The following is a 56037-nucleotide window of genomic DNA, read 5'->3' as shown; positions in this document are numbered from 1 at the left end:
CGGCGTGCCCCAGTTCACTGGCCAGCACCGGGCGGTCGCCATCGGCAAAGCGCAGCGCCGCGCCCAGGCCCGTGCCTGCGCCCAGCACCAGCGCCGGGAATGCCTGCGCCGGGTCGCCCGGGCCGTTCAGCGGCACCAGCGTTTCCGGCTGCAGGTAGGGCACGGCCAGGGCCACGGCCTCGAAATCGTTGATCAGCTGCAGTTCGCCCAGCCCGGACTGCGCGCGCGTGGCCGACAGTGAAACGGTCCACGGCAGGTTGGCGTTGATCAGCACATCGCCATCGAGCACGCCGGCAATGGCGACCACCGCGCTGTGCACTGGCTGGTCCAGGCTGGCACTGAAGTCGGCCAGGATCGCTGCCAAGCTGGCGTGGTCCGCGCAGGCATAGGTGCGATAGCCGCCCAGGCGCGGGGTCTGGCCAAGCACCAGATGGGCCAAAGCGACGCGGGCGAAGGTGCCGCCCACATCGGCCACTACCACGCTGTGCGAAACGCCGGCGCCGCTGGCGTCGGAGGAAGACGGGTCTACTGCTGCGACGTTCACACGGGCCTGCTTGAATCGACGGATCGGCGTCGATTCTCGGGCATCCCAGCGGCTTTGCCAACGCTGCGGCAATGCCCCGCCCGGCAGCGTCTTACATGCCTTCCTGCTCGGCCACCTGCACCCCGTCCACCAGCACGCGCAGGCGCTGCGGGCGGAAGCCGGCAAACAGCAGCGGCCGGGTGCGTTCCACCAGCACCTGGTGGCCGGCGATATGGCGCAGCCAGGACTGCACCAGCGAGAACGAAAAATGCGTGCCCGGGTGCAACGGGTGCTGCACCCACACTGTTTCGCTGGCACTGCGCAGCTGCATGGCACCACTGAACCAGTGGCGGCTGAGGGTGACCGGCGTGGTGCCGGCCATGAAGCGGATTTCCATGGCGCGTCCTTTCGTCGTGGCAACCGCCCGCCCGGTCAGGGCTGGGCGGTCTGCAGGCTGTAACTGGTGGTGGCGGTGAACACCGCACCGTCCGGCTGGGTCGAGCGTACTTCCACCTTGTGGCTGCCGACCGCCAGTCCGGTGGGCAGCGCGCCACGCCACAGGTGCGGCGAGGCGGTGGCTTCCGGCGAACGGTCGTAGCCGCGCAGGGTGGTGGCCAGATCGTCGGCCACGTTTTCCACCAGCAGGCGCGGGTCGGGCTGGCTGACCTGCTTCATCGGCTGCCACGGGCCGCCATCCACGCGGTACTCGACCACGCTGGCGTCCTCGCCCATGTACACGTTCGCGTAGACGCCCCACGCCGGGTAGGCGCCCTGGCGCAGCACCTTCGGCGCGTGCAGGCCGATCTGCTCGCTGGCCGGGGCGCCGGCCACGCGGTACTGCAGGCGGTAGCTGCCGTTGCCGGCCACATCCAGCAGCGCATAGCCCTTGGGCGTGCCATCGCTCATGGTGCTGTCCGGCACGCCGGCGGCATTCTTCACCCCCGACCAGAACGCGCCGCAGTTGGCGCCCACGTTGTATTCGTGCAGCGGCTTGTCGCCCTGCCAGCCTTCGGCCTTGCCGTGGTAGACGTGCTGCTGGGTGTGGCTGTGCCCGCTCAGCACCAGCACGTTGCGGAACGGCTTGAGCAGATCGAACAGGCGCTGGCGATCGGCGTGGCGGAAGGTCTCGCGCCCCGGTGCGGCATCGAACAGCGGAATGTGCATGCCCAGCACCAGCAGGCGGTCCTTGTGCAGGCCCTTCAGGTACGCAGCCAGGAAGGCGAACTGGTCCTCGCGCAGGCCGCCCACGTACTTGGGCTTGGCGTTGGGGTCGTACACCACATCGTCCAGGAACACGAAGCTGGCACCGCCCTCTTCCACCGCGTAGGTGTCCGGGCCGTAGATGTTGCGCCAGCTGTCCAGCGAGTGGTCATCGTTGGCGGCGTCGAAATCCAGGTCGTGGTTGCCGGGCACATGGAACCACGGCACGCCCAGTTCGGTGGTCACCTTGTTGATGGCCGGGTACAGGGTCAGGTCGTCATTGACGATGTCGCCCAGGGTGGTGCCCAGACGCGCCTTGGTCTGCCCCACCAGCGGTTGGACGATCGACTGCTGGTAGTAGCCGATGTCCTGCGTGGTGGCAGTCTGCGAATCGGTGAACACCAGCATCTGGAAGCCGCGCCGGCTGTCGTGGCGATCGGCCTGCAGGGCGAAATCCCAACTGCGGGCGGCATCACCGGTGGCGGCGATGCCACCGTACTTCAGCGCCGGCGAGCCGTTGGGACGATAGTGGCGCCAGAACGATGGCAGGCCATCGGCCGCCTTCGGGAAGGAATAGGCATCGGGCTTGATCACGAACACCGTCTGGCCGTCGCGCACCGGCAGGCTGTAGCTGCCATCGGCGGCGGTCTTGACGATGGTTTCGCCGTTGGACACCTGCACGCCGGCCAGGCCGGGATCGGTGGCACCGCGCCCGGGCTTGCCGTCGCGCTCCAGGTAGACCTTGCCGCTCACCACGGTGTCGGCGGCCCATGCCGGCGAAGTAAGCAACAGGCAGCACAGCCAGGCGGCAGGCAGTTTCATGGGGGCAGTCCGGGGGCAGAGAGACCCCCTATTGTAGGTGCGGACCGTGGGTCCGCACACCTCCATCAACGGTGGGTGCGGATCACCGGTGCCGCTGTTCCAGCACCGCCCGTGCATCATCCAGCGACAAGCCGCGCGCGCGCAGCAGCACCAGCAGGTGGTACAGCAGGTCGGCCGATTCCCCCAGCAATGCCTCATCGTCCTGCGCCACGGCGGCCAGCGCGGTCTCCACGCCCTCCTCGCCCACCTTCTGCGCGATGCGGCGGATGCCGCCCTCGAACAGCGAGGTGGTGTAGCTGCCCGGCGGTCGCTGCGCCTCGCGCACGGCCACCAACTGGCCCAGGCCGCCCAGGAAATCCTTCGGCGCGCCGTCGAAACAGCTCTCCGCGCCGGTGTGGCAGGTCGGGCCTGCCGGCCGCGCCAGCACCAGCACGGTGTCGGCATCGCAATCGACGCTGATCGACTGCACCGCCAGCACGTGGCCGGACTGCTCGCCCTTGGTCCACAGGCGCTGCTTGCTGCGGCTGTAGAAGGTCATGTGGCCGGTCACCTGGGTGATATGCAGCGATTCGGCGTTCACATAGCCCAGCATCAGCACCTGCAGCGTATCGGCGTCCTGCACCACGGCCGGCAGCAGGCCATCGCCCTTGGCCCAGTCCAGGGTTTCCAGAGCCTGCGGCGACGGGCGTACTTCAATAGACATCTCGAACCTCGATCTGTTGCTCGCGCAGGTAGCGCTTCAAATCCGCAATGGCAATGGCGCCGCTGTGGAACACGCTGGCGGCCAGTGCACCGTCCACGTCGGCCTGGTCGAAGGCCTGGGCGAAGTGCTCCATCGCACCGGCACCGCCGGAGGCAATCAGCGGCACGTTGCAGACTGCACGTGCCTGGCGCAACTGCGCCACGTCGTAGCCACGGCGCACGCCGTCGCTGTCCATGCAGTTCAGCACGATTTCGCCGGCACCGCGGCGCTGCGCGTCCACGATCCAGTCCAGGGTGCGCAACGGCACCGCCTGGGTCTTGCTGGGATCACCGGTGAAGCGGCGCACGCGCCATTCGCCATCGGCCTCGCGCACCGAATCCACGCCGACCACCACGCACTGCACGCCGAACTCGTCGGCCAGTTCGGTGATCAGCTCGGGACGGCCCAGCGCCGGCGAGTTGATCGAGATCTTGTCGGCACCGGCAAACAGCACACGGCGCGCGGTTTCCACGCTGTCGATGCCACCGGCCACGCAGAACGGAATGTCGATCAGGCGGGCGATGCGCTCGATCCAGCCCACGTCCACCGAACGTGCTTCCGGGCTGGCGCCGATGTCATAGAACACCAGTTCATCGGCGCCCTGGTCGCGGTAGCGCTGGGCCAGCTCGGCGATATCGCCCATGTCCACGTGGTCGCGGAAGCGCACGCCCTTGACCACGCGGCCATCGCGCACGTCCAGGCAGGGAATGATGCGGCGGCTCAACATGCCAGTGCCTCGCCCAGATCCATACGCAGTTCCAGCAGCGCCTTGCCCAGGATCGCGCCACCACAGCCGGCCGCGCGCGCCTCGGCCACGTCGGCCACGCTGCGGATGCCACCGGACGCCTGCACGGCCACGCCCGGCAACAGCGCGGCAAGGTGGGCGTACAGGCTGATGTTCGGGCCGGCCAGCATGCCATCGCGGGCAATGTCGGTGCACAGCAGGTGGGCCATGCCCGCCTGCGCGTAGCGCTGCGCCAACGCATCCAGGGTGACCCCGGCGTTTTCGGTCCAGCCATGCACCGGCAGCTGCCACTGGCCCTGCGCGTCCTGGCGCGCGTCCAGGGCGATGGTCAGGCGCTGCGGACCGAACTCGGCCAGCCAGCCGATCACCGTCTCCGGCTCGCGCACGGCCAGCGAACCGACCACCACGCGGCCGGCACCGGCATCGAGGATGCGCGCCACGTCGTCGCGGCCGCGCACGCCGCCACCGGTCTGCACCTGCAGTGACGTCTGCGCGCGGATCGCCGCCAGCAGGGGTGCCAGGGTGTAACCGCCCGCTCGCGCGGCATCCAGATCGACCAGGTGCATCCACTGCGCACCCTGCGCGGCAAAGGCCTGCGCGCGCGGCAGCGGATCGTCGCCGTAATGGGTTTCCTGCGCATAGTCGCCCTGGCGCAGCCGCACCACGCGGCCATCACGGATATCCAGCGCGGGGTAGACGGTGAAGCTCATGCAGCGGTGCCCTCAAGGAAATTGCGCAACATCTGCGATCCGGTCTCGCCGGAACGCTCGGGGTGGAACTGGGCGCCGAAGTAGCGGCCCTGCTCCACCACGGCGGTGAACAGGCCGCCGTGATCGCAGGCGGCCACGGTGTGGGTGTTCAGCGGTGCCGCATAGCTGTGCACGAAGTACGCGCTGGCACGCTCGGGCACGCCCTGCAGCAGGGTCGATTCGCGCAGCGGCAGCAGCCGGTTCCAGCCCATGTGCGGCACGCGGATGCCGCACGCCGGCACCAGCTTGCGCACCACGCCGGGAATCAGGCCCAGGGTGTCCACGCCCGCTTCTTCGGAACGATCAAACAGCAGCTGCATCCCCAGGCAGATGCCCATCAACGGCACCTCCAGGCGTCGCAGCGGTTCCACCAGCCCCTGCGCGTGCAGGCGCTGCATGCCCGGTGCGGCCGCGCCCACGCCGGGCAGGATCACCCGCTGCGCACCGGCCAGGCCTTCGGCATCCCGCACCAGCCGCACCCGCGCGCCCAGGCGTTCCAGTGCGTAGCGCACCGAGCCCAGGTTGGCACCGCCGGCATCGATCAGCGCGACCTCGCTCACAGCGCCCCCTTGGTGCTGGGCAACGCCGTGCCCTGGCGAGCCAGCGCGGGGCGCAGCGCGCGGGCCAGCGCCTTGAAGCACGCCTCGACCTTGTGGTGGTCGTTGTCACCGCGCACCTGCAGGTTCAGGTTCAAACCGCTGGCATCGCACAGCGAACGGAAGAAGTGCGGCACCAGTTCGGTGGGCATGTCACCCACGCGCTCGCGCTTGAACTCGCCTTCGAACACGAAGTACGGCCGGCCGCTGAAATCCAGCGCGGCGCTGGCCAGCGTCTCGTCCATCGGCAGGGTGAAGCCATAGCGGCCGATGCCGCGCTTGTCGCCCAGCGCTTCGCGCAGCGCCTGGCCCAGCGCCAGGCCGGTGTCCTCGATGGTGTGGTGCTCGTCGATGTGCAGGTCACCCTCGGCCCGGATGTCCAAAGCGAAGCCGCCGTGCTTGCCGATCTGTTCCAGCATGTGGTCGAAGAACGGCAGGCCGGTGGCGATGTGCGCATCTCCAGCCCGGTCCAAGTCCAGTTCAACGCGGATCTTCGTTTCCTTGGTGTTGCGCTGGACCACGGCGGTACGCGGCGCATCGGCCAGCGCGTGGGCGATGCCGGGCCAGTCCCACTCGCCGCCGAACTGCTCGGTGCGCAGCTGGAACGCACGGATGTTGAGGTTCCCGGCGAACTGCACGTCGGTGATGCGATCACCCACCATGGCCGAACGCGCCCAGTCGATGCTGCGGTCCTGCAGGTAGGCGGTCATCAGGCCGATGGCCGGCTTGCGCGTGGGTGCATTGTCCTGCGGCCAGCTGCAGTCGATCAGCACGTCGCGGAACACGATGCCCTGGCTTGCGAAGATCTGCAGCATCAGGTCGTTGGGGCCATCGAAGCTGGCGCGCGGGTACGCCTCGCTGCCCAGGCCATCCTGGTTGGTGACGATGACGAACTGGTAGCCGGCATCGCGCAGCTTCAGCAGCGCCGGGATGACCTGCGGCACGAAGCGCAGCTTCTCGTACGCGTCGATCTGGAAGTCGGCCGGCTCCTCGATGAGGGTGCCGTCGCGGTCGATGAACAGAATGGGGGTCATGCAGCGGCCCTCCGAGCCGACAGGGCCGCGAGCACGCGGTCGTTCTCTTCGCGCGTGCCGATGCTGATGCGCAGTGCATCGCCCAGCTGCGGCGCGGCGCGCTGGTCACGCACCACCACGCCGGCCGCCAGCAGGGCGTCGAATGCGGCCTGCGCATCGCCAAAGCGCACCAGCAGATAGTTGCCCGACGAGGGGTACACGCGGCGCACGCCGGGCAGGCCCGGCAATGCCGCGAACAAACGCTCGCGTTCGGCAATGACGGCGGCCACGCGCTCGGCGGTGCGGGCCAGTGCGGTCGGCTGCAGCGCCTGCACGGCCAGTTCCGCGCACGGCGTCGGCACCGGGTACGGGGCCTGGCAACGGCGCAGCACGGCAATCAATTCCGGCGCGGCAATCAAAGTGCCGATGCGGGCCGCGGCCAGTGCATGCGCCTTGGACAGCGTGCGCAGCACCGCCACGTTGGCGTGCGCGGCCAGCAGCGTGGTGGCTGACGGGCGCTGTGCGAATTCCACGTAGGCCTCGTCCACCACCACCAGGGCCTGCCCACGCAACGCCGTGGCCACACGTTCGATCCCGGCCAGGCTGATATCGCTGCCGGCCGGGTTGGACGGTGCGCACAGGAACACCAGCTTGGCGCCCTGCTGCTGCGCGGCGCTGATGACAGCATCCAGATCGGCGTGCAGACCCTCGGCCGAATCCACCAGCGGTACATCGATCAGCGCGGCGCCCTGCAGGCGCGCGCACACCGCGTACATGCCAAATACCGGCGAGGTAACCAGTACGCCGTCGCGGCCGGGCACGCACAGCGCACGCACCAGCAGATCGATGGCCTCGTCGCTGCCACGGCCGATCAGCAGCTGCTGCGGCTGCACGCCGTACAGCGCGGCCAGACCCTCGCGCAATGCCAGCGGTTGCGGTTCGGGATAGCGGCGGCTGCTGCCGGCGGTATCAGCAGGATTGGTCCAGGCCGACTCGTTGGCGTTCAGCCAGACATCGCCCTGCACGGCCGCGCTGCGCGCCGAACTGTAGCCCGCGAACGCCTGCAGGTCCGGGCGCACCAGCGCCAGTACGTCGTTCACCGTGCTCATGCAGCGGCCTCCATGCGCACGGCCACGGCGCGTTCGTGCGCGTCCAGGCCTTCGGCACTGGCGATGATGCGCGCGCAACCACCAATCGCCGCCAGCCCTGCCGCGCTGGCACTCTGCACGCTGATCAGGTTCTGGAAGCTGGCCACGCTCACGCCGCTGTAGGCACGCGCTGCGCCGGCGGTGGGCAGCACGTGGTTGGTGCCACTGCAGTAATCGCCCAGCGCTTCCGGCGTGTAGTCGCCCAGGAACACCGAACCGGCGGCCTGCACCTGATCCAGCCAGTCGCGCGGTTCACGCAGCGCCAGGATCAGGTGCTCGGGTGCATAACGGTTGCTGATGGCGAAGGCCTGGGCCAGCGCCTCGACCTGGATCAGGCGCGACGCCGACAGCGCCTGCCGCGCGATCTGCTGCCGCGGCAGCAATGCGACCTGGCGTTCCACTTCGGCTTCAACGGCGGCCAGCATCGCTGCGTCGTCGGTCAGCAGCAGCACCTGCGAATCGGGGCCGTGCTCGGCCTGCGACAGCAGGTCGGCGGCGACAAAGGCCGGGTTCGCGCCCGCATCGGCGATCACCAGCACTTCCGACGGGCCGGCCGGCATGTCGATGGCAGCCGCGCCGTCCTGCGCCACCTGCTGCTTGGCCTCGGTCACGAAACTGTTGCCCGGCCCGAACAGCTTGTCGCAGGCCGGAATGCTGGCCGTGCCATAGGCCATCGCGGCGATGGCCTGGGCCCCGCCCAGCTTGAACACGCGCTGCACGCCGGTCAGCCGCGCGGCCACCAGCACGGCCGGATCGGCACTGCCGTCGGCGCGCGGCGGCGTGCACAGCACCACCTGCGGGCAGCCGGCCAATTGCGCCGGCACGCCCAGCATCAGCGCGGTGGACGGCAGCGGCGCACTGCCGGCCGGCACGTACAGCCCTACCCGGCCGATCGGCCGCAGCATGCGTTCGCAGACCACGCCCGGCGCGGTTTCCACCGCATAGCCCTGGCCCATACCGGCCTGGTGGAAGCGGCCGATGCGCTCGGCGGCCTCGACCATGGCCTGGCGCAGCGCCGCCGGCACGGCCGCTTCGGCGGCGGCGAATTCGTCCTCGGATACTTCAAATGACGGCAGTTCCACGCCGTCGAAACGGGCGGTGATGGCGCGCAGGCCGGCATCGCCGTCGGTGCGCACCTGCGCGATCAACGCAGCCACCGCATCGCGGGTCTGCTGGGCCACGGTCTGCACCGGGCGGGTCAGCGCCTCGCTGCGTGCGGCTTCATCAAGTTGCGACCAGATCAAACGATTCATGCCAGCGACCGCTCCACGCTCAACACCATCAGGCCCTGGGCGCCAGCGCGCTCCAGTTCTTCCATGCGCTGCCAGGTCAGCGGACCCGGGCACATGGTCTGCAGGCGCAACGCGCCCCCATCGGCAGGCAAACGCACCAGCGGCTCGGCATCGGCCAGCAGCTGGGCCAGCGCGTCCACCCGGTCTTCGCTGGCGCGGAACATCAGCAGCTTGCGGTCCTGCTTCTGCACCACGCCATCCAGGCGGCGCAGCAGCATGCTGCGCAGGCCGGCGCGGGCATCGTCGGGAACGCGCACGGCACCGGCCAGCACGGCCTCGCTGTCCAGCAGGTTATGCACGGGCGTTAGCTGGTTGGCGCGCAGGGTGGCGCCGCTGGAGACCAGGTCGCAGATCAGGTCGGCGGTGCCCAGGCGCGGGGCGATTTCCACCGACCCGGACAGTTCCACCACCTGCGCATCCACGCCCTGCTCGCCCAGCCACTGCTTGAGGATGGCCGGGTAGCTGGTGGCGATGCGGGTGCCGGCCAGCTGCGCCGGCCCGCTCCACTGCCACTCTTCGGGCACGGCCAGCATCAGCCGGCACTGGCCGAAGCCGAGCCCGCGCAGGGCCTGGTAGGCATCGGGCAGGCCGATCTGGCGGCGCGCGGCGGCCTGTTCTTCCAGTTCGTTGCGGCCGACGATGCCCAGGTCGCACACGCCGTCGGCGATCAGGCCGGGAATGTCGTCGTCGCGCACCAGCAGCAGGTCCACCGGCAGCGATTCGCCGTAGCAGAACAGCTTGTCGCGGCTCTCGCGCCAGCTCAGGCCGCAGGCGCTTAGCAGGTTGCGGGCGGGTTCGGCCAGACGGCCGCTTTTCTGGATGGCGATGCGCAGCCGGTCACGTGCCGGCGCTGCCTGGGTTGCACTCATGGGGGAGGTCTCGAAGTTCGGAACGGGGCGCGGATCAGCGCGAAGCAAGGCGGTCGATGGCGGCGGCATAGCCTCGATGGCCATGCTCGAGCGTGCGCGCGACGCGTCCGGTGGTGGTCACGCTGACCCCGGTGCGTTCGTGGATCTCGCGGTAGGGCACGCCCTGCTGCAGCAGCGGCACCACCTTCCAGCGGTCGGCCATGGCTTCCAGTTCGGCGGGGGTGCACAGGTCACGCAGGAAGGCTGCCACCTCTTCGGGGGCGCGCAGGGCGGCAAAGGCCTGGGCCAGGGCGTCCAGGTCGGCCTGCGGGTCTTTGGCGGCAATGTCGGGGCGGGCTTTCACGGGGTAGATTTCGTGCATCAATGTAATAGCGCGTTAGTACATTAACGCATTCTTGCGCAGTGCGTCAATTCTGGGGGGGGGTTGTGGGCAGGGCTGCGCCCTGCACCCGCAGAGGCTGGAGCAACGGCAGAAGCTGGGGTACTGGGGGGTGGCGGGGTGGGTCCGGTGGCAGGGGACGCCGTAAACCCCCAGTCCGGCCCAGCCGCTGGCGGCTGTGCGTTCGGGCGCTTGCGAAGCAGTGCTTCGCAAGCAAAGCGCCCTCACCCATGGGGGCTTGGCCGCGGCATCCATGCCGCGGACACCCCTGCCACCGGACCCACCCCGCCTTCGACAGTTTCCTGCGAGCTGTTGGAACGGCGAGGGGTCGGATCCGTTCTCTGAAGGAAAACGGCTCTGACCCCGGAACGCGGCCCGGAAACAAAAACGCCCACCGGGTGGTGGGCGTTTGCTGGCGTGTCGGCGTGCGGCCAACCGGCCGTTACATCACCTTCGACTGCTCCAGCTCAACCTGCAGGGTGCTGGCCAGTTCGTCGCGGGAGACTTCGAACTGCTGCTCGCGCACCAGGTCCTTCACCGCCACCACGCCGCGCGCCAGTTCGTCCTCGCCCGCCAGCACCACGAAGCGGATGCCGGCCTTGGCCGCGTACTGGAACTGCTTGCCGATCTTCTTCGGCTCCATCTGCACTTCGGTGTTGATGCCACCGCTGCGCAGGCGGCGGGCGATGTCCAGCGACTGCGCCATGCCCTGCTCGTCCATCAGCGCCACCAGCGCCTGCACGCTGCTGGCTTCGATGCCGTCGATCAGGCCGGCTTCGCGCAGCTGCCAGAACAGGCGCGACAGGCCGATGGAAATGCCCACGCCCGGCAGCTTGGACTTGCTGTAGTGGCTGGCCAGGTCTTCGTAGCGGCCGCCCGAGCAGATCGAGCCGATCTGCGGGTGGTCGGTCAGCGTGGTTTCGTACACGGTGCCGGTGTAGTAATCCAGGCCGCGGGCGATGGAGAAGTTCAGGCAGTACGCGCTTTCCGGCACGCCCAGCGCCTGCACCAGCTGCAGCACTTCGCGCAGCTCGGCCACGCCGGCGCGCAGGGTGTCCGACGATGCGGCATTGGCTTCCAGCACCGCCAGCTGGGCCAGCGCATCGGCATGGCCCTGCGAACGCACGGCCACGAACGCCAGGATCTTCTCGACCTGTTCGGCCGGAATCCCGAAGCCCTCGCCCACCAGCGTCTCGCGCACGTAGTCGGGGCCACGTTTGTCCAGCTTGTCCACTTCGCGCAGCACCGCCAGCTGGCGCTCGCCCTCGGCCACGCCCAGGCTTTCGAAGAAGCCGCGCATCAGCTTGCGGTTGTTCAACTGGATGCTGAAATCGCCGATGCGCAGTTCCGAGAACACCGCATGGATGACCGCCAGCACTTCGGCGTCGTAGCGCACGCTCAGGCTGTCCTTGCCGATCACATCGATGTCGCACTGGTAGAACTCGCGGAAACGGCCACGCTGGGCACGTTCACCGCGGTACACGCGCTGCATCTGGTAGCGGCGGAACGGGAAGGTCAGTTCGTGTTCGTGCTCGGCCACGTAGCGGGCCAGCGGCACGGTCAGGTCGAAGCGCAGCGCCATTTCCGGCAGCGAACGGTCGCCCGATTCGGCCGCATTGGCCAGCGCACCGGTGGACTGCACGAAGTACACCTGGCGCTCGGTTTCGCCGCCGGACTTGGTCAGCAGCACATCGGACAGCTCGAACACCGGGGTTTCCACCGGCAGGAACCCGAAGCGCTCGTAGTTGCGGCGGATGACGTCCAGCATGCGCTGGAACGCAATCTGCTCGCGCGGCAGCAGTTCAAGGGTGCCGGGCGGGGTACGGGGCTTGATCACGGGGCAGAACTCCTGCAGGAACGGGAACGTGGGAGGGGGCGACATTCTAGCGCCCCGCATCGCTCAGGCGCCGATCAGGGGCCGTCTGGCCGCATGAAGTATCATAAGGCCCTCCCCGCCCGCGATCTGCCCCTGCACCATGTCCCGGCCCGACGGCGCCCTGCCCGCTGATCCCTCTTCCGCTGCACCGTCCTGCACCACGCTGGACTGCCTGCACTGCTCGGTGCGGCATCTGGCGGTGTGCTCGGCGCTGTCGCCCGACGAGGTGCAGGCGCTGGAACAGGTCACGGTGTCGCAGCAGGTGGCCGTGGGCAGCACGCTGGCCCGCAGCGGTGAAGAACGCCTGCATGTCTATACATTGACTGCCGGTGCACTGCGCCTGGTGCGCACCCTGGCCGATGGCCGCCGCCAGATCAGCGGCTTCGTGCTGCCCGGCGATTACCTGGGCCTGAGTGGCAGCGACCACCACCGCTACGATATCGAAGCCATTGCCGACAGTCGCGTGTGCCGGGTGGCGATGCCGCAGATGCGCGCCCTGCGCGGGCGCTACCCGCATCTGGAACGCAAGCTGCTGCAGCGCGCCTGCCAGGAACTGGACGCCGCGCAGGACGCGGCGCTGGCCCTGGCCCGCCTGCAACCGGCAGAGAAGCTGGCCGATTTCCTGCTGCGCCTGGCCGCGCGCGAGGCCCGTCTGGGCGGCGATGGCCTGCGCGTGCAGCTGCCAATGGGCCGCGGCGATATTGCCGATCATCTGGGTCTGACCATGGAAACGGTCAGCCGCACCTTCACCAAGCTGCGCCAGCAGGGCCTGATCGCCCTGCCCCATCTGAACGTGGTGGAGATCCAGGACGAAGACGGCCTGCGTGCGCTGGCCGGCGACGGGTTGATGTGACCGCGGCCGCCGGGCATGGCCCGGCGCTACCCCCTTCGCCGACCTTCGGTAGCGCCGGGCCATGCCCGGCGGCGCTTGATCAACGCAACAACACCTCGCGCAACGCGTTGTAGTCGGCCGGCAACGGCTCGGCATGCGCCGGGCGCTGCAGCAGCGCATCCAGCGCCGGCGGCACCGCCACCGCTTCGCCGATCAACGGCTCCACCACCGCCTCGAACTTGGCCGGGTGCGCCGTGGCCACCACCGCCCAGTCACCCTTGGCACCACGCACGCGCAGATCGCGCAGCACCTTCACTGCCGTGGCCGTATGCGGGCAGAACAGTTCGCCATGGCTGGCGTGTTCGCTGGCAATGGTCGCGCGGATCGTCACATCGTCCACGCTGAACGCACGGAACGCCGCACGCAGTTCGGCGTCATCGTCGTTGTACAGCCAACGCAGGCGCTCGAAATTGCTGGGCGCGCCAACATCCATGGCGTTGGCCACGGTGGCCACGCTGGACTGCGGCTGGTAATCGCCGCCGTTGAAGTAAGCCGGCAACACTGCATTGGCGTTGGTGGCCAGCACGATCTGCCCGATCGGCACACCCAACGCGCGCGCCAGCACCGCCGCCATCGCATTGCCCAGGTTGCCGGTCGGCACCACCAGGTTCAGACGGCGCCCGCTCTGCGCGTGGTGCACCAGCGCGGCATGCGCGTAGTAGCTCATCTGCGGCAGCAGACGGCCCAGACTGATGCTGTTGGCCGAACTGAGCGGCACCTGCGCCTGCAGCGCGGTGTCGGCCAGCGCCTGCTTGGCCATGGCCTGGCAGTCATCGAACGAGCCGGCCACGCGCAGCGCCTGGATGTTGTCACCGAAGCAGCCCAGCTGATGCGCCTGGCGCGGCGATACGCGGCCGTCGGGATACAGCACCACCACCCGCACGCCCGGCTGCTGGTGGAAGGCCGCGGCCACGGCCGCACCGGTGTCGCCGGACGTTGCCACCACGATGGTCAGATCGCGGTCCTTGCCGGCCTGCAGGCGCGACAACGCACCGGCCAGGAAGCGTGCACCGATGTCCTTGAACGCAGCCGTGGGCCCATGGAACAGCTCCAGCACATGGTCGCCGTTGCCCAGCGCACGCAGCGGCACGGGGAAATCGAAGGCCTGCCGGCAGATCGCAGGCAGCGCGTCGGCCAGTGCATCGCCGGCGAAGAACGGCGCCAGCAGATCCGCTGCGGTGTCGGCCAGGGTTGCGCCGGCCTGCAGCACACGCGGTGACGGCAGGCGCTCGGGCACGTACAGGCCGCCATCGGGGGCCAGCCCAGCGGCGATGGCCGCACTCAGGCCAACGGCCGGTGATCGGCCGCGGGTCGATACGAAATGCATCACGTCGGTTTCCAGAAGGGGGGAAGGATTCAGCACAGGTGGGCTCCCGGGGCATCCAGCGGCGAGACCCAGGCCTCGCTGTCCAGGCCGGCAGCCGCGAACGCGGCACGCACCGGCGCCGCCGCGGCCCGCGCGCGGTCGGCATCGTCGAACCAGGCGAACACGCTGGGGCCGGCACCGGAAATGCCGGCGCCCATCGCCCCCGCCGCCAGTGCCGCCTCCTTGGCGGCATCGAAGCCGGCGATCAGGCCGGCGCGCCGCGGCTCCACCAGTACATCGCGCAGGCCGGCCCGCACCAGCTCCGGATCACTGCGATGGCAGCCGCTCAGTACCAGGGCCAGGTTGGCACTCTGCGCAACGAACTCGCCCAGGGCATAGCTGCCCTGCAGCGCCTGCCGTGCGCGCCGCGTTTCCAACACGGCCTGCGGGTGTACCAGCAGGCTGTGCCAACTGGCCGGCACCGGCACCGGCACCAAGCGGTCGGCGGTGCACAGCGCCAGCCCGCCCAGCAGCAGCGGGCCCACGTTGTCGCCGTGGCGGCCGCCACTGGCCACCGCTTCGCCATCCAGCGCATGCGGGTACAGCGCTGCGCGTGGCAGCGGCGAATCCAGCAACGCGTTGGCCGCCACCAATGCAGCCACGCACGAGGCCGCCGAACCGCCCATGCCCGAGCCGAACGGAATGCCCTTGTCGATTTCAATGGCGAAGCCGAAGTCCAGGCCCAACGCTTCACGCAGCGACATCAGCGCAGCGCCGGCGGTGTTGCCGGCTGCGTCCAACGGCAATGCCACCTCGCTGCCGCGGACCGCATCGATGCGCACCAGCGGGTCGGCGATGCGGCGCACGGTTACCGTATCGCCCACCCCGGCGATGGCGTGGCCGAGGATATCGAAGCCCACGGCCACGTTGGCCACCGAGCCCGGCGCGAATGCACGTGCGATCACAGCCGCGCTCCTTCACCGGCAGCCACCCGCAGCAGGTCGGCAAACACACCGGCGGCGGTCACTTCCGGCCCAGCGCCCGGGCCCTGCACCACCAGCGGGTTGTCGCAGTAACGGCGGGTACGGAACTGCACCACGTTGTCGGTCAGCCGCAGGTTGGCAAAGGCGTGCTCGGCCGGCAGCTCCTGCAGGCCCACCGACGCACCATCGGCGCCCAGCCGCGCCACATAGCGCAGCACGGCGCCACGCTCGCGCGCGGCCTGCAGACGGGCCAGCAGTTCTGCATCCGAGTCGCCCAGCCGCGCCATGAATTCGTCCACGCTGCCCGCGCGCAGTGCCGCCGGCACCAGGCTTTCCACCTGCACCTGTTCCAGGCTGAGTGCGTGCCCGGCCTCGCGGGCCAGGATCACCAGCTTGCGCGCCACGTCCACGCCGGACAGGTCATCGCGCGGGTCCGGTTCGGTGTAGCCCATCGCACGCGCCTGCGCCACCAGTTCCGAGAACGGCTGGCTGCCGTCGAAACGGTTGAACAGCCAGGCCAGCGTGCCGGAGAAGATGCCTTCGATGGCCAGCACTTCATCGCCGGTGTCCACCAGGTCGCGCAGCGTGGTGATGACCGGAAGACCCGCGCCCACCGTGGCTTCATAACGGAAGCGCGCGCCGCTGGCCGCGGCCGCCGCACGGATGCGCTGGTAGCGTGCCAACGGTCCGGCCCCGGCCTGTTTGTTCGGGGTCACCACGTGGATGCCAGCGGCCAGCCAGTCGGCATAGCGCTCGGCCACCTCGGCACTGCCGCTGCAGTCGATCACCACCGCATGCGGCAGGTGCGCGGCCAGCAGGTGTTCGGTGAAGGCATCCAGATCACTGGCCTGGCCGTTTTCCTGCAGCGCGGCGCGCCAGTCAGCATGCAGCACCTCCGCTTCCAGGCGCATGCGCGACCGCGAAGCCAGCGCACGCACCCGCAGATCGACATTGGCCTTGGCCAGCAGCTGCGGGCGCGCGGCCAACAGCTGGTCCAGCAAGGCTGCACCCACGTTGCCCGGACCGATCACGCCCACCGCGAAGGTCTGCGGCGACAGCCAGAACCCGGCATGCGCGGCACGCAACGCACGCGGCGCATCGGCGCTGGACACGGCCACCGAGATATTGCGCTCGGACGAGCCCTGGGCGATGGCCAGGATGTTCACCTGCGCGCGACCCAGCGCCTCGAACAGGCGCGCGGCCACGCCCGGCTGGCCGGCCATGCCGTCACCCACCGCAGCCAGCACGCTCACCTCGTCGCTCACCTGCACCCGCTGCACCTGGCCCACCGACAGTTCATGGGCAAACGCCTGCAGCAGCGCCTCGCGGCCACGCGCGGCCTCGGCGCCGCGCACCACGCAGCAGATCGAATGTTCCGAAGACCCCTGCGAGATCATCACCACCGATACATGGGCCTGGCGCAGCGCGGAGAACACGCGCTCGGCGGTACCCGGCACGCCCATCAGACCGGTGCCTTCCAGGTTCAGCAGGGCCAGGCCGGGGCTGAGCGTCAGCCCCTTCACCGGCCCACGCGGCGAACGCTCGGCACTGATGCGCGTGCCCGGATGCAGCGGCTGGAAGGTGTTGCGGATGATGATCGGCATGCCCAGGCGGATGGCAGGCGACATCGTCTGCGGGTGCACCACCTTGGCGCCGAAGTAAGCCAGTTCGCAGGCTTCGTCGTAGCTCAGCGCTTCCAGCTGCACCGCCTCGGGCACCAGCCGTGGGTCGGCCGACAGTACGCCGTCCACATCCGTCCAGATATGCAGCTCATCGGCGTTGAACAAGGCGGCGAAGATCGCGCCGGAATAGTCGCTGCCGTTGCGGCCCAGCGTGGTGATGCGATCCTGGCGGTCACGTGCCACGAAACCGGTGGCCACCACCCGCGCCTGCGGGTGCTGCAGCCGCCAGTTGGCCAGCCGGTCGGCGCTGGCTTCCCAGTCCACGTCCACGCCCAGTTCGCCGTGACCGACCACCAGCACGTCGCGCGCATCCAGCACCGCGCAGTCCTCGCCCAGCGCCCGCAGGTGGCTGCCCAGCAACTGCGCGGAAAACACTTCGCCCAGGCCCTGCACGCGGTCCAGCACCTCGCGCGGCAGTTCGCCGATCACCGCCAGCGCGGCCAGCACGTCGGCCAACTGGTCAAAGCGCGCGTCGATCCACTCCACCGTCTCGCCCACCTGCTCGCCCAGCAGCGCCACGGCCGCGCCGCGGTGCCGCGCACGCACCGCATGCCAGGCATCGCGCCAGCCCGCGTCGCCGCGCGCGGCCAACTGGGCCAGTTCGATCAGCGCATCGGTCACGCCCTTCATGGCCGACACCACGGTGACCTGCAGTGCTTCGGGGCGGGCCAGCAGCAGACCCGCTACGTGGCGATAGCGCTCGGCATCGGCCACCGACGTGCCGCCGAACTTGTGCACGACAGTGGAAGGCGCGGCCAGATCGAGATGGGCAGCGGAATGGGCGGGGGCGTTGGCGGACATGCAGACCTCATTGGGAGGCCCCGTCGCATGCAGGTGTCGAGTTTCCCCGCCACCTGGATGGTGCGGGGCCGTGGTTTTCGGGAGTTACACGAAGACGACGGGCCGCACCAGGGCAGTGGTGACGGTGGTGGTGGTAATGGTGGTAATGGCGACCGGCGCAGTCGAGCGGCCCGCAGTAGCGGGGGCGATCAGGCTGGCAAGGGCGGCATCGAGGACCATGGCGCACAGAAAACACCGTGCGCCGGGGCGCTGTCAAGTGTTGCAGCGCAAAATATTCCTGCGGCGATCATCTGCCAACGTGCCGTCATTTGGTTGCATCTGTGACGAAGCGGCGATCAGGGCGCACACAGCGCGCAATCAGCCGGCATGTTCGGCGATCGCGCGCGGCGCACGGTGTGCGTGCGCGCACAGCAGCACCCCGGCCACCAGGCAGACGATGGCCAGCGCCTCCAGCAGGGTCGGCCAGCGCCATTGCCAGGCGAACGCGTACAGCAGCGCGAACAGCGTTTCGAACACAATCATCTGCCCGGTCAGGGTGAGCGGCAGCAGGCGGCTGGCGCGGTTCCAGAAGGCATTGCCGATCAGCGAGGCAAACACCGCCACGCCGGCACTGATGCTCCAGAACAACGTCCACTGTGCCGGGCTGTGCGCCGCGCTCTGGCCGGTGAACGCCATCGGCACAAGCAACAGGGCCAGGCCGCCGGTGGTCACGCCGGTCAGCATGGACCAGTCATGGCTGGAAAGATCGGGCCGCCGCGCCAGCCAGCGGCTGTTACCCACCGAATACACCGCCCAGGAGAACAGCGCACCAAACGCACACACCAGGCCCAGCACGCGCTGCCGCCACGGCGTGGCCAGGTGTTCGGACATCAGCGCCTCCCAGCCCACCAGGGTAACCCCGAGCACGCACAGCCCCAGCGCTGGCAACAACTGTTTCAACGGCACCGCACCCTGCTCACGCACACCCACCAGGGTCACCACCACTGGAATCAGCCCGACGATGAGCGAGGCCGCCGCACCACCGGCCCACTGCACGGCGGTAGCCAGCAGCAGGAAGTACACCAGGTTGCCGGCCAGGCTGAGCCAGAGCAGGCCCCGCCATTCGGCGCGGCCCAGTTTCGGTGCCAGCCGCTTCCAGCGCGGCAGCAGCAGCACCAGGGCAATCAGGCCGTAGACCAGATAGCGCCCGGCCGACAGCTGCAGCGCGTTGAACGTACCCAGCACGGCGGGGGCGAGGAAGACCACGCCCCACAGCGCGCCGGCGGCAACGCCATTGGCGATGCCCAGGGCCATCGGGTTGTTGCGCATGAACACATCGTCGGGGGAAGGACAGGCCGCGCAGTGTAGGCGCCGCCGCCGCGCGCGTCTTGACCGAGGCTACTGCCCCAGCCCGTCGCGGCGGCACTTGCCCCGCCCGCCGGCGGTTGCCCCCGCTTCTCGTAGCGTCGAGCTTGCTCGACGGCTGTTGCCCCCGCTCGTCGTAGCGTCGAGCTTGCTCGACGGCGTTCCAGCAAGAGCCGTCGAGCAAGCTCGACGCTACCAAAGCCGTTCGCCGCCCGAGTCCGGTCGTTCCGCCACAAGGCCATGCCGCCCGAGTCAGGGCAATTCGCCGCAGCCCCACCCCACCCGTGTCATGGCGTATCGCCGCGGCCCAACGCCGCCCGTGTCATGGCGTTTCACAGCAAGTGTCAGGGCACCTCACCGCGCCGCCACGCGGCCGGGGTCATCCCGGTTTCCCGGCGCAGCGCACGGGTCAGCGCGCTCTGCTCCGAATAACCGGCGGCCAGCGCGATCTGGCTGATCGGCGCGGTACTGGTCAACAGCTGGTGCTTGGCCCAGCGCAACCGGTTGGCACTCAACCAGGCCTGCGGGCTGACCCCGAATTCCCCCAGGAACAGCGCATGCAGGCGGCTTTCACTCACCCCGACAAACCCCGCCATGCGCGCCACCGGCCAGTGCTGGCCCGGTTCGCGCTGCACCGCCGCGCACAGGCCCTGCAACCGAGCACCACTGCCGGCCGGGGCGAAGGCATGCAACAGGTCCGGCAGCAGTTCCGGCACCGTCTGCCCCGCCTGCACATGGGCCAGCCGCTGGCGCAGGCGCTGCGGCAGGTGCAGCCAGCGTTGCCGGCACAGGTGCTCCTGGGTGGCATCGTCCAGTACACCCGGGCCGCAATCGACGATCACGAAACCGTTCGGGCCCTGCGCCATCTGGTCATGCGCCTCGCCAGCGGCCACGAAGGCACCCTGCAGCAGGTCCAGCCGGCCGCCGTGCCCTTCCATCTCGAACTGCAGTTCGCCCTGCAGCGGCAGCACCCACTGCGCGTAGTCGTGCCGGTCCAGGCCGGTGGCCTGGCCGTAGTGCCGCAGGTGGAAGATCGCGCCCATCGGCGCAGTGTGCGCGTGCCGCCGGGCGGCTGCAATGCTGTCATCGGCCCGTGCTAAGGTCGGCGCCATCCACACACACCGGGATCGCACGATGAAGGAACGTCTGCTGCCGATCGCCCTGGCGCTGCTTCTGGCCAGCCAGCCGCTGTCTTCCCTGCGCGCGCAGGACGCGCGTACGCCGCCCGCGCCGCACTGCGTGGATGCCCGCAGCGTGCAGCAGGTCGAACAGGATGCCGCCGGGTCCATCGCCGTGCGCGATGGCCGCGACCGCGCCTTCCGCATCGACTTCAGCGCTGCCTGCCCCGGCGTGAACCAGGCCGAAGCACTGCGTCTGGAAGCGCCGCAGGGCTGGGCCTGCGGCACACCGGGCGAACAGGTGGTGGTCGATGGCCGCCGTTGCGCAGTAAGCGCAGTCACGCCCATCGACAACCGTACCTTCGCCCTCACCGCGCGCGAAAGCAGCCGCCAGTTCGCCGATACCCTGCCTACGGTCACGGTGACGGCCAAGGGCGGACCGCAGCGCGCCGATGATCGCGGCCGACACACCTTCCAGACCTCATCGGCCGTCTGCTTTGCCACCCGCCACGTGCGTGGCTGGAGCGAAACCCCCGAAGGCGTGGTGGTGGAAACCAACCCGCGCCGCAACGGTGGCCACCGCTATTACACGGTTGAACTGGCTAGCAGCTGCTCGATCCTGGCCGGCGCCACCGAGGTCGATTTCCAGTCCGGGTTCCAGAACGGGCTGATCTGCGGCAACCCGCGCGATCGCATCGTGCTGCAGCCGTCGGGCATCGAGAACGATGCCCGCTCCTACGGCCCGCGCTTCGCACGCCCGGGCTGCGACATCCTGGCCGTCTACCCGAGCGACAGCAAAGGCCCCGCCGCGCCCTAGCCGTCGGTACCCAGGAACGCGAATGGCTTGCTGGGCTGGAAATGGGACAGCGCATCACCGGCGAAGGTGTTGCGCTGGTCCGGGCCCAGGTCCAGCTTCAGCACTGGCCCGGCGAAGTCGATCTTGTTCAGGTCCACCCAGAACGTATTGGGCGTGAGCGCCGACTCGAAGAAATACAGGCGCCGCTTGTGGTCGGCCACCGTGCGCCAGCGGGTGGACGAAATGTTGGGCTCGCCCGGCGTGGTGATGCCGTAGGGCACCGATGCATTGCGGATCACGCTGAACACACTGGCCAGCGCCACCACCGGGTCTTCTGCCTTGGGAATGGCATTGATGTAGAACGAGGCACGCGCGAAGCGGTCGGCCGAACGATTGGTTCCGGGCAGCATCACGGTGCCGCCGATCTGCTTCCAGTACGCGTTCAGAGCCAGCTGCTCATCGAAGATGGGTGAGTTGGTCATCACCTGGTAGCGGCGGTCGTGGTGGATCACCTGGCGTCCGCCGATGTACTCGACGATGGCGCTGTCACCGCTGGCATCGGACAGGGACAGGTGCAACGTGGCCTGGCGATCTTCGCCGGGCACCTTGTCGGTCACGATGGAATACGGCTCGCGCTCCAGCGCGGCCACTGCTTCCTGCACGGTCGCAAAGTTGTCCAGCACGTACTGTGCCCACAGCGAAATGGCCAGGCCCGGCTTGTTGCTGCGGCTCTTGGGGTATTCCGATTCCACCAGCCACAGCAGGTTGGCCACCAGGCCCTTTTCGTTCATGCCGTCGGTGGTGGACACGTCGTAGCCGGTCGCCACCACGCTGCCGTAGCGCGCCTTCCAGGCAATCGACTTCGGCCCGGCCTGGCCATTGCGTTCAATCCCCCGTGGCAGCACGTACAGGTTGGTGGCCACATCCACCTTCCAGTCCATGGAGCGCGCGGTGATCACATCACCGTTGTCGCCCAGGTACACCGCGCGCGTACACGCCAGTGCCGGTGAAACCGCCGCTGCCAGCGCCATTGCCAGCATCGCCCTGCCCTGCCACTTCATGCGCGCCATGTCGTGCTCCATTCCCCGGGGATCAGCCGATGAAAGCGCGGCGCTTGTGACCTGCGGGTGAAGTGGTGCGCCCGGGACCGGTGTTACAGCGACGGCTGCACAATCTGCGCCAGCAGATCGATGGCGGTCGGGCCGCCGGCATCCCCTGCCAGCGTGCGCGCGAAACCGGACCAGTCACCGGCGGCCAACTGCCGCAGCAGCGAAGCCTCGACCGGCAGCACGCGCATCGACCAATAGGGAAACTGCCGCTGGCCCAGATGCCCGCGCGCCAGCTCCATCAGATCGTGGTGACTGCCCGCGCGCAGGATGCGTTCGTACACCGAATCGATGCCATCGGGCGGACCTTCGATGTACTGCAGGAAGCGTTGGCCATCGTTGAGCAGCACGCCGGTGACGCCCGCCATCTTGTTGAAGCGTGCCGCGTCGTCCACCAGCGCGTGCATGCGTTCAACCGGAAGATCTGCCTTTGCCTGGCTGACATAGGCGATGGCGCACAGTGGCATGGGGCGTCCTTGACCAGAGAGACACCCACCGTAGCAGTTGCGGACGGATGCGTCTCAATCGCCGCCGGAACTTGCTGAAGAATTCAGGAAGCGGCGATGGCGCGTCCATCCACGCGACGCGGCAGAATCGCTTCGAACACCACCTGCCCTGCCTCGTTGCGTGCGGTCAATCGTCCGTGATGCGCGCGCACGAACTGGTCGGCGATGTACAAGCCCAGCCCCAGGCCCTTGCTGGGGTGGAAGCTGGCCTTGAAAGGTTCGAACAGTCGCGGCAGCAGCGCCGCATCGATCTGGCCGGCATTGCGCACACGCAGGGTGACCGTATGCGCATCGCGGCCATCGACCTGCACCTGCACCGCCGAATCACCGCCATGGGTCAGCGCGTTGCCGACCAGGTTCGCGGCAATCTGGCCCAGCCGATCCAGGTCGCCCTGCAGACCGCTGTCGCCATCCTGTTCGAACTGCAGCCGGGCGCTGCCATGCGCGCTGCCGGCCTCGGCCAACACCGCACGGGTCACCTCGGCCAGGTCACACGCCGCCGCATCCATGCGCAGGCCGCCGGTGCGGATGCGCGAGAAGTCCAGCAGCTGTTCCACCATGCGCGCCATGCGCACCGTACTGGCCTCCAGGTGCTTGAGCGTCTGCTGCGCCGACGCGTTGTCGGCCGGCAGCTCCAGGCTCAGCTTGTCGGCGCACAGCAGGATGGCCGACAACGGCGTGCGCAGGTCGTGGGTCAACACCGCGGCCATGGTCTCGTTGAGCTTCAGCGCCCGCTCCAGCGCCTCGTTGCGGGCCTTCAGCAACTGGCGTTGCTGGTAGAGCTCGATGAACACGCTCACCTTGCTCAGGATCACCTGCGGCGCCACAGGCTTGTGCAGGAAATCCACCGCGCCGCTTTCATAGCCCTTGAACGCGCGCACCGGGTCGTCGGGCGAGGCGGTCAGGAAGATGATCGGCACATCGCGGCTGCGCTGCGAACCGCGCATCAGCTCGGCCAGGGTGAAGCCGTCGATCTCGGGCATGTGCACATCCAGCAGCGCCAGCGCCACTTCATGCTCCAGCAGCAGCTCCAGCGCCTGTGCGCCGGAACCGGCCAGCAGCAGGTTCACCCCGTCGCGGCGCAGCAGCGCCTGCATGGCCACCAGGTTCTGCGGCACGTCATCGACGATCAGCAGGTTGACCGGGGACTGCGTCGGGGCAGGCTCAGGCGGCAGCAGGTTCATGCGAAAACTTCCTTCAGGCGACAGCACAATGTTTCAAGGGACAGCACGGCGTCAGCGCCGGCGTGCTGCAGGGCGGAGGCCGGCATCATCGATGCTTCGGCCTCCTCGGGGCATTGCAGCCAGGCGCGGCCACCGGCACTGCGCACTGCGGCCACGCCTTCGCTGCCATCACTGCTGGCCCCGGTCAGCAGTACCGCCAGCACACCCGCACCGAACACCGCCGCGGCGGATTCGAACAGCGGATCGATGGCCGGCCGCGAAAACAGCACCGGCTCATCCATCGACAGCGCCACCGCCTGGGTGTCTTCCACCAGCAGGTGGTAGTCCGGCGGCGCGAAGGTCACCGTACCCGGCTGCAGCGGCTGCTTGTCCTCGGCCTCGCGCAGGGCCACCACGCAGTACGGCGCCAGCACTTCGGCAATGCGGCTGCTGCGGTCACGCGGCAGATGCAGCACCACCAGCACCGGCACCGGCAGGCTGGCCGGCAGCGCGCCCAGCAGCTGCTGCAACGCTGCCACGCCACCCGCCGAAGCGCCCACCACCACCAGCGCCGGACGCTGATCGGCCATCAGGCCACCTTCCGGTACAGGCGGTGCTCGCGCGAGCAGACTTCGAACGCGCCATGGTGGATGCCAAACTGCAGTGATTCCTTGCTGCCCAGGCCCAGGAAGCCCCGGTGCACCAGCGCTTCGCGGAACAGCCCGACCGCACGGTCCTGCAGATCGCGGTTGAAATAGATCAGCACGTTGCGGCAGGACACCAGATGCACTTCGGAAAACACCGTGTCGGTGGCCAGACTGTGGTCGGCAAACACCACGTTGCGGCGCAGCTGGCGATCAAACACCGCGCCATCGTAGGCGGTGGCGTAGTAATCAGACAGTGAACCGGTGCCACCGGCGGCCAGGTAGTTGCGACTGAACTGCGCCAGGCGGTCGATGCCATAGGCACCGGCCTCGGCGGTGGCCAGTGCCTCCGGGTTGATATCGGTGGCGTAGACGATGCTGCGATCGAGCAGGCCTTCCTCGTGCAGCAGGATCGCCAGCGACCACACTTCCTCGCCCGTGCTGCAGCCGGCCACCCACAGCTTCACCGACGGCCAGGTGCGCAGCACCGGCACCACCTGCTCGCGCAGTTCGCGGAAATAGGCCGGGTCACGGAACATTTCCGAGACCTGCACGGTGAAGAACTGCATGGCCTGGGCGAACAGCTCCGGCTCGTGCAGCAGGCGGTGCTGCAGGTCCACCAGGCGCTCGCACTCATAGCGCTGCATGGCCTGGCGCACCCGCCGCCGCAGCGACGAAATGGCGTAGCTGCGGAAGTCGTAGTGGTAGCGCTGGTACAACGCTTCCAGCAGCACCTTCAGTTCCAGGTCGAACAGCGCCTGTTCGTTCATTGCCGCGAGCACCACACACGGCACAGCGACACCAGCTTGTCCACGTCGATGGGCTTGGCGATGTAATCATTCGCGCCGGCCTGCAGGCAGCGCTCGCGATCATCGGGCATGGCCTTGGCGGTCAGCGCGATGATCGGCAGGTCCTGCAGGTGCCGCTGCGCACGGATTTCGCGCATGGCGGTCAGGCCATCCTTCTCCGGCATCATGATGTCCATCAGCACCAGATCGACCTCGCGCTGGGCCAGGCGGTCCACCGCTTCCTGGCCGTTGCGCGCGATTTCCAGGCTCACACCCAGCGGCTCCAGCACGCTGGACAGGGCGAAGATGTTGCGCACATCGTCTTCGGCCAGCAGCACGGTGCGCCCGTCCAGCACGGTGTCACGGCGGCGTGCCTCGCGCAGCAGGCGCTGCTGGTCGCTGGGCAGGCTGGCTTCCACGCTGTGCAGGAACAGGGTCACTTCATCCAGCAGGCGCTCGGGCGAACGCGCGCCCTTGATGATGATGCTCTTGGAATAGCGGCGCAGGCGCTGTTCGTCTTCGCGGCTGAGCGCGCGGCCGGTGTAGACGATCACCGGCGGGAAGCCGACGTCATCGTTGCCGGCCATGTGTTCCAGCAGGTCGTAGCCGCTGCCGTCGGGCAGGGCCAGGTCCATCACCATGCAATCGAAGGTGACCGTGCTCAGCTGCTGCAGCGCCTCGGCCTGGGTGCCCACGGCCACAATCTGCAGCTGGTCCCGGCCCAGCAGCAGTTCCAGGTTGTGGCGCAGGTCGCTGTCGTCTTCCACGATCAGCAGGCGGCGCACATCGCGCTGGCTGGTCTGTTCCAGCTGCTCGATGGCGGCCACCAGGCGTTCGCGGGTGGTCGGCTTGATCGCAAACCCGATCGCGCCCAGCTCGCGCGCTACCTGGCTGCGATCCATCGCCGACACGACATGCACCGGGATATGGCGGGTGTCGGGATTGCGCTTCAGTCGTTCCAGCACGCTCAGGCCGGATACATCGGGCAGGCCGATGTCCAGCAGGATGCCATTGGGGCGCAGCTCGACGGCCAGTGCCAGCGCTTCTTCGGCCGTGGTGGCCACCACGCAGTCGAAGTCCAGTTCGTGGGCCAGCACCACCAGCGCTTCGGCGAAGGTGGCATCGTCTTCCACGGCCAGGATCAGGCGGCCGCCATGGCGGCGGTGGCCACGATCATCGGCCACGGTGCGCACCGGCGCGGCAGCGCCATGGGCAACCCCCAGCTGCGGCGCGGGCGCCTGCACCGCGGCCGGCGCTGCAGCAATGGGGGCAACTTCAGCCGGCGCGTGCGGTACCGATTCGGCCACGGCCGGGGCGCCCTGCAGCGGCAGCTCCAGGATGAAGCAGCTGCCGCGCCCGGGTTCGCTGTCCACCTGGATATCGCCGCCCATGCGTTCGGCCAGGTCTCGCGAGATCGACAGGCCCAGGCCGGTGCCACCGTAGCGGCGGCGGGTGCTGCCATCGGCCTGGCGGAAGGCCTCGAAGATGGCCTGCAGCTGGTCGCGGGCAATGCCGATGCCACTGTCGGCCACTTCGAAACGCACCCGGCCATTGCCGCCGGCGCGCACATGCAGGCTGACCTTGCCGTGCTCGGTGAACTTCAGCGCATTGGCCAGCAGATTCTTCAGGATCTGCTGCAGGCGCTGGCTGTCGGCCACCAGCTGGGTCGGTGCCAGCGCATCGGCTTCGATCTGCAGGGCCAAGCCCTTCTGCCGCGCCATCGGTTCGAAGGTTTCGCGCAGGCGCTGCAGCACGCTGTCCACCACCACCACTTCGTCGGCCAGTTCGACATGGCCGGCTTCGATGCGCGACAGATCCAGGATGTCGTTGATCAGCGCCAGCAGATCGTTGTTGGACGACAGGATGGCGCGCGCGTACTTCACCTGCTCCTCGGTCAGCGTGCCGTCCTTGTTGTCGGCCAGCAGCTTGGCCAGGATCAGCGAGCTGTTCAGCGGCGTGCGCAGCTCGTGCGACATGTTGGCCAGGAATTCGGACTTGTAGCGCGAAGTGGCGGCCAGCTCGTTGCTGTTGCGCACCAGCTGCCCCTGCGCGACCAGCAGCGCCTGCTTCTGCGCTTCCAGTTCGTGGGTGCGCTCTTCCAGCTGCACGTTGCTCTGTTCCAGCTCGGCCTGCTGCTGCTCCAGGTGGCCCTGCGACTGCATCAGGCTGCGGCTCTGCTCTTCCAGCTCTTCGTTGGCCACGCGCAGTTCTTCCTGCTGCGCCTGCAGTTCCTCGCCCTGGCGCTGCGATTCCTCCAGCAGCACCACCAGCTGTGCACGCAGCAGCGAGGCGCGCAGTGCCATGCCGATGGTTTCGCCACAGCGCTGCAGCAGCTCGGTATCCAGCGCGGCCTGCTGGCCCGGGCTGGCGCGGCCCAGTTCGATCACGCCCACCAGGCTGCCATCGCTGCTGATCGGCGCCAGGATGCGCTCGCGCACGGCAATGCGGCCCAGGCTGGACTGCAGCTCCAGCGCCTGCGCATCGCCACCACTGAGGTGCAGCACCCGGCCATCGCGGGCCACCTGGCCGAGCAGGCCTTCCTGCAGCCCCACGGCGCTGGCAATGCCGGTGGGCAGTGCAACCCCGCCGGTCAACAGCAGGCGGCCGCCTTCAAGGCGGTACAGCGCGCCCACCTGGGCCTGCAGCTGCACGGCCAGGCTGGACATGGCGGCCTCGGCGATCTGTTCCGGGCCCAGGTCCCCGCGCAGGCTCAGGGCCACTGCATTCTCGGCTTCCTGCAGCCACAGCGCGCGCATGGCCTGGCGCCGGGCCTCGATGGCGCGCGACACGATCAGCGCGATCATCAGGAAGGCCACACCGCCAATGCTGCGGTTCACGAACGAAAATGCCGAGTTGCTGCTGGCCGGCGCCACGTTGTAGCCGATGGCCAGCAGCCCGCAGGCGATCACCGCCACCATGAACGGCACCCGCGCACTGCGCTGGAACACGGTCACGCCCACGGCCATGAAGTAGGCCAGCCAGACCGCGTAGCCCAGCGGCACCACCAGTTCCAGGGCGGCAGTTGCCGCAAGCAGCACGGCGGAAGCCGTCCAGACCCAGCGGTCACGCGTGGTTGCACCAGGACGCATGCAGGTGGTTTCCAGTCGGCAAAAGGGGGATGAGGATACCCCGTGTCGCATTCAGCCGCATACGACGAATGGCACACGCCGCGCCTGCACATATCCTTCACGCTGCGCTGCCTAGGGTCTGCGCCCTTACAGGGGCTTTTTCTATTGACGTGGTCGCTGCCGCATTCACGGATTCCGCACTGACGGATCCCTCACGACAATTGCGATTGCTGATTGACAGCGTGCATGACCATGCGCTGTACCTGCTCGATCCCGATGGCATCATCTGCAGCTGGAACCCGGGCGCGCAGCGCATCAAGGGGTTCCTGGCCGAGGAAGTGGTGGGCACCCATTTCGGCCGCTTCTACCTGGCCAAGGACCGCGACGCCGGTGAACCGCAGCGCCTGCTGCAGCTGGCCGCACGCGATGGGCACCATGCCAGCGAGGGCTGGCGGCTGCGCAGGGACGGTTCTTCGTTCCGCGCCAGCATCGTGATCGAACCGGTGGTCGAACAGGGCCAGCTGCTGGGCTTCGTCAAGATCACCCGCGACATCACCGAAAGCTGGCAGGCACAGCGCCTGCTGCGCGATGCCCAGCGCGCGCTGCGCCAGACCCAGCAGTTCGAGACCGTGGGCCGGCTCAGCCGCGGTTTGTCGCATGAATTCAACAACCTGCTGACCACCATCGGCAACGCCATCGACCTGGTCTCGCTGCGCGTCGGCCAGGACCCACGCGCGCAGGAGCTGCTGGCCAGCGCCCAGGCGGCCACCGACCGTGGTGCCCGGCTGACCCGCCAGCTGCTGGCGTTCAGTTCCGGGCAGACGCTGGTGCGCGACCGGGTGGACATCAATGCCTTGATCGGCGGTCAATTGGACGCCCTGCAGCGCAGCTGCCCGCCCGGCATCGGCCTGGACACCTCGATGACCCTGGACCTGCCGCCGGTGTGCCTGGACCGGGCGCAGCTGGAAACCGCGCTGGCCAACCTGGTGGCCAACGCCGCCGAAGCCACCCCGCCCGGGGGCCGGGTGCGGGTGGCCACCGCGCTGGAACGGCGCCTGGACCCCGATGCCGACGGGCACGTGGAGCGCGCATACGTTACCCTGCGTGTCCACGACGAGGGCCATGGCATGGCGCCGGAGATCGCCGAGCGCGCCAGCGAGCCCTTCTTCACCACCAAGGACATTGGCAAAGGCAGCGGCCTGGGCCTGAGCCAGGTGTTCGGTTTCACCACCCAGAGCGGCGGTTTCGTCGACGTGGCCACCACCCCCGGTGTTGGCACGACAGTCAGCCTGCTGCTTCCTGCAATAGAGGACTCCACCCATGACCGATGACCCGATCCGCGTATTGATGGTGGAGGACCAGACCGATCTGCGCGAAATGATCGGCCTGGCCCTGCGCGATTTCGGCATCGACGTGGAAACCACGGCCGACGGTCACGAAGCGGTGGCGTTGCTGCAGAGCGGCACCCGCTTCGACGTGGTGTTCAGCGATATCAGCATGCCCAACGGCATGTCGGGCATTGAACTGAGCGAGCACGTGGCCCGCGACCAGCCGCACGCGCGCATGATCCTGTCCTCCGGCTACGCGCGCTCGCAGCTGCCGCCGCTGCCCGACCAGGTCGAATTCCTGCCCAAGCCCTACCGCCTGCGCCAGCTGGTCGAACTGCTGCAGCAGCACTGATCCCGCACCGCCCCGGTAGAGTCGAGCTCGCTCGACTGCTCCTGCCCCTTGCCTTTCGTAGAGTCGAGCTTGCTCGACTGCTCCTGCCCCTTGCCTTTCGTAGAGTCGAGCTTGCTCGACTGCTCCTGCACCTTGCCTTTCGTAGAGTCGAGCTTGCTCGACTGCTCCTGCCCCTTGCCTTTCGTAGAGTCGAGCTTGCTCGACTGCTCCTGCCCCATCCGTCGAGCAAGCTCGACGCTACAAAAGCGCCTCGCGTGGCTCCGGGGTGCGGCCGACAATCCGGGCAACCTCCGTCGAGCAAGCTCGACGCTACGCCGCGCCGGCAAACGTCTCGTGATTGAGGTCCACCCACCCCGTCCACATCAGCTGTATGCCAATGCACAGCAGCACGAACGCCACCAGCTGCTGCATCACCACCGCACCAGTCGGGCCCAGCCGCGTAACCAGAAAAATGGAATTGCGCAGGATCAGATAGATCACGCCCACCACAAGCAGCGCCCCACCCACCGCCACGATCACACCCGACAGCAGGTGCAGCGGCGTCACCGATTCCACGTGCGTGCCCAGGGTGATGCACGCGGCAATGGTTCCCGGCCCGGTGGTCAACGGGAACGTCAGCGGAAAGAAACTCTTGCCTTCCAGTTGCGCATCGGCAATCGCCTCGGCCTGCTCCTGCGCCGGGCTGGGCGGGTCGTCAGTACGCGCACCCAGCATGCGCCAACCGGCGGCAGCCACCAGCAAGCCGCCACCGATACGCACCACCGGCAGGGAAATGCCGAACAACGACAGCACATAGGTGCCGACCAGCATCGCCAGCACGATCACCACGAAACTGTTCACCGCAATCTGCCGCGCCAGCTTCTTGGCCATGGCGCGGCGGTTGCCCACCGTGGAAACGAAGATCGACGCCGTGCTGAGCGGATTGATGATCGGCAGCAGGGTGACCGGCACCAGGATCAGTTCACCGGCCAGGGTCACAAGCAGGGTGGGCAACTGCACGGGCGCCTCCGTGGGGCTGGGCGGTTACCAGCGCAGGAACAGCGTGACGCCGAAGATGATCAGCACCACGACCAGCACCAGCCACAGGCCGTGGCGCTGTCTCCAGGTGGGCTTGGGCGTACCGGGGGTATTCATGGCGGAAATCCTTGCGTGGAAGGGATGACCGCAGCGTGCTGGACGCCGTGTGCAGTGGGCGTGGAGACGGGTCAGGCGCTTCAGGTTCGGGCGCAGCGGCCGCTAACCGGGTGAGTACGGACAGGCGACGCGACACCAAGGAGTTGAGATGACGTTGAGCAGAAGGGACGTCGGCGTTGCCCGGCCCAACTCAAGCCCCAGTCGGCAGGCTACACCACAACCATTCGCACGGGCATGGCGCAATTCCTTGGCAGTGCTGGCGTTGGCAGTGGCGCTAATGTGCTGCGTCGCCGCTCTTGTTGAAGTGTTCTTCCCGTTCAACAGCGCCCTCACCTATTGGGTCGCCGGCTACATCATAGGCTTTGTTTTCTGCTTGGGTGCCCACGAAATCATTGCCTGGGTAACTGGCCAGACGTCAGAGACCTGCCGCTATCTGCAGGCCATCGATCTGACGCATCGCATCCAGATCACACAGCCCCCATCGAAGTCAGGCCTGCTGGCAAACAAGCCAATGGTGGTGGTCGCCAAAGCAATGGTCTGGATGATGTTCATCGCCATAGTGGGTGCCACATCGGCGGGATTGATGTTCCAGCTCAACATTACCGCCACGCCCGAACTGACCCTCGCAATGATTATTGGAGCAGCGGTGGCCGGCGAGATCGTCCTGCCCAGTCTGGCCGGTACTCAAGCGGAACGGATCATACGGCTCACACGGCAATCCGCACGCTGCCAGAGACAGCGCGCATCCGCTCCCGAATCCGGGCCAGCTGCGTCGCCACGACCGAGAGCAGCGCAAGGGGTTGTCTGCGATCACACCTTCCCGTTCACCTTGCCGCCACAAGGTAAGTGACGCAGCCGCCCCCTCGCTGGAATGCTGAAAGCACGCTGGCTCCCCCTGTTCCACGCCTTCATTCGCCCCATCCCCCTGGCATGGTCACCGTCAGCGCCGACCACGGTGCCAGCATCGCATTGGCCCGGATGGCGGCTAGCCTCCCACTGGATGTCGGCCCGCTATCGCCCCCATCGTGAAGGCGTACCCCGCATTCTCCAACATCCCCCGAAGCCGTATCTCTGCACGCCGTGGCATTTGAAGACCGCGCGACGCGTACAGCGCGTAGACGACGTGACCGTCCGGACCCTGCTCCCTGCGCACGCTGCAATTATTGGTCTCAGAAGCATCAGACCAGATAGCCTTCAGCTTCCCTGGACCTATTGACTGACCGTTCTTCAAACGGAAGCTGAGCCAACGCACGTTCACAGGGTCGTACTTCTCTAGGTCAGCCATTGCGCACCTTCAATGCGGCGACAGAGATCCTGCAGGACGCCCGGATCCAGCCGTGGGTGCTCATCGGCACAGGACATCGGCAAGTCGATGCGGGTTGATCGCCGCACCAACGCCGGAGGCTTGCTGGACAAGTCGATCCACCAACCCTCGGGAAGCCGAAGGCCCAGTCCATTTCTGTCATAGATGTTGATGAAGAGCGGCATACCCGTATCTGAACCCCGTCGACTGCTCAGCCAGGGCGGCCACGAATGACACGGGAGGCGCATAGAAGCACTTGCGCCTCGTCCTGCTGCACTTTCAGGAAAGAATCAAGCCAACGAATTGCGGCCCCATGATTCTCAATTACTCTTCCCAGCTCATCGGTGAGGCAGCGCGCACACTCCATTCCGCCTGGACTGGGGCAACGACAGGTGCTACACGAACCCATTGTGGTCGTACTGGATGGCCTGGACTGATACATGATCTTGGCCATAAGGCTCACCGTCTGCTCGTGAAGGGCCATGTTTCCTGCTTCCGGCTGATGAGCAGAAAGCCGCGTGGTGTACGGCTTCTTGCCGCGTTTCAATGGCGAGCGTTCTGCTGCCCGCCCTGTTTATCTTTGACGTCTCCCTGTTGCCCACCTTCCTGGCTGCTTTGCTGCTGCTTCTGGGGATCCTTCCCTTCCTTTCCATCGGAACCGCCGCCGAGTCCTTCACCATCTGCTTGGCCCTGCCCCTGCTGGGCAGCGCGCTCCACCTCGCCACCTTCAGCGGGGCGACTGCCTTGACTTTGCTTGACGTTGGTCATTATTTACTCCAGCACGGCCCAATGCCGCCCATCTACAGTCCTCCTTGGCGTGTTGGGCCAGCGTGTAGCGGCAGCCCCTTTATGAACAAGGGCGCAAACAGCACAACAACCGAGCGAGTAGAGTCCAAGCTCCTGAAGGAGAGCTGCCATGGAAAGCCGTAGAGACAAAGACTATGTCGACATCAGCCGAGAACTAAGCCACTGGGAACTCGCCTTCAATGCCGGCGCGCTCCCTGCGCTCAATTTTCGCCACGAAGTCGCGCCGATTGTTCGGTTGGCCTGCGACATCTACATCAGGAACCCGCACGGCTCCAGACCCGCGTGGCTGCTCGACCTCAGGGAGCGCCTGCAACACCGGCCCAGCCTTCGAGGAGATCCTGGTGCGGAAGAGATTGCCGAAGGCTGCTGGAAACTGATCTCGGTGTCACCGCTGTAGGTACGGAAGGCTACAGCCGGCGGGCTGTTCGCCCTCCAAGACATTCACCCAGGTCCGCACTCTGGCCAACGTTCGGCCTCGTTGGTATCCGGCGCGGCGTGCTTGCCTCGATAACATGGATTCGCAGCCTGCCAGCGCGGTCTTTATGATGCGTTCACGCCTACGTGAGACACTGCGGACTCTTGGCTCTTCTCCGGTACGACGACCTTCGTGCCCGTGTCCAGCCCCATACCGGCTAGACACATGCCCGCCTTCGGCTCTTTCCGTATCATCCGGATCCGCTCAACATTGCGGAACAATCCAAACTTGGATGGTATTGAAGCCATCTTCTGCAAATGCTCGGCCTGCGATCACGTGGATCGCCTGTCGGAAGGCCACGGCTTCGCTCGGGGCGCCACCGGCATAGATCTGATCTGCCCCGCCTGCGGCGCTATGGGTGTTGTTCCCATGGATGTACTTCGGGAAAAATGGGCTGAGCAGGTCCGACGCGACCGCCTTCTTTGGATGACCGGCATCGACCCGGACGACCCGTACAGGCCGTAGATCGGAGATCAGCGCCGCCGAGGGCTTCACAGGCTTGGTGCCAAAAAGCCCCCCCTTGCGACCGGGCAGCAGCCTTCCAAGGTGCTTGCCGACGCGTCTGCATTCAACCAGTCATCCGATCCCAGGCACGATGCCGGATGGCCCCGACGACTCCTTCTTCCCCGTCAACGGGGATGAGCAGGGCCGTAACGGCCGCGTAACAAGGCTTACACTCGCCGACCCAACTCCTCGATGTGTCGCTCGATAGCGGCAAGCGCAAGCTGCATGGCGTCACCTTTGCTGCGAATAGCGCCCTGCTGCGGCACGTTCACCCCTGCACCATCAACAGTGGCCAGGAAATTGAACAGGTCAGCCATTTCGCTGGTCACCGTTATCTGGAAGTGATGGCCATCTATCACGCCATGCAGCGTTCGACGGTAGCCCTCCGTCCTCATGCCCCTTCCCCTGACTTGGACGATGATCGGCCATGAACGTACGTCGTTGATCCGTGGTGACCCCGGCCCGATTCGAACGGGCGACCTTCCCCTTAGGAGGGGGACGCTCTATCCAGCTGAGCTACGGGGCCATGCAGCCGTCAAGTTTACAGGCAAGCCCCCTGCCCTCCAAGCATTCATGTTTCCCCTGCCCGGCCCCCAGCCCGTCCCCCAACTCCCAGCCCGCTGGCGCGCCGCACCATGGGCATCCGGGCGGCTCTGCTACCATCGGCGGTTCAGTCCGCTGCATCCCCCACCTGCCCGCGGCGGCGCCAACAACGTAACGAAATACAGGAGTCTGCATGTCTTCCGAGCTGCTCAAATCCCTTGGCCTGGACGCGATCAACGCCGGCACCTACCTGGGCAACGGGGAATGGTCCAACGCCAATGGCGGTGAGCTGATCACCCCGGTGAACCCGACCACCGGCGAGGCCATCGCGCAGGTGCGCGCCACCACCGAATCCGAATACGAAATCGTCATCGCCCGTGCGCAGGAAGCCTTCAAGGTCTGGCGCACCACCCCGGCCCCGCGCCGTGGCGAGGCCGTGCGCCTGTGCGGCGAAGCGCTGCGCAAGCACAAGGACGCGCTGGGTTCGCTGGTCGCGCTGGAAATGGGCAAGAGCAAGCCCGAAGGCGACGGCGAAGTGCAGGAGATGATCGACATCGCCGATTTCGCCGTGGGCCAGAGCCGCATGCTGTACGGCTACACCATGCATTCCGAGCGCCCCGGCCACCGCATGTACGAGCAGTACCACCCGCTGGGCCTGGTCGGCATCATCTCGGCCTTCAACTTCCCGGTGGCGGTGTGGAGCTGGAACGCCTTCCTGGCCGCCATCTGCGGTGATATCTGCATCTGGAAGCCGTCCAACAAGACCCCGCTGACCGCCATCGCCTCCATGCGCATCTGTAACGAAGCGCTGCGCGAAGCCGGTTTCCCGGACATCTTCTTCCTGGTCAACGACGCCGGCACCGCCCTGTCCGAAACCCTGGTGGACGACCGCCGCGTGCCGCTGATCAGCTTCACCGGCTCCACCCAGGTCGGCCGCACCGTGAATGAAAAGGTGGCCCGCCGCCTCGGCCGCTGCCTGCTGGAACTAGGCGGCAACAACGCCATCATCCTGGACGAAACCGCCGATCTGAAGCTGGCCGTGCCGGGCATCGTGTTCGGTGCGGTCGGTACCGCCGGCCAGCGCTGCACCACCACCCGCCGCCTGATCGTGCACCGCTCGATCTACGCCGATGTGCTGGCCACGCTGGTGAAGGCCTACAAGCAGGTGGAAGGCAAGATCGGCGACCCGACCGATGCCTCCAACCTGATGGGCCCGCTGAACAGCGAAGGCGCCGTGCAGCAGTTCCTGGATGCCATCGCCCAGGCCAAGGCCGCCGGCGGCACCATCGAAACCGGTGGCACCCGCATCGACCGCGCCGGCAACTTCGTGCTGCCTGCCATCGTCTCGGGCCTGAAGAACAGCGACGCGGTGGTGCAGCACGAAACCTTCGCGCCCATCCTGTATGTCATGCCGTACGACAACATCGATGAAGCCATCGACATGCAGAACGGCGTGCCGCAGGGCCTGTCCTCGTCCATCTTCACCGCCAACCTGAAGACCGCCGAGAAGTTCCTGTCGGCCGCCGGCAGCGACTGCGGCATCGCCAACATCAACATCGGCACGTCCGGTGCTGAAATCGGCGGCGCCTTCGGCGGCGAAAAGGACACCGGCGGTGGTCGCGAATCCGGTTCGGATGCGTGGAAGGTCTACATGCGCCGCCAGACCAACACCATCAACTACTCCGATTCGCTGCCGCTGGCCCAGGGCATCAAGTTCGACCTGTGATGGCCAACGCGTTGGCGATGCCTGCGGGTCAGAGCCCCTCCGGGGATCTGACCCCTGCCCAGGGTCGGATCCCCGCAGGGGCTCCGACCCTCGACTTCAGTGGCCGCCGGGTGCTGATCGCCGGCGGCAGCAAGGGCATTGGCCGTGAACTGGCGCTGGCGTTTGCCGGCGCTGGTGCCCAGGTATCGGTCTGCGCGCGTGGCCAGGCCGCCCTGGACGCGCTGCAGGCCGACGCCCAGGCCCGAGGCACACCGCTGCACACCACCTCCGTCGATCTGGCCGATCTGGGCCAGATCGACGCCTGGCTGCACGGCGCCGCCGAGGCACTGGGCGGCATCGACGTGCTGGTGAACAACGCCACCGGCTACGGCATGGCCGACGATGAAGACGGCTGGGCAGCCAGCCTGCAGATCGACCTGATGGCCGCGGTGCGTGCCTCGCGACTGGCCCAACCGTGGCTGCGCGCCTCGACAGATGCGTGCATCCTGAACCTGTCGTCCATTGCCGCGCAGCAACCGCGCCCGGGTGGCGCGCCGTATGCCGCGGCCAAGGCCGCGCTTTCGCACTACACCACCTCGCAGGCCCTTGCGCTGGCCCCGCACCGCATTCGCGTAAATGCCATCGCCCCCGGCTCGATCGAATTCGCCGACGGCCTGTGGGATCGCCGCCGCGTGGAAGACCCCGCGCTGTACCACGGCACCCTGGCGAAGATCCCGTTCGGCCGCTTCGGCCACCCGCAGGAAATCGCCAACGCCGCCCTGTTCCTGTGCTCGCCGCTGGCACGCTGGATCACCGGCCACGTGCTCAACGTCGATGGCGGCCAGGTGTTGATGGGCTGATCTAGGCCCCGGTAGCTGCCAACTTGGTTGGCAGTCCCGCCCCGGGTTGGCGATCCGCGTCGACCAAGGTCGACGCCTACCAGAGCGTTCCCTGCCGCCCTTGGGCTTGGCCACCCGCAGGCACTATCATGTGCACACTGCCAAGGAGGACCCCGATGAGCGTGGCACCCCGACAGACCAGCACCGTGGCCGTGCTCAGCCTGGTGCTGGGCATTGCAGGCTGGACCGTACTGCCGTTCGTGGCCAGCATCGTGGCCATCATCACCGGGCACATGGCCCGCGCCGAAATCCGCCGCCGCCCCACCGATCTGGAAGGCGATGGCCTGGCCCTGACCGGGCTGATCCTGGGCTGGTTGAACGTGGGCATGGTGCTGCTGGGCATCCTGGCCTTCATCGCTTTCTTCGGCGGCCTGGCCTGGCTGGCCGCCATGTCGAACTGACCGCCATGACCGCTTCTGACAGCACCGAACGCTTCAGCAGCCGGGTGGCCGACTACGTGCGCTACCGGCCCGACTACCCCGCCGCCCTGATCGACTGGCTGCATGGCCCGATGGGCGTGCCCACCGCGGCCCTGGTGGCCGACATCGGCGCCGGCACCGGCATTTCCAGCCGCCAGTTCCTGGCCGCCGGCCATCCTCTGGTGGCGGTGGAACCCAATGCCGCCATGCGCGCCGCCGCCGAACAATGGCTGGCGCCGCAGTACCCGCAGTTCCGCGCCGTCGATGGCCGTGCCGAAGCCACCGGCCTGGCTGATGCCAGCGTGGATCTGGTGTCTGCCGCCCAGGCATTCCACTGGTTCGACACCGTGGCCGTGCGCGCCGAGTGGCAGCGCATCCTGCGCCCCGGCGGCCTGGCCCTGGTGTACTGGAACTCGCGCCTGCTCGACGCCAGCCCGTTCCTGGTCGGCTACGAGCAACTGCTGCTGGACTTCGGCACCGACTACACGGCCGTGGCCGAGCGCTACCAGGACGATGCCACCATGCAGGCCTGGTTCGGCCCCGGCCTGCGCGGCTGGGTGCAGTTGCCCAACGTGCAGCACCTGGACCTGGACGCCCTGCGCGGCCGCCTGCTGTCGTCCTCGTATGCGCCGCAGGCCGGGCACCCGCGCCACGATGCCATGCTGGCCGCCTTGCAGGACCTGTTCGCCGCCCACGCCGTGGACGGCCAGGTCGCCTTTGAATATCAAACCCGAGCCTTCCTCGGCACGCTGGACTGAAACCACCGCATGTATTCGCTTGCCCGCCCCTTCCTGTTCTCGCTCGACGCCGAGCGCGCCCACGGCCTCGGCCTGTCCGCCCTGGACCTGGCCTACCGCACCGGCACCACGCCGCTGCTGGCCGCACGCATCGCGCCGATGCCCAGCACGGTGTTCGGGCTGACCTTCCCCAATCCGGTCGGCCTGGCCGCCGGCCTGGACAAGAACGGCGAGCACATCGATGCGCTGTTCGCGCTCGGTTTTGGCTTCGTGGAAATCGGCACCATCACCCCGCGCCCGCAGGAAGGCAATCCGAAGCCGCGCCTGTTCCGCCTGCCCGCCCACAGCGCCATCATCAACCGCATGGGCTTCAACAATGCCGGCGTGGACGCGCTTGTGCGCAACGTGGAACGCGCGCGTGACCGCCGCGGCCTGCTCGGCATCAACATCGGCAAGAACAAGGACACCCCCAACGAACAGGCCGTGGACGATTACATCGCCTGCCTGGACAAGGTGTATCCGCTGGCCGACTACATCACGGTGAACATCTCGTCGCCCAACACCGCCGGGCTGCGCGAGCTGCAGGAAGAAACCGCGCTGCGCCAGCTGGTGGCACAGCTGCGCGACCGCCAGGAAGCGCTGGCCGCGCAGCATGGCCGCCGCGTGCCGATGCTGGTGAAGGTGGCACCGGACCTGAGCGAGCGCGACATCGATGCCGCCGCACGCGTGCTGGGCGAGCTGCAGGTGGACGGGGTGATCGCCACCAACACCACCATCGACCGCAGCCGCGTGGCCGGCGATCCGCTGGCCAACGAGGCTGGCGGCCTGTCCGGTGCGCCGGTGCTGGACCAGTCCACCCTGGTGCTGCGCCGCCTGCGCGCGCGCCTGCCCGAATCCATTCCGCTGGTCGGCGTGGGCGGCATCCTGTCCGGGGCCGATGCGGTGGCCAAGATGGCCGCCGGTGCGTCGCTGGTGCAGTGCTACAGCGGCCTGATCTACAAGGGCCCTGCGCTGGTGGTCGACTGCGTGGAAGCGATCCGTCGCCGCCGCGAGGCGCCCAGCCGTGGCGCGGTGGCACCGCTGTGAGCACCGCCCCCTTGCGCTGGACCCTGACCGAAAACGCGCCGCTGCAGGCGCTGAATACCTTCCATGTGCAGGCCACGGCAGCACAGCTGCTGGAACTGCACGACCCGGCCCTGCTGCCCGACGTGCTGGCCCTGCCCAGCGTTGCCGGCGGCCCGCTGCTGGTGCTGGGCAGCGGCAGCAACGTGCTGATCGCCGACGACCTGCCCGGCACCGTGCTGGTGTTCGGCAACCGCGATATCAGCTTCCTGGAACACCGCGCCGACCACGCGGTCATCCGCGCCGGTGCCGGTGTGCCCTGGCACGGCCTGGTGATGTGGTCGCTGCAGAATGGCCTGTCCGGGCTGGAAAACCTGGCGCTGATTCCCGGCACCGCCGGTGCCGCCCCGATCCAGAACATCGGTGCCTACGGCGCGCAGGTGGGCGAATTCATCCAGGCCGTGGAAGCCTGGGATTGCCAGGACCAGGCGTGGGTGCGGCTGGACAACGAACAGTGCGGCTTCGGCTACCGCGACAGCGTGTTCAAGCAGCAGGCCGATCGCTACCTGATCACCGCCATCGAACTGAAGCTGCCGCTGCTGCACGATCTGCGCATGGATTACGCCGGCATCCGCGAGGAACTGCAGGCACAGGGCGTGGAACTGCCCAGCGCGGTGGACGTGGCCAACGCGGTCATCGCCATCCGCCGCCGCAAGCTGCCCGACCCCGATGTGCTGGGCAATGCCGGCAGTTTCTTCAAGAACCCGGTGCTGCCGCTGGAACAGACCGAGGTGCTGCTGCAGCACTTCCCCGAGCTTCCGGTGTTCCCGGCCGAGCGCGAGGACCAGCGCAAGGTGTCGGCGGCATGGATGATCGACGCCTGCGGCTGGAAGGGCTTCCGCGAAGGCGATGCCGGCGTGGCCGCCAGCCACGCACTGGTGCTGGTGAACCACGGCAATGCCAGCGGCGCCGAACTGCTGGCTCTTGCCCGGCGCATTTCCGCCTCGGTGCTGGAAAAGTTCGGCGTGCCCATTGAACCGGAACCGCGCCTGCTCGGCGCCCAGTGGTGAACACCGCCGTGCAGGGCCCGGCCGCCGCCCCATTGCGGGCGGCACTGCTGATGCTGGGCAGCACCCTGGCGTTCGGGCTGATGGCGGTGGCGATCCGCTACGCCACCCGCTACGTGCCCACCCAGGAAGTCGCCTTCTTCCGTAATGCCTTCGGCCTGCTGGCGCTGCTACCCATGCTGCTGCGCCCGGGCCGTGCGCCGTTGAAGACCCAGCAGCTGCCGCGCTACTTCGTGCGCAGTGCCATCGGCCTGGCCTCGATGCTGTGCGCGTTCTGGGCGCTGGGCCACCTGCCGCTGGCGCAGGCGGTATCGCTGTCCTATTCCACGCCGCTGTTCGTCACCATTGCCGCCGTGCTGTGGCTGGGCGAGATCGTGCGCGTGCGCCGCTGGGCGGCGGTGGTGATCGGCTTCATCGGCGTGCTGGTGATCGTGCGGCCCGGCACCGCCGGCTTTTCCGCAGGCAGCCTGGTGGCCGTGGCCGCCGCCCTGCTCAGCTCGCTGGTGGCGATCCAGATCAAGCAGCTCACCCGCGTGGACAGCGCCGATACGGTGGTGCTCTACACCTACGTGTTCTGGGTGCCGCTGTCGCTGGTACCGGCGCTGTTCGTGTGGGTATGGCCCACCGACATGGCCTGGGTGTGGCTGGTGGCCACCGGCGTGATGGGCACCGTGGGCCAGCTGCTGTGGACCCGCGCGCTACGCTTGGGCGAAGTGTCTGCACTGACCCCGATCAGCTTCCTGCAGCTGCCCTTGGTGACCCTGTGTGGCTGGCTGCTGTTTGGCGAAACCATCGACCGCTGGACCCTGATCGGCGCCGGCATCATCCTGGCCGCCAACGCCTACATCGCCCACCGCGAAGCCGTACTGGCCCGCCGCGCGCGCGCGCCTGCCCCGTAGAGTCGAGCTTGCTCGACTGCTCTTGCTCCTGCCTTTCGTAGAGTCGAGCTTGCTCGACTGCTCTTTGTAGAGTCGAGCCACGCTCGACTGAATCGCTGAAAGCAGTCGAGCAAGCTCGACTCTACAAACACCGGCAGTCGAGCAAGCTCGACTCTACGCCGCCGTGCACGCCACCCGGTACGCGCGCTCGGCCGCATCCACCACATTCCCCGGCGCAAACTGCTCGCCCAGGAAATGCAGCGCCTGCCGCCGCTGCTGCACCGCACGTCCCTGCGCCTGCGCCCCCAACAACATCTGCTGGAACTCGATCAGATCCTGCAGCACGCGCACATGCCGGTACCAGGCAATCCATCGCGCATCGCCCAGGTCTTCGCCATAGCCTTCCACGAATCCCTGCGGGCGCTCGCGCCCCCAGCGACCGCCCACCGCGCCGCCCACGAACATCAGGTCGCGTTCGCGCGGGGCCAGCGCCAGGCCATCCCAGTCGATCAGATGCAGCCGGCCACCCGTATCCATCAACAGATTGCCGGCATGCAGATCGGTATGGCACACCCGCAGTTCTGCACGCTGGTGTTGCAGGCCATGCTGAAGTTCCTCGGCGCGTGCATGCAGCTGCGCAATGCGCGCACGCTGTTGCTGCCACAGCGCCAGGAACGCCTCGCCCCAACGGTCCGTGGCCGTCGGCAGCGCACCGGGCTGCTGCAGCCACTGCCCCACCGTCAGCAGCGCGTCGGTATCCAGCGCAACCTGCGGCAGCGCGCTCGCCATCGCTTCCGGCAGGCGCGCCTGGTGCAGGCAACGCAGCACGCGGCCCAACTGCTGCCACTGCGCCGAACTCAGCGGCGCCTCGAAGCCGGATTGCCCTTCAATATAGGGAAACAGCGTGAACTGCAGGCCCCAGCGCTGTGCCGACGCGGCACCGGCCAGCGTGGGCCACGGCGCCACGATCTCCTCGATGCCCAGCGTGCCGCGCAACCAGTGCAGGCTGTCCCACACTGCCGGGTTCACCTGGTAACGGCGGCACTTCAGCCACCACTGCGCATTGCGCGCATCAATGCGGTACACCGCCGCATGGGCATCGGCGCCTACCGCGCGCGACACCACCGCCGTGGGCGTGATGCCATAGGACTGCTGCAGGACTTCCCCGATCTGCGGCGCCGTTGCAAGTGACATGAACACCAGACTGCGTAGAGGGCACGCCCACTATCGCAGACACGCTTTACAGCGCGCAGGCAAACCGGTCACATCTTTGGCCAGCTGCGACAAAACAGCGCAGCGTCAGGTCACTTTGCGTAGTGCCCCAGGAACATCGCCACGGCCGATTCGGCCACCCGCGTACGCTCGGCTGCGGCCAGCGGCGGCTGCCCCAGCGTTACCTGCGGCCAGAACGCAAAGCCCTTCACCAGGCCCTGCAACTGCTGGTCGGCGAATTCCGGATCGACCTCGCGCAAGCGACCATCGGCCACCGCAGCGCGCACCCACGCACTCACCCCGCCCTCTTTTTCACCCATGCGGCAGACGATGGCCTGCGCGCGTTCGGGCGAATGGATGATCTCGGCCATCGCCACCCGCGCCAGATCAATGAAGTTGGGGTCGCCCAGCAACTCCAGTTTCTTCGCCAGCAACTGCAGCAACTGCGCCTGCAGCGGCTGGTCGGCGCGATAGGGAACGTCCACGCTGGCCACGCTGCTTTCCCACAGCTCTTCCAGGATCAGCGCGAACAACTCTTCCTTGCTGGGGAAATGGTTGTAGACCGTGCGCTTGGAAACGCCGGCCGCCGCCGCGATGCGGTCCATGCTGGTCGCCTCGTAGCCCGCCGCGCGGAACTCTTCCACCGCCGCGCGCACGATGGCTTCGCGTTTGCGATCGGTCAGGCGTTGCGGGGCACGGGACATGGGATTACCGAGATTCTGAACGGACGCCGACATTTTACACCGGCCAGTGTACTTTCCTGAAATCGGAAACTACACTGCGCAGTGTACCCAGCGGACGTCCCCGATGAAGCGCCTGCTCCTTGTCCTCCTGCTTGGAACCCTTGCCGTGACCGCTTATACGTTCTGCAAATCCTGGTCCCTGCCCGACTTCCCCGACTCGCCGCAGTACCGCGACGGCAAGTTCCGCAACGTCGTGCCCAAGCCGGCCATGGGCCTGCGCGACGGCCTGGAAATCTGGTGGACCTTCCTGTTCAACAAGCCCAAGGGCACCGTGCCCACGCAGCCCATTCCGGTGCAGCCGCTGGACCGCGCCACGCTGGACGCCGCGCCCGATCGCAGCCTGTTCCGCCTGGGCCATTCCACCCTGCTGCTGAAGCTGCGCGGCCAGTACTGGCTGACCGACCCGGTGTTCTCCGAACGCGCCTCGCCGGTGCAATGGATGGGTCCGGCACGCTTCCACGCACCGCCCATCAGCATCGACGAACTGCCGCCCATCGCCGGCGTCATCCTGTCGCACAACCACTACGACCACCTCGACCATGCCGCCGTGCTGGCGCTGGCTGGCAAGACCACGCGCTTCATCGCGCCGCTGGGCGTGGGCGACCAGTTGATCGCCTGGGGCATCGATGCAGCCAAGGTGGAACAGCTGGACTGGTGGCAGAGCACCACCGCTGGCGGCCTGCGCCTGACCGCCACCCCGGGCCAGCATTTTTCCGGTCGTGGCCTGGGCGACAGCGACCGCAGCCTGTGGGCGTCGTGGGTCATCCAGGATGACGACTTCCGCATTTTCTTCAGCGGCGATACCGGCTACTTCGATGGCTTCAAGGCCATTGGTGAAAAGTACGGCCCGTTCGATCTGACCATGATCGAAACCGGCGCCTACGACGAACGCTGGGCCTTCGTACACATGCAGCCCGAACAGACCCTTCAGGCGCACCTGGATCTGCGCGGCAAGTGGCTGCTGCCGATCCACAACGGCACCTTCGACCTGGCCCTGCACGACTGGCAGCAACCGTTCGAACGCATCACCGCCCTGGCCGCTGCCCACAACGTCCCGGTCGCCACCCCGATCATGGGCGAAGCCCTGGACATGCAGGCCCCCACGCCCGGCACCCGCTGGTGGGAATCCCCCCGATAACCCCAGCCGGTAGGTGCCAACCTTGGTTGGCACGCCTTCTACCGCCGCCGCCCCACCCCGGTAGGTGCCAACCTTGGTTGGCACGCCTCCTCGAGCAAGCTCGCCGCTACCGCAGGCGTTGCGACTCCATGCCCACGTTCACCTGCGCCGCCGCGGCAACAACGCAGCAACTTCGCTCAGCCCCGCCAGTTCAGGGCTGACATCGATCAACTGGGCCACAGGCACGGCTCGGCGTACATCGGCAAGCGCCGATGAAACAGCGTCCTGAACGTTGGCGGCCTGTCTGCAGAACTCAAGCGCAAACCGGCCTGGCCGCCCAATCCCCAACAGCGCATCGTCGCAACCCGCTTCCGCAAAGCGCAGTTCCAGAGCGCCTGCGCATAAGCGGGCACCGGGCAATCGGTAGGTCAGCGTGAACGTGAATCCGGTCATGGGCGCAGCTCTTGCCACAGGTATCCGTCATTACACATGCATTCCTTGGCAGCGCTCCAGAGGCACACGCGTCACTCGGATAAACGCCAACCCGGGTTGGCACGCCGTCCCTACCCTGACCCGCCCACATACTGCGATGCGTCATGTAACCGCTTACATCCCTTGCTAGCGTAGCCCTGCCCGTTCCCGGGCCGTGCTCATGTGAGGCCTTCGCAATGACGCTCTGCGCCGACCGCTGCACAACTCCCCCGCCGCACCGGCGCCTCGCCCAGGCACTGCTGCTGCCCACCCTCGCACTGGCGGCAGCGGTCAGCGCACAGAACCTGCCACCGCGCGCGCAATGGCAGGCCAGCGCCTCATCGCAGCAGGTGCCAGCGATGGCCATCAGCCACCTGATCGACAACGATCCGAAGACGGTGACCGGTGGCGCGTTCAGCCCCGGCCATTGGTTCCAGATCGATCTGGGTAAACCGGCAATGCTGGCAGGCGCGCGCCTCACCTGGGATGTCTCCAACCCCGAAGCCTATTCGCTGCAGACCTCGCTCGATGGCACGCAGTGGCAGACGGCCTACGTCATGGCCGATTCGCTGGGCGGCATCGAAACCCTGTACTTCGCGCCCCGCCAGGCCCGCTACCTGCGCCTGGCCAGCCCACAGCGCACGTCCGACTGGGGTGTGTCCATCTTCGAAATGGAACCGCTCGACACCACGCTCAGCGCACGGGTGGCCGGTCTGGATGCCACCCAGACCGCTGCGCTATGGCAGGGCGGCGGCACGGTTGCCCTACCCGCCGGCAAGGGCGGCGGCCACACGCTCGACATCATCCTGCCCCGCGCGCAGCCCAGCACCGGGCTGGCGGTGGACTGGGCCAGCGTGCACGGCGCCGCACGCCTGCAGGCACAGGACGCGCAAGGTCGCTGGCACGAGCTGGCGCGCGATGCGCAGGCTGCCACGCGGCAGCAGAGTTGGCTGGCAGCCGATGCACCGCTCGACCTGCAGGCACTGCGGCTGACCGTGCAAGGCGACGCACCGCAGGTCAAACGCATCCGCCTGCTCGGCCCGAAGGCCGTGATGACACCGATGAAGCGCTACCAGATCGCTGCCAGCGGCGCGCAGCGCGCGTTGTTCCCTGCCTCACTGCACATGCAGCAGACGTACTGGACGGCAGTGGGCGTGCACGCGGGCCGGCAGAAATCGATCTTCGACGAATACGGCAACATCGAGGCCTTCAAGGGTGCGCCGCTGGTTCAACCGATCTGGCGCAGCGCCGATGGCCGCACCGCCGGCGCCGCCGGACACCCCGTGCAGCACGCCCTTCGCGATGGCTGGAAGCCAATGCCATCGGCCATCTGGTCGCCGCAGCCGGGGCTGGAACTGCGCAGCGAGGCCTTCGCCATCGAGCGCGACGGTCAGCCGGTCACCTTCGTGCGCCATCGTCTGCACAACACCGGCACTACAGCGATCGAAGGCACGCTGAACTTGGCCGTGCGACCGATGCAGATGAACCCGCCTTGGCAGAACGGCGGGCTGTCGCCGATCCGCGAGGTGGCCGTTGCAGACAACGCCGTGCGCGTGAATGGCCGCATCCTGCTGCAGTCACTCACCAGCGTGGATGCCGCAGGCAGCGCACCGTTCGGCAACGAAGGCGACACCGAAATCACCGCGGCCATCGCCAGCGGACAGCTGCCTGCAGCGAAACAGGCCAGCGATGCCACCGGCCTGGCAGCGGCGGCGTTGAGCTATCGCATCCGCCTGGCCCCCGGTGCCAGCGATGCGGTGGTGGTGGCCTTCCCGCTGGGCACCGCCAACGCTGATGCCAATGGCGTGCTGCCGCAGGCACCGGCCCTCGACCTCGCGTCGCTGCCGCGCGACGGCGACACGGCCTTCGACACGCTGGCCAGCCGCGCCTCCAACGATTGGCAGGCACGGCTGGGCCAGGTGGGCCTGCGCCTGCCCGATCCTTCGCTGGTGGACATGCTGCGCGCGCAGGCCGCCTACATGCTGATCAACCAGACCGGTCCGGCCATGCAGCCCGGCCCCCGCAACTACAACCGTTCCTTCATCCGCGATGGCATGGCGACCTCGGCCGTGCTGCTGCGCATGGGCGAAGCCAAGGTCGCGCGCGACTACCTGGCCTGGTACAGCGAACACGGCGTGCATGACAACGGCCTGGTGTCACCCATCCTCAACGACGATGGCAGCGTGAATACCGGCTTCGGCTCGGACATCGAGTACGACAGCCAGGGCCAGTACATCACCTTGGTGGCCGATGTCGCACGGCTGGATGGCGGGCCGGAAAGCGTGCGTGCCTATCTGCCCAAGGTGAAGGCCGCGCTGCGCTTCCTGCAGGAACTACGCGAACGCACCCTGGTGCCGGGTTACATGGCCGACCAACCGTCGCCGGAGCGCTTCGCCGGCATTCTGGCGCCGTCGATCAGCCACGAGGGCTACCCCTCACCGACCCACAGCTACTGGGACGACTACTGGGGTCTGAAGGGCTGGCATGATGGCGCGTGGTTGGCCGAATCGCTGGGCGACCACGAAACCGCAAGGTGGGCGCACGAACAGTACAAGGCGCTGTACGACGCACTGCATGCCTCGATCCGCGCGACCATGGCATGGAAGGGCATCGACTTCATTCCGTCCTCGGCAGACCTCGGCGACGGCGACCCGACCGGTGTTTCGATCGCACTGGACCCCACCGGCGCGCAGAGCGTGCTGCCCGCCGAGGCCCTGCGCACCACCTTCGCCCGCTATCTGGACGATGTGCGCAAGCGCAACCAGCCCGGCGCGCTATATGCCTATACACCGTACGAAATCCGCAACGTGCTGAGCTACGTACACCTGGGCCAACCCGAAGCAGCCGACGAACTGCTGCAGGGCCTGCTGCACGATCGCCGGCCGCTGCAGTGGCAGGTGCTGGCGGAAGTAGTGCATTCACGTCTGCGCTTCCCGCGCTACCTGGGCGACATGCCGCACACCTGGATCGGCGCCGAGTACGGCCGCACCCTGTTCGGCATGCTGATGCGCGAAGACGACGACGCGCTGTCGCTGTTGCCGGGGGCGCCCCCGTCCTGGGTAGCGGGTGAAGGCCTGGCCGTGGACCGCCTGCCCACCGCCTACGGCACGCTGCAGATGCAGGCACGGCAGCACGACGGCAGCTTGACCGTGTCGCTCGGCAAAGGACTGCGCAAGGGCACGCCTGTGCGCGTGTGGTGGCCCAGCCGCACCTTGCCGAAGGACGTCCGCGTGGATGGGCGAGCGGTATCGAACTTCGACAAAGATGGCGTGCTGCTGGCGAAATCCTTCAAGACGCTTGAGGCGCGTTGGCCGTGACCCGGGTGAATGCCAACCTTGGTTGGCACGCACCGCCTTGGTAGGTGCCAACCTTGGTTGGCACGCTTTGCCTTGGTAGGTGCCAACCTTGGTTGGCACGCCTGCATCAGAACCCCGGCAACCCCGGCGGGTTGGTCTGCGACTGCGGCACCGCTTCTTCAGCGAGGTTCCAGCGCTGCAGCGCCTGCGCATACGTGCCGCTTTCTATCTGCGTGTTCAACGCCTGGGTGATTGCATCGGCCAGCCCGCTGCCCTTGCGCGTAGTTGCTGAAATCGCCGCCGAATCCGGCCAGCCGCCGGGGAACAGCCCCACCCGCCGTACCTTGCCATCGCGCGCCGAATAGGCACCGGTCGCGTTCGGTTCAAACGACACATCGGCACGCCCGGTAATCACCGCCAGCCGCCCCACCACCGCATCGTCGAAGTACTGGTACTCCACCGGCTTCAAGCCCGCCGCAATATTCTGCTGGTCCCAGTGCCGCAGAATCTGGTCCTGGTTGGTGCTGGCCCCCACCACCACTTTCAGCCCTGCCACATCGGCAGGCTTCTCGATCTTCTGGATCGGGCCGTCGGTGCGTGTGTAGATGCCCAGCAGGTCAAACCGATAGCTGGAAAAGTCGAACTTCTTTTTGCGCTCTTCGGTCACGGTCACGTTCGACAGCACCGCATCGTACTTGCCCGACTCCAGCCCCAGCGGCCAGTCGGCCCATGCAACCGGCACCAGCACCAGCTTCAGGCCCAGGCCATCGGCAATCAGCTGCGCGATATCCGGCTCCACGCCAATCACCCGTTTGCTGTCGGCACCATAGTCGGCCAGTGGAAGCTGCGCCGGGTGGGTGGCCACGGTCAGCACGCCCGGGGTCACGAAACGGTAGCCGGGCGGCAGCAGTGCCTGCGCCTTGGGGTCCGGCGTGCCGCGCAGCACTGGTGCGTCGGCGCCGGCCAAGGTAACGCTGGCGGCCGGCACGGGCGCCGGTGCCTGGCGCACGCGCGAATAGACGATGCCGGCAATGCCGATCACCAGCACACCCACAACCAGCAGCGTGCTGCGCGAAGGAAGACGGTGTGATGCAGGGCTCATGGGTTCACTCGAAAGGGTTACAGGGTCTTGGCCAGGAAATCGGCGGTGCGCTGCTGGCGCGGGCGCTCGAACAGTGCCTCGGGCGTGCCCTGCTCGATCACCCGGCCCTGGTCCATCATCACCACGTGGTCGGCCACGCGGCGGGCGAAGGCCAGTTCATGGGTCACGATCACCAGGGTGGTACCCGAGCGCGCCAGTTCTTCGATCACGCTCAGCACTTCGGCCACCAGCTCCGGGTCCAGCGCCGAAGTCGGTTCATCGAACAGCAGCACCTTGGGCTGCAGCGCCAGCGCTCGCGCAATCGCGATGCGCTGCTGCTGGCCGCCGGACAACTGCCGCGGGAACGCATCGGCCTTGTCGGCCAGGCCCACCCGCTGCAGCAACGTACGCGCCTGCTGCTCGGCCTGCACGCGCGGCACGCCGCGTACCGCGATCGGCGCTTCCATGATGTTTTCCAGCGCGGTCAGGTGCGGGAACAGGTTGAACCCCTGGAACACCATGCCGACCTCGGCGCGGCGGCGGCGGATCTCACGCTCGGGCAGTTCGTACAGCGTGTCACCCTCGCGGCGGTAGCCGATCAGCTGCCCGGCCACACTCACGTAACCGCTGTCGGCGCGCTCCAGATGGTTGATCAGCCGCAGCAGCGTGGATTTGCCGGCGCCCGAAGGACCAATCAACACCGTCACGCTGCCCGCGCGCAGGTCCAGGCTCACATCGTCCAGCACCACCTGCTCGTCGAACACCTTGCCCACGCCGTGCAGGGTCACCGCCGCGCCCTGCCCGGCTTCCACCGGCACGGCCACGCGTGGGCGATCACCATCCCCGGGCACGGCAGCGCGCGCACGCGGCACCGAAGACACCCGCGAGATGCTGCGCTCGCGCTGCAGCTGGCCACGCGCAAAGCGCTGCTCCACCTTCCGCTGCAGCAGCGACAACACGGTCAGGATCACCAGGTACCAGACCGTCGCCACCATCAGCAGCGGCACCACTTCCAGGTTGCGGCGGTAGATCACCTGCACCGTGTAGAACAGCTCGGGCAGCGCGAGCACGTAGACCACCGATGTGCTCTTGGCCAGCCCGATCACATCGTTGAAGGCCGCCGGCAGGATCGAGCGCATCGCCTGCGGCAGGATGATGCGGCGCACCTGGCGCCCGCGCGGCAGGCCCAGTGCGGCCGCCGCTTCATACTGACCATGGTCCACCGACAGAATGCCGCCACGGATCACCTCGGCCGAAAACGCTGCCTGGTTCAAGGTCAGGCCCAGCACCGCCGCGGTGAACACGCCGATCAGCTGCGTGGTCGGGTAGGAGAACAGGCTGATGCCGGTGAACGGCACGCCCAGTTCAATGGTGCTGTACAGGTAACCCAGGTTGTTCAGCAGCAGCAACAGCACCAGCAGCGGGATCGAGCGGAACAGCCACACATAGCCCCACGACACCGCCGCCAGCAACGGCGAGCCGGATACCCGCGCCAGCGCCAGCAGCGTGCCCAGCGCAAAGCCCAGCCCGGTGCCCAGTGCGGTCAGCAGCAGCGTGCGCCCCAGTCCTTCCAGCACGGGTTTGGCGAAGAACCATTCGGCGAACGTGCCCCAGCCCCAGCGCGGGTTGCCCAGCACCGACTGCAGGCCGATCAGGATCAGCGCCAACGCCAGCAGCGTGCCCACCACCTGCAGCGGGTGCCGCGCCGGCACGATCTTCAATGCGGGTGCAGCGGCCGGGCGCGTGGCCAGCCCTTCCAGCGCGGTTGAAGGCGTGCTCATGCATGCACCGCCTGGCGTGCCGCAACCGCCGCGTCTGCACCCGGCTGCGGCGCGCGCAACCACTTTTCGAACGGCAGATGCGCGATGGTTTCCGGGTCGGCGTGCAGGTCGAACAGCGCGGTGTAACCGTGGCTCAGGTACAGGCCCACGGCCTCGGGCTGGCGGAAGCCGGTGGTCAGGAACACGCGCCGGTAGCCCTGGCGTGCGGCCTGATCTTCCAGTTCCTGCAGCACCCGCCGCGCAATGCCCTGGCGGCGCAGGCCCGGCAGCGTCCAGATGCGCTTGAACTCGGCGGTGTCGGCATCGCGGTGCGGCATGAAGGCGCCGCCAGAAATGGCCACGCCATCGCGCAGCAGCAGCACGAAGGCGCCCACCGGCGCGGCAAACGCCTGCGCGGGGTAGCGCTGCAGCTCCTCGCGGGCGCTGCCGCCAATCCGCCGCCGCACATCGGCGTAGCGGCTGTCGTATTCCTGTTCCAGCCCATCGAACAGCGGCCGTGCCAGCGGATCGTCCACGCCGGTATACAGGAAGCGCTCGTTCTCAAACACCCTACTCATGCCGCCTCCTCCACCAGGTAGTGCTCGGCCAGCCGCGCCCACAGGCTGGCGGCCGGGGCGATGGCTGCATCGTTGAAGACGTAGCGCGGGCTGTGTAGCGAAGCGCTGTCACCGTTGCCGACGAAGATGAAGCTGCCCGGCCGCGCCTGCAGCAGGAAGGCGAAATCCTCGCTGGCCGTGCGCGGTGCGAAGTCGGCCACCACCTGCTCGCGGCCAAACGCCTGCAGCGCAACGTCACGAACGAGCGCGGTCTGCTCGGCGTGGTTGATCACACTGGGGAAGCCACGCGGGAAGGAAATCTCCGCGCGCGCGCCGAATGCCGAAGCGCTCTGCTCGGCAATCTCGATCACCCGCCGCCGCAAGGTGTCGCGTACCTCCGGCAGGTAGGCGCGAACGGTCAGGGTCAGCTCCACCGCATCGGGAATCACGTTGGCTGCCTGCCCACCGTGGATCGAGCCCACGGTCACCACGCCCATCTGTCTCGGGTCCACATTGCGCGACACCACGCTCTGCAGCGCGGTCACGATATGCGCCGCGGCCAGGATCGGGTCTACGCTGCCCTGCGGCTCGGCGCCATGCCCGCCCTTGCCGATCACCTTCAGCCGCGCCCAATCCACCGATGCCATCGCCGGGCCATCCACGAAGCCGAAATGCCCCACCGGCACGCCCGGCCAGTTGTGCAGACCGTAGATCGCATCCACCGGGAAGCGCTCGAACAGGCCGTCGTCGATCATCTTCGAGGCCCCCGAACCTGTTTCTTCGGCCGGCTGGAACACCAGTTGCAGGGTGCCGCTGAAGCGCCCATGGTGGGCCAGGTAATGCGCCGCCGACAGCAGGATGGCGGTGTGGCCATCGTGGCCGCAGGCATGCATCAGGCCTTCGTTCTGGCTGGCATAGGCCAGCCCGGATTCCTCGGCGATCGGCAAGGCATCCATGTCCGCGCGCAGGCCCAGCCGGCGCGTGCCGTTGCCACGCTGCAGCGTACCGACCACGCCGGTGCCGCCCACGCCAGTGGTCACCGCATAGCCCCAGTGCTGCAGCAGCTCGGCTACGCGGGCGCTGGTGCGGTGTTCCTCGAACGCCAGTTCCGGGTGGCGGTGCAGGTCATGACGAATGGCGATGGCCTCGGCAGCGCGTGCCGCGATCTCCGGCAGCACGCCGGTCGCTGCGGAAACGCGCTGAGGGTGGCCCGGCGCCACCGAAATGTCTCCGCTCATCGCCCTACCCCACCTTCCGCGCTGGCGCGGCATCGACCGCATGGCGGCTGGCCTTGTACGGCAGCCCCAGGTTGTCGCGCAGGGTCTGCCCCTGCAGTTCCCGCTGGTGGTAACCCCGCGCCTGCAGGATCGGCAGCACCAGGTTCACGAAGTCATCCAGCCCCTCGCGCTGCGCGGCAAAGCCCAGGATGAAGCCATCACTGGCACCGGCATCGAACCAGCGGATCAATTCGTCGGCCACCTGTTCGGGCGTACCGATGAAATTCGGCCGCGGGCTTACCGCCTGCAGCGCCACCTGGCGCAGGGTCAGGCCCTGGGTGCGCGCATCCTGTTTGATGCGGTCGGTGGTGGAGCGGAATGAATTGCTGCCCACCTCACCCAGCTCCGGGAACGGCGCATCCGGGTCGTACTGGCTGAAATCGTGATGGTCGAAGAAGCGCCCCAGGTAGGCCAGCGCATCGTCCAGGCCCGCCAATGCGGCAATGGCCTGATACTTGGCCTCGGCCTCTTCGGCGGTGCGCCCCACGATCGGGCCGATGCCGGGGAAGATCTTCACGTCCGCCGCGCTGCGGCCATGGGCAATCGCCGAATTCTTCACCTTCTGGGTGAAGGCGCGGGTTTCTTCCAGCGACGGCGAATGGGTGAACACCGCATCGGCATACTTGCCCGCCAGTGCAATGCCATCATCGGAAGAGCCGGCCTGGAAGATCACCGGCTGGCCCTGCGGCGAACGCTGGATGTTCAGCGGTCCTTCCACCTGGAAGAAGCGCCCCTTATGGTCCAGGCGGCGGAATTTCTCCGGTGCGAAGAACACGCCGCTGTCGCGCTCGCGCACGAACGCATCGTCATCCCACGAATCCCACAGGCCCTGCACCACGTCCAGATACTCATCGGCAATCTGGTAGCGCAGCGCATGTTCCGGGTGCGGGCGGCCGTAGTTGCGGCCCGACCCCTCCAGCGGCGAAGTCACCACGTTCCAGCCCGCGCGGCCACCACTGAGCAGATCCAGCGAGGCAAACTGGCGCGCCACCGTGAACGGATCGCTGTACGAGGTGGACAAGGTCCCCGCCAGGCCGATCTTCTTCGTCGCCGTAGCCAGCGCAGACAGCAACGAGATCGGCTCGAAGCGGTTGAGGAAGTGCGGAATGGATTTTTCGTTGATGTACAGGCCATCGGCCACGAAGCCGAAGGCGATGCCGTTGTCTTCGGCGGTGCGCGCAATGTCGATGTAGAACTGCAGGTTCACGCTGGCATCGGCCGGATTCGATGCGTGCTTCCACGCATGCATGTGGCTGCCAGGGCCCTGCAGCATGATGCCGAACGGAATGGGACGCGGGGTCGTGCTCATGGGGGAATCTCCTGCAGGTCAGGCCACTGCCGCGCGCGGTGGGGGCGACAGCAGTTCAAGGGAGGTCAGGCGTGCATCCAGGTCGGCCACCGGCGCATCCAGGATGAATTCGCCCACGCCGAAGCGGCGGTGCAGTGCGTCCAGTTCTGCGCGCACGTGGGCGGCATCGCCGGACAGCACGCTGGGCACGGTTTCCTCGATACGGAACTCGGCCACACCCACCTGGCGGGCGTACTCGGCTGCCGCTTCCGGGCTCGGCAGGTTCACCGTCTGCCCCGGCGCCAGGTGCAGCTTGTACACGCGCAGCGCGCCGATATGCCGCGCCGCTGCTTCGGCGGTGGGCGCAGCGAAGGCCACCGTGGCCAGCAACGGCGGCTGCGTGGACAGCGCGCGGTAGGCCTCGAACGCCGCTTCAATGTGCTGCGGGTCGCCGTCGAAGTGCGCCGCGTACACGAAGCGCCAACCCAGTTCGGCGGCCTGGCGCGCACTGTGCGGGCTGGCGCCCAGCAGGAAGCGTTCGGGCGCAGTCTGCGGTACCGGCCGTGCCTGCGCATCCTCGCGGGTGCCGGCCAGATAGCCTTGCAGATCGCGCAGCTGCTGGTCGAAATCGGCGAAGGCCGGGCGCCCCGCCGCCAGCGCTGCGGTCGAGGCCGGCAGACCGCCCGGTGCCTTGCCCACGCCCAGATCCACCCGGCCCGGTGCCAGCGCCGCCAGCAGGTTGAAGTTCTCGGCCACCTTATACGGTGCGTAGTGGCGCAGCATCACCCCGCCACTGCCAATGCGGATGCGCCGCGTCTGCGCCAGCACCCAGGCCGCCAGCACTTCCGGCGCCGGGCTGGCCAGGGTGGGCGCAGCGTGGTGTTCGGCAAACCAATAGCGGTGGTAACCCAACTGCTCGGCGCGCTGCGCCAGCTGCAGGCTGTTGCGCAGCGCCTGCTCCGGCGTTGCGCCCTCGGCCACCGGGCTCTTGTCCAATACGCTTATCTGGTAGCTCATGCACGCGTCCTCGCTCAGGGGTGGGCCACGGGAATGCCCAGCAGGGCATTGAGCGCCGCCAGAATCGGCTCGGCACCGGACACCACCTGGCGGTCCTGGTGCGCGCCACTGGCGTGTTCGCTGTGCACGCCCTGCGGCAGCACCAGCTTGGGCAGCGACTGGTCCTGCTCGCCAATCTCGGCAATCACCTCACGGCGCGGCCGGGCGAACCCGATCCGGCGCACGTCCAGCTGGTCATCCAGACCGTCAATGCTGGACAGCGCACCTTCCAGCAGCAGGCTGTGCCGGCAGAAGAAACGTTGGCCGGGCAACTGGCCATCCTCGAACTGGCGATCCAGCAGGAACAGGATGGGCTTGGGGGATGCGTCTACCGCCACAGTGAAGTCCTCATCAGGTGCGGCGTGACCCTGCCGCGTCACCTTCGATGCTAGAGAGACCGAGCGCCGCCACTGCGCCAGTGCGCGACAATCGGCGGTCAGATCCGGCCATGCAGATGCGTGTTGGCCATAACGTCATGGCCATCACAGGCAATGTCAGGCAATGCGGCGCAACGCCACGGGCAGCGCCACGCCCTGCGCCGCCAGGTGCCCGCCCGCCCGTTCGGCAGCCAAGACGATGCGCGCCTGCAGGGCCGCGCTGTTGATCACCTCGCCATCGAAATCGGCCGGCGTGGCATACACCCCGATGGGCAACGTGTGCGCCTGCAGGAAACTGAACAACGGCCGCAGCTGGTGATCGATCACCAGTGCGTGGCGCTCGCTGCCACCGGTGGCGGCCAGCAGCACCGGCGTATCCACCAGCGCTTCCAGCCCGATGAAGTCCACCAGGTGCTTGAACAGACCCGGGTACGAGCC

General features: G+C 67.7%; 55 protein-coding genes and 1 tRNA gene (2 of these 56 only partly in view). 16 read left to right on the top strand and 40 right to left on the bottom strand.

Annotated features, from left to right (window positions below; translation table 11 throughout):
• From C1930_RS09255 to hisS, 13 genes are all read right to left on the bottom strand, one after another.
• Positions 1–544: the 5' portion of a glucokinase gene (locus tag C1930_RS09255; RefSeq protein WP_108756060.1), read on the bottom strand. Its footprint begins 479 nt before the window's first position; the window shows 544 of its 1023 coding nt (coding positions 1–544); its start codon is at positions 542–544; the stop codon falls past the left edge of the window.
• 91 nt (positions 545–635) lie between these two features.
• Positions 636–920 (bottom strand): hypothetical protein, encoded by a 285-nt coding sequence (locus C1930_RS09250; protein ID WP_108749468.1) that lies wholly within the window; start codon positions 918–920, stop codon positions 636–638.
• 35 nt (positions 921–955) lie between these two features.
• Positions 956–2545, bottom strand: coding sequence for a calcineurin-like phosphoesterase family protein (locus C1930_RS09245; RefSeq protein WP_108771554.1), 1590 nt, complete (start codon positions 2543–2545; stop codon positions 956–958).
• 82 nt (positions 2546–2627) lie between these two features.
• Complete coding sequence (gene hisIE, locus C1930_RS09240) at positions 2628–3248, bottom strand: bifunctional phosphoribosyl-AMP cyclohydrolase/phosphoribosyl-ATP diphosphatase HisIE (RefSeq protein ID WP_108756058.1); 621 nt, start codon at positions 3246–3248, stop codon at positions 2628–2630.
• Entirely contained in the window at positions 3238–4014 is a 777-nt protein-coding gene (gene hisF / locus C1930_RS09235; RefSeq protein ID WP_108752948.1) for an imidazole glycerol phosphate synthase subunit HisF, read from the bottom strand. Before hisF ends, hisIE begins: the two co-directional genes overlap by 11 nt.
• Positions 4008–4742 carry a 1-(5-phosphoribosyl)-5-[(5-phosphoribosylamino)methylideneamino]imidazole-4-carboxamide isomerase gene (hisA, locus tag C1930_RS09230; protein ID WP_108771553.1) on the bottom strand — a complete coding sequence of 245 codons (735 nt, stop codon included), beginning with the start codon at positions 4740–4742 and terminating at the stop codon, positions 4008–4010. The genes hisF and hisA overlap by 7 nt, the downstream gene beginning before the upstream one ends.
• Positions 4739–5341, bottom strand: a complete 603-nt coding sequence (hisH, locus tag C1930_RS09225) for an imidazole glycerol phosphate synthase subunit HisH (protein WP_108749463.1) — start codon at positions 5339–5341, stop codon at positions 4739–4741. The genes hisA and hisH overlap by 4 nt, the downstream gene beginning before the upstream one ends.
• Positions 5338–6411, bottom strand: coding sequence for a bifunctional histidinol-phosphatase/imidazoleglycerol-phosphate dehydratase HisB (hisB, locus tag C1930_RS09220; protein WP_108771552.1), 1074 nt, complete (start codon positions 6409–6411; stop codon positions 5338–5340). Before hisB ends, hisH begins: the two co-directional genes overlap by 4 nt.
• Positions 6408–7499 carry a histidinol-phosphate transaminase gene (hisC, locus tag C1930_RS09215; RefSeq protein ID WP_108771551.1) on the bottom strand — a complete coding sequence of 364 codons (1092 nt, stop codon included), beginning with the start codon at positions 7497–7499 and terminating at the stop codon, positions 6408–6410. Before hisC ends, hisB begins: the two co-directional genes overlap by 4 nt.
• Positions 7496–8791 (bottom strand): histidinol dehydrogenase, encoded by a 1296-nt coding sequence (hisD, locus tag C1930_RS09210; RefSeq protein ID WP_108771550.1) that lies wholly within the window; start codon positions 8789–8791, stop codon positions 7496–7498. Before hisD ends, hisC begins: the two co-directional genes overlap by 4 nt.
• Positions 8788–9699 (bottom strand): ATP phosphoribosyltransferase, encoded by a 912-nt coding sequence (hisG, locus tag C1930_RS09205; protein WP_108771549.1) that lies wholly within the window; start codon positions 9697–9699, stop codon positions 8788–8790. Before hisG ends, hisD begins: the two co-directional genes overlap by 4 nt.
• A gap of 34 nt (positions 9700–9733) precedes the next feature.
• Positions 9734–10042 carry a YerC/YecD family TrpR-related protein gene (locus C1930_RS09200; RefSeq protein ID WP_108757710.1) on the bottom strand — a complete coding sequence of 103 codons (309 nt, stop codon included), beginning with the start codon at positions 10040–10042 and terminating at the stop codon, positions 9734–9736.
• A gap of 478 nt (positions 10043–10520) precedes the next feature.
• Positions 10521–11915 (bottom strand): histidine--tRNA ligase, encoded by a 1395-nt coding sequence (hisS, locus tag C1930_RS09195; RefSeq protein ID WP_108756052.1) that lies wholly within the window; start codon positions 11913–11915, stop codon positions 10521–10523.
• A gap of 139 nt (positions 11916–12054) precedes the next feature.
• On the opposite strand from hisS, the gene C1930_RS09190 reads away from it, so the two are divergent.
• Positions 12055–12807 carry a helix-turn-helix domain-containing protein gene (locus C1930_RS09190; RefSeq protein ID WP_108752940.1) on the top strand — a complete coding sequence of 251 codons (753 nt, stop codon included), beginning with the start codon at positions 12055–12057 and terminating at the stop codon, positions 12805–12807.
• Positions 12808–12886: 79 nt separating this feature from the next.
• Here the strand turns inward: C1930_RS09190 and thrC are convergent, their stop codons facing one another.
• The 6 genes from thrC to C1930_RS09165 form a co-directional block, all read right to left on the bottom strand.
• Positions 12887–14173 (bottom strand): threonine synthase, encoded by a 1287-nt coding sequence (thrC, locus tag C1930_RS09185; RefSeq protein ID WP_108771548.1) that lies wholly within the window; start codon positions 14171–14173, stop codon positions 12887–12889.
• A 29-nt stretch (positions 14174–14202) separates the two neighbouring features.
• The gene (locus tag C1930_RS09180; RefSeq protein WP_108771547.1) at positions 14203–15117 is read right to left on the bottom strand and encodes a homoserine kinase; all 915 of its coding nucleotides are present in this window, start codon (positions 15115–15117) and stop codon (positions 14203–14205) included.
• Positions 15114–17618, bottom strand: coding sequence for a bifunctional aspartate kinase/homoserine dehydrogenase I (gene thrA, locus C1930_RS09175; RefSeq protein WP_108756048.1), 2505 nt, complete (start codon positions 17616–17618; stop codon positions 15114–15116). The genes C1930_RS09180 and thrA overlap by 4 nt, the downstream gene beginning before the upstream one ends.
• Positions 17619–17702: 84 nt before the next feature.
• Positions 17703–17837, bottom strand: coding sequence for a hypothetical protein (locus C1930_RS20610; RefSeq protein WP_267895964.1), 135 nt, complete (start codon positions 17835–17837; stop codon positions 17703–17705).
• A gap of 138 nt (positions 17838–17975) precedes the next feature.
• A complete protein-coding gene (locus C1930_RS09170) occupies positions 17976–18926 on the bottom strand; it encodes a DMT family transporter (RefSeq protein WP_108772572.1) in 951 nt (316 codons plus the stop codon).
• A gap of 380 nt (positions 18927–19306) precedes the next feature.
• Positions 19307–20005, bottom strand: a complete 699-nt coding sequence (locus C1930_RS09165; protein WP_108756047.1) for an AraC family transcriptional regulator — start codon at positions 20003–20005, stop codon at positions 19307–19309.
• Between the two features lie 91 nt (positions 20006–20096).
• On the opposite strand from C1930_RS09165, the gene C1930_RS09160 reads away from it, so the two are divergent.
• Positions 20097–20897 (top strand): DUF6491 family protein, encoded by an 801-nt coding sequence (locus C1930_RS09160; protein WP_108771546.1) that lies wholly within the window; start codon positions 20097–20099, stop codon positions 20895–20897.
• Here C1930_RS09160 and C1930_RS09155 read toward each other — a convergent pair.
• The 6 genes from C1930_RS09155 to C1930_RS09130 form a co-directional block, all read right to left on the bottom strand.
• Positions 20894–21946 (bottom strand): linear amide C-N hydrolase, encoded by a 1053-nt coding sequence (locus C1930_RS09155; RefSeq protein WP_108757708.1) that lies wholly within the window; start codon positions 21944–21946, stop codon positions 20894–20896. The two genes, C1930_RS09160 and C1930_RS09155, sit on opposite strands and share 4 nt — an antisense overlap.
• A gap of 83 nt (positions 21947–22029) precedes the next feature.
• On the bottom strand, positions 22030–22449 hold the full coding sequence (locus C1930_RS09150) for a BLUF domain-containing protein (RefSeq protein ID WP_108752934.1): 420 nt from the start codon (positions 22447–22449) through the stop codon (positions 22030–22032).
• An 83-nt stretch (positions 22450–22532) separates the two neighbouring features.
• Complete coding sequence (locus C1930_RS09145; RefSeq protein WP_108756045.1) at positions 22533–23672, bottom strand: hybrid sensor histidine kinase/response regulator; 1140 nt, start codon at positions 23670–23672, stop codon at positions 22533–22535.
• On the bottom strand, positions 23669–24241 hold the full coding sequence (locus tag C1930_RS09140; protein ID WP_108771545.1) for a chemotaxis protein CheB: 573 nt from the start codon (positions 24239–24241) through the stop codon (positions 23669–23671). The genes C1930_RS09145 and C1930_RS09140 overlap by 4 nt, the downstream gene beginning before the upstream one ends.
• A complete protein-coding gene (locus tag C1930_RS09135; protein WP_108752931.1) occupies positions 24241–25065 on the bottom strand; it encodes a CheR family methyltransferase in 825 nt (274 codons plus the stop codon). The genes C1930_RS09140 and C1930_RS09135 overlap by 1 nt, the downstream gene beginning before the upstream one ends.
• Entirely contained in the window at positions 25062–28172 is a 3111-nt protein-coding gene (locus C1930_RS09130) for a response regulator (RefSeq protein WP_108771544.1), read from the bottom strand. Before C1930_RS09130 ends, C1930_RS09135 begins: the two co-directional genes overlap by 4 nt.
• Positions 28173–28321: 149 nt before the next feature.
• Here C1930_RS09130 and C1930_RS09125 point away from each other — a divergent pair, with 149 nt between their 5' ends.
• Together C1930_RS09125 and C1930_RS09120 are read left to right on the top strand one after the other, a co-directional pair.
• The gene (locus C1930_RS09125) at positions 28322–29482 is read left to right on the top strand and encodes an ATP-binding protein (RefSeq protein ID WP_234412757.1); all 1161 of its coding nucleotides are present in this window, start codon (positions 28322–28324) and stop codon (positions 29480–29482) included.
• Positions 29472–29831 (top strand): response regulator, encoded by a 360-nt coding sequence (locus C1930_RS09120; RefSeq protein WP_108749445.1) that lies wholly within the window; start codon positions 29472–29474, stop codon positions 29829–29831. The genes C1930_RS09125 and C1930_RS09120 overlap by 11 nt, the downstream gene beginning before the upstream one ends.
• 309 nt (positions 29832–30140) lie before the next feature.
• On the opposite strand, the gene C1930_RS09110 is transcribed toward C1930_RS09120, so the two are convergent.
• A complete protein-coding gene (locus C1930_RS09110) occupies positions 30141–30830 on the bottom strand; it encodes a MarC family protein (protein WP_108752928.1) in 690 nt (229 codons plus the stop codon).
• Positions 30831–31212: 382 nt separating this feature from the next.
• Between C1930_RS09110 and C1930_RS09105 the strand changes: the two genes are divergently transcribed.
• On the top strand, positions 31213–31815 hold the full coding sequence (locus C1930_RS09105; protein ID WP_108771541.1) for a hypothetical protein: 603 nt from the start codon (positions 31213–31215) through the stop codon (positions 31813–31815).
• Between the two features lie 996 nt (positions 31816–32811).
• Here the strand turns inward: C1930_RS09105 and C1930_RS20220 are convergent.
• Positions 32812–33036 (bottom strand): hypothetical protein, encoded by a 225-nt coding sequence (locus tag C1930_RS20220; protein WP_159093578.1) that lies wholly within the window; start codon positions 33034–33036, stop codon positions 32812–32814.
• A gap of 148 nt (positions 33037–33184) precedes the next feature.
• On the opposite strand from C1930_RS20220, the gene C1930_RS09080 reads away from it, so the two are divergent.
• Both C1930_RS09080 and C1930_RS20215 read left to right on the top strand, forming a co-directional pair.
• On the top strand, positions 33185–33472 hold the full coding sequence (locus C1930_RS09080; RefSeq protein ID WP_108756037.1) for a hypothetical protein: 288 nt from the start codon (positions 33185–33187) through the stop codon (positions 33470–33472).
• Positions 33473–33715: 243 nt separating this feature from the next.
• Positions 33716–34015, top strand: a complete 300-nt coding sequence (locus C1930_RS20215) for a hypothetical protein (protein WP_159093577.1) — start codon at positions 33716–33718, stop codon at positions 34013–34015.
• A 206-nt stretch (positions 34016–34221) separates the two neighbouring features.
• On the opposite strand, the gene C1930_RS09070 is transcribed toward C1930_RS20215, so the two are convergent.
• Positions 34222–34371 (bottom strand): hypothetical protein, encoded by a 150-nt coding sequence (locus C1930_RS09070; protein ID WP_234412756.1) that lies wholly within the window; start codon positions 34369–34371, stop codon positions 34222–34224.
• 132 nt (positions 34372–34503) lie between these two features.
• Positions 34504–34580, bottom strand: a tRNA-Arg gene (locus tag C1930_RS09065).
• Positions 34581–34790: 210 nt separating this feature from the next.
• Between C1930_RS09065 and C1930_RS09060 the strand changes: the two genes are divergently transcribed.
• The 7 genes from C1930_RS09060 (at position 34791) to C1930_RS09030 (ending at position 41385) form a co-directional block, all read left to right on the top strand.
• Positions 34791–36323, top strand: a complete 1533-nt coding sequence (locus C1930_RS09060) for an aldehyde dehydrogenase family protein (protein ID WP_108771540.1) — start codon at positions 34791–34793, stop codon at positions 36321–36323.
• A complete protein-coding gene (locus C1930_RS09055) occupies positions 36323–37162 on the top strand; it encodes an SDR family oxidoreductase (RefSeq protein WP_108771539.1) in 840 nt (279 codons plus the stop codon). The genes C1930_RS09060 and C1930_RS09055 overlap by 1 nt, the downstream gene beginning before the upstream one ends.
• A gap of 155 nt (positions 37163–37317) precedes the next feature.
• Positions 37318–37602 (top strand): DUF4190 domain-containing protein, encoded by a 285-nt coding sequence (locus tag C1930_RS09050; RefSeq protein ID WP_108752923.1) that lies wholly within the window; start codon positions 37318–37320, stop codon positions 37600–37602.
• A gap of 5 nt (positions 37603–37607) precedes the next feature.
• Positions 37608–38378 (top strand): class I SAM-dependent methyltransferase, encoded by a 771-nt coding sequence (locus tag C1930_RS09045; RefSeq protein WP_108771538.1) that lies wholly within the window; start codon positions 37608–37610, stop codon positions 38376–38378.
• A 9-nt stretch (positions 38379–38387) separates the two neighbouring features.
• Positions 38388–39443, top strand: a complete 1056-nt coding sequence (locus tag C1930_RS09040; RefSeq protein WP_108756032.1) for a quinone-dependent dihydroorotate dehydrogenase — start codon at positions 38388–38390, stop codon at positions 39441–39443.
• Positions 39440–40489 carry a UDP-N-acetylmuramate dehydrogenase gene (murB, locus tag C1930_RS09035; RefSeq protein ID WP_108756031.1) on the top strand — a complete coding sequence of 350 codons (1050 nt, stop codon included), beginning with the start codon at positions 39440–39442 and terminating at the stop codon, positions 40487–40489. Before C1930_RS09040 ends, murB begins: the two co-directional genes overlap by 4 nt.
• A 32-nt stretch (positions 40490–40521) precedes the next feature.
• The gene (locus tag C1930_RS09030) at positions 40522–41385 is read left to right on the top strand and encodes a DMT family transporter (RefSeq protein WP_108772571.1); all 864 of its coding nucleotides are present in this window, start codon (positions 40522–40524) and stop codon (positions 41383–41385) included.
• Between the two features lie 153 nt (positions 41386–41538).
• Here the strand turns inward: C1930_RS09030 and C1930_RS09025 are convergent, their stop codons facing one another.
• The gene (locus C1930_RS09025) at positions 41539–42558 is read right to left on the bottom strand and encodes an aminoglycoside phosphotransferase family protein (protein WP_108771537.1); all 1020 of its coding nucleotides are present in this window, start codon (positions 42556–42558) and stop codon (positions 41539–41541) included.
• Positions 42559–42668: 110 nt separating this feature from the next.
• Positions 42669–43280: a TetR/AcrR family transcriptional regulator gene (locus C1930_RS09020; protein WP_108761857.1), complete on the bottom strand. Its 612-nt coding sequence runs from the start codon at positions 43278–43280 to the stop codon at positions 42669–42671.
• A 103-nt stretch (positions 43281–43383) separates the two neighbouring features.
• Between C1930_RS09020 and C1930_RS09015 the strand changes: the two genes are divergently transcribed.
• Positions 43384–44457: an MBL fold metallo-hydrolase gene (locus C1930_RS09015; RefSeq protein WP_108756029.1), complete on the top strand. Its 1074-nt coding sequence runs from the start codon at positions 43384–43386 to the stop codon at positions 44455–44457.
• 138 nt (positions 44458–44595) lie between these two features.
• Here C1930_RS09015 and C1930_RS09010 read toward each other — a convergent pair whose 3' ends face one another.
• Positions 44596–44889, bottom strand: a complete 294-nt coding sequence (locus C1930_RS09010) for a hypothetical protein (protein ID WP_108771536.1) — start codon at positions 44887–44889, stop codon at positions 44596–44598.
• A 215-nt stretch (positions 44890–45104) separates the two neighbouring features.
• Here C1930_RS09010 and C1930_RS09005 point away from each other — a divergent pair, with 215 nt between their 5' ends.
• Entirely contained in the window at positions 45105–48224 is a 3120-nt protein-coding gene (locus C1930_RS09005; protein WP_108771535.1) for a discoidin domain-containing protein, read from the top strand.
• A 106-nt stretch (positions 48225–48330) separates the two neighbouring features.
• Here C1930_RS09005 and C1930_RS09000 read toward each other — a convergent pair whose 3' ends face one another.
• The 8 genes from C1930_RS09000 to msuE all read right to left on the bottom strand — a co-directional run.
• Positions 48331–49305 (bottom strand): ABC transporter substrate-binding protein, encoded by a 975-nt coding sequence (locus tag C1930_RS09000; RefSeq protein WP_108771534.1) that lies wholly within the window; start codon positions 49303–49305, stop codon positions 48331–48333.
• A 17-nt stretch (positions 49306–49322) separates the two neighbouring features.
• Positions 49323–51065, bottom strand: a complete 1743-nt coding sequence (locus C1930_RS20640) for an amino acid ABC transporter permease/ATP-binding protein (RefSeq protein ID WP_108771533.1) — start codon at positions 51063–51065, stop codon at positions 49323–49325.
• Positions 51062–51613 carry a GNAT family N-acetyltransferase gene (locus C1930_RS08990; protein ID WP_108771532.1) on the bottom strand — a complete coding sequence of 184 codons (552 nt, stop codon included), beginning with the start codon at positions 51611–51613 and terminating at the stop codon, positions 51062–51064. Before C1930_RS08990 ends, C1930_RS20640 begins: the two co-directional genes overlap by 4 nt.
• A 5-nt stretch (positions 51614–51618) precedes the next feature.
• Positions 51619–52839, bottom strand: coding sequence for a M20 aminoacylase family protein (locus tag C1930_RS08985; RefSeq protein ID WP_108771531.1), 1221 nt, complete (start codon positions 52837–52839; stop codon positions 51619–51621).
• Between the two features lie 4 nt (positions 52840–52843).
• Entirely contained in the window at positions 52844–54187 is a 1344-nt protein-coding gene (locus C1930_RS08980; RefSeq protein WP_108771530.1) for an LLM class flavin-dependent oxidoreductase, read from the bottom strand.
• 18 nt (positions 54188–54205) lie between these two features.
• Entirely contained in the window at positions 54206–55183 is a 978-nt protein-coding gene (locus C1930_RS08975) for an MsnO8 family LLM class oxidoreductase (protein ID WP_108771529.1), read from the bottom strand.
• A gap of 14 nt (positions 55184–55197) precedes the next feature.
• A complete protein-coding gene (locus tag C1930_RS08970) occupies positions 55198–55560 on the bottom strand; it encodes a DUF3088 family protein (protein WP_108756021.1) in 363 nt (120 codons plus the stop codon).
• Between the two features lie 156 nt (positions 55561–55716).
• Positions 55717–56037 carry the 3' portion of an FMN reductase gene (msuE, locus tag C1930_RS08965; RefSeq protein ID WP_108771528.1) on the bottom strand. It continues 261 nt past the right edge of the window, so the window shows 321 of its 582 coding nt (coding positions 262–582); its start codon lies off the right edge, out of view; its stop codon occupies positions 55717–55719.

The organism is Stenotrophomonas sp. SAU14A_NAIMI4_8 (assembly GCF_003086695.1).
Classification (GTDB): domain Bacteria; phylum Pseudomonadota; class Gammaproteobacteria; order Xanthomonadales; family Xanthomonadaceae; genus Stenotrophomonas.
This window is presented reverse-complemented; position numbering and strand designations above follow the sequence as displayed.

What these genes read in the sequence shown, in the direction of transcription:
- C1930_RS09250 (WP_108749468.1), bottom strand. Translation starts at nt 920, where the DNA reads ATGGAAATCCGCTTCATGGCCGGCACCACGCCGGTCACCCTCAGCCGC.
- C1930_RS09245 (WP_108771554.1), bottom strand. Translation starts at nt 2,545, where the DNA reads ATGAAACTGCCTGCCGCCTGGCTGTGCTGCCTGTTGCTTACTTCGCCG.
- hisIE (WP_108756058.1), bottom strand. Translation starts at nt 3,248, where the DNA reads ATGTCTATTGAAGTACGCCCGTCGCCGCAGGCTCTGGAAACCCTGGAC.
- hisF (WP_108752948.1), bottom strand. Translation starts at nt 4,014, where the DNA reads ATGTTGAGCCGCCGCATCATTCCCTGCCTGGACGTGCGCGATGGCCGC.
- hisA (WP_108771553.1), bottom strand. Translation starts at nt 4,742, where the DNA reads ATGAGCTTCACCGTCTACCCCGCGCTGGATATCCGTGATGGCCGCGTG.
- hisB (WP_108771552.1), bottom strand. Translation starts at nt 6,411, where the DNA reads ATGACCCCCATTCTGTTCATCGACCGCGACGGCACCCTCATCGAGGAG.
- hisC (WP_108771551.1), bottom strand. Translation starts at nt 7,499, where the DNA reads ATGAGCACGGTGAACGACGTACTGGCGCTGGTGCGCCCGGACCTGCAG.
- hisD (WP_108771550.1), bottom strand. Translation starts at nt 8,791, where the DNA reads ATGAATCGTTTGATCTGGTCGCAACTTGATGAAGCCGCACGCAGCGAG.
- hisG (WP_108771549.1), bottom strand. Translation starts at nt 9,699, where the DNA reads ATGAGTGCAACCCAGGCAGCGCCGGCACGTGACCGGCTGCGCATCGCC.
- C1930_RS09190 (WP_108752940.1), top strand. Translation starts at nt 12,055, where the DNA reads ATGTCCCGGCCCGACGGCGCCCTGCCCGCTGATCCCTCTTCCGCTGCA.
- thrC (WP_108771548.1), bottom strand. Translation starts at nt 14,173, where the DNA reads ATGCATTTCGTATCGACCCGCGGCCGATCACCGGCCGTTGGCCTGAGT.
- thrA (WP_108756048.1), bottom strand. Translation starts at nt 17,618, where the DNA reads ATGTCCGCCAACGCCCCCGCCCATTCCGCTGCCCATCTCGATCTGGCC.
- C1930_RS20610 (WP_267895964.1), bottom strand. Translation starts at nt 17,837, where the DNA reads ATGGTCCTCGATGCCGCCCTTGCCAGCCTGATCGCCCCCGCTACTGCG.
- C1930_RS09170 (WP_108772572.1), bottom strand. Translation starts at nt 18,926, where the DNA reads ATGCGCAACAACCCGATGGCCCTGGGCATCGCCAATGGCGTTGCCGCC.
- C1930_RS09165 (WP_108756047.1), bottom strand. Translation starts at nt 20,005, where the DNA reads ATGGGCGCGATCTTCCACCTGCGGCACTACGGCCAGGCCACCGGCCTG.
- C1930_RS09160 (WP_108771546.1), top strand. Translation starts at nt 20,097, where the DNA reads ATGAAGGAACGTCTGCTGCCGATCGCCCTGGCGCTGCTTCTGGCCAGC.
- C1930_RS09155 (WP_108757708.1), bottom strand. Translation starts at nt 21,946, where the DNA reads ATGGCGCGCATGAAGTGGCAGGGCAGGGCGATGCTGGCAATGGCGCTG.
- C1930_RS09150 (WP_108752934.1), bottom strand. Translation starts at nt 22,449, where the DNA reads ATGCCACTGTGCGCCATCGCCTATGTCAGCCAGGCAAAGGCAGATCTT.
- C1930_RS09145 (WP_108756045.1), bottom strand. Translation starts at nt 23,672, where the DNA reads ATGAACCTGCTGCCGCCTGAGCCTGCCCCGACGCAGTCCCCGGTCAAC.
- C1930_RS09140 (WP_108771545.1), bottom strand. Translation starts at nt 24,241, where the DNA reads ATGGCCGATCAGCGTCCGGCGCTGGTGGTGGTGGGCGCTTCGGCGGGT.
- C1930_RS09135 (WP_108752931.1), bottom strand. Translation starts at nt 25,065, where the DNA reads ATGAACGAACAGGCGCTGTTCGACCTGGAACTGAAGGTGCTGCTGGAA.
- C1930_RS09130 (WP_108771544.1), bottom strand. Translation starts at nt 28,172, where the DNA reads ATGCGTCCTGGTGCAACCACGCGTGACCGCTGGGTCTGGACGGCTTCC.
- C1930_RS09120 (WP_108749445.1), top strand. Translation starts at nt 29,472, where the DNA reads ATGACCGATGACCCGATCCGCGTATTGATGGTGGAGGACCAGACCGAT.
- C1930_RS20220 (WP_159093578.1), bottom strand. Translation starts at nt 33,036, where the DNA reads ATGACCAACGTCAAGCAAAGTCAAGGCAGTCGCCCCGCTGAAGGTGGC.
- C1930_RS09080 (WP_108756037.1), top strand. Translation starts at nt 33,185, where the DNA reads ATGGAAAGCCGTAGAGACAAAGACTATGTCGACATCAGCCGAGAACTA.
- C1930_RS20215 (WP_159093577.1), top strand. Translation starts at nt 33,716, where the DNA reads ATGCCCGCCTTCGGCTCTTTCCGTATCATCCGGATCCGCTCAACATTG.
- C1930_RS09070 (WP_234412756.1), bottom strand. Translation starts at nt 34,371, where the DNA reads ATGGCTGACCTGTTCAATTTCCTGGCCACTGTTGATGGTGCAGGGGTG.
- C1930_RS09060 (WP_108771540.1), top strand. Translation starts at nt 34,791, where the DNA reads ATGTCTTCCGAGCTGCTCAAATCCCTTGGCCTGGACGCGATCAACGCC.
- C1930_RS09055 (WP_108771539.1), top strand. Translation starts at nt 36,323, where the DNA reads ATGGCCAACGCGTTGGCGATGCCTGCGGGTCAGAGCCCCTCCGGGGAT.
- C1930_RS09050 (WP_108752923.1), top strand. Translation starts at nt 37,318, where the DNA reads ATGAGCGTGGCACCCCGACAGACCAGCACCGTGGCCGTGCTCAGCCTG.
- C1930_RS09045 (WP_108771538.1), top strand. Translation starts at nt 37,608, where the DNA reads ATGACCGCTTCTGACAGCACCGAACGCTTCAGCAGCCGGGTGGCCGAC.
- C1930_RS09040 (WP_108756032.1), top strand. Translation starts at nt 38,388, where the DNA reads ATGTATTCGCTTGCCCGCCCCTTCCTGTTCTCGCTCGACGCCGAGCGC.
- C1930_RS09025 (WP_108771537.1), bottom strand. Translation starts at nt 42,558, where the DNA reads ATGTCACTTGCAACGGCGCCGCAGATCGGGGAAGTCCTGCAGCAGTCC.
- C1930_RS09020 (WP_108761857.1), bottom strand. Translation starts at nt 43,280, where the DNA reads ATGTCCCGTGCCCCGCAACGCCTGACCGATCGCAAACGCGAAGCCATC.
- C1930_RS09015 (WP_108756029.1), top strand. Translation starts at nt 43,384, where the DNA reads ATGAAGCGCCTGCTCCTTGTCCTCCTGCTTGGAACCCTTGCCGTGACC.
- C1930_RS09010 (WP_108771536.1), bottom strand. Translation starts at nt 44,889, where the DNA reads ATGACCGGATTCACGTTCACGCTGACCTACCGATTGCCCGGTGCCCGC.
- C1930_RS09005 (WP_108771535.1), top strand. Translation starts at nt 45,105, where the DNA reads ATGACGCTCTGCGCCGACCGCTGCACAACTCCCCCGCCGCACCGGCGC.
- C1930_RS09000 (WP_108771534.1), bottom strand. Translation starts at nt 49,305, where the DNA reads ATGAGCCCTGCATCACACCGTCTTCCTTCGCGCAGCACGCTGCTGGTT.
- C1930_RS20640 (WP_108771533.1), bottom strand. Translation starts at nt 51,065, where the DNA reads ATGAGCACGCCTTCAACCGCGCTGGAAGGGCTGGCCACGCGCCCGGCC.
- C1930_RS08985 (WP_108771531.1), bottom strand. Translation starts at nt 52,839, where the DNA reads ATGAGCGGAGACATTTCGGTGGCGCCGGGCCACCCTCAGCGCGTTTCC.
- C1930_RS08980 (WP_108771530.1), bottom strand. Translation starts at nt 54,187, where the DNA reads ATGAGCACGACCCCGCGTCCCATTCCGTTCGGCATCATGCTGCAGGGC.
- C1930_RS08975 (WP_108771529.1), bottom strand. Translation starts at nt 55,183, where the DNA reads ATGAGCTACCAGATAAGCGTATTGGACAAGAGCCCGGTGGCCGAGGGC.